The organism is Spinactinospora alkalitolerans (assembly GCF_013408795.1).
GTDB lineage: Bacteria > Actinomycetota > Actinomycetes > Streptosporangiales > Streptosporangiaceae > Spinactinospora > Spinactinospora alkalitolerans.
This window is the reverse complement of record NZ_JACCCC010000001.1, coordinates 4,049,062-4,106,732: the sequence shown is the minus strand read 5'-3', so window position 1 is coordinate 4,106,732 and position 57,671 is coordinate 4,049,062. Positions and strand designations below refer to the sequence as shown.

Sequence of the window (57,671 nt, the reverse complement as noted above, 5' to 3'; positions counted from 1 at the left end):
CGACGGCGAGTCGACCCCGAGCGGGTTCGAGGTGACCACGCACGGCGGCCGCAGGGGCACCGGCATCGACGCCGTCGAGTGGGCGCGGCGCACCGCCGAACTGGGTGCCGGCGAGATCCTGCTGAACTCGATGGACGCCGACGGCACGAAGGCAGGCTTCGACCTGGAGCTGACCCGCGCCGTGCGCGCGGTCGTGGACATCCCGCTGATCGCGAGCGGCGGAGCGGGCAAGGTCGGGCACTTCCCTCCGGCGGTGGCGGCCGGAGCCGACGCCGTGCTGGCCGCGTCGGTGTTCCACTTCGGTGAGTTCACCGTCGGCGACGTCAAGGACGAGCTGCGGGCGGCCGGGCACCCGGTCCGTTAGGGTTCTCGCAGATCCCGGTGCCATCGGCCTGACCGATTTTCTCGCCGATCTTGACCTTGTCGGGGTTATCGCAACGTTTTCAGGCCGCACAGCAGACCTCGGCTGCCGGGAGAGTGCGGCCCCTTCCGCGGCCGGGCCGCTCTCCACGGGGGGCGGTCCGGCGCCGTGCTGTCCCACATCGGCCATTCGGAGCCGGACGGAATAGTCGGTACCCGGCCGGCGCTGAACAAATCAGTACGCTCCGGCCCACTACCCGGAGTAGCGTGTAGCCGGTATGTCGCCGTGTCATCGGGCGATACGGGCGGGTCCGCTCTCGGTCCGAGCCACCACCGATGAAGATGGGGGACGCATGTCGCAGGGAGTCACTACGGACGGACCCGCGGTTGATTCCCGAGTGTTCCGGCGCGGTATGCGCGTCCTGTGGGTCGCCATGCGCACGGAGCCGTGGGTCTTCGCGGTCGCGGTCCTCGGCGCGGCCCTGCACGCCGGCGTCACCGTCGCCTCGGCCTCCGTCCTGGGCCGCATCACCGAGGACGTGATCCTGCCGGCCTTCGCCGAGGGCCGGACCACCACCGCCGCGCTGTCCACGGCCGCGGCGCTGCTGCTCGGCGTGGGGGTCCTCAAGGGGCTCGGGCTGGCCGCGCGGCGGCTGTTCGCCGGCCTCATGCAGTTCCGCATGCAGGCCCACTACCGGCGCAAGGTCGCGCGCAAGTACCTCCGGCTGCCGCTGTCCTGGCACCACCGCCACCCCACCGGGCAGCTCCTGTCCAACGCCAACGCCGACGTGGAGGCGGCCTGGCAGCCGCTCGCGCCGCTGCCCATGGTCATCGGCAGCCTCTTCATGCTGGCGGTGGCCGCCGTCGCGATGGTGCTCACCGACCCGGTGCTCGCCATCGTCGGGTTCGTGGTGTTCCCGGCGCTCGCCGTCGTCAACTTCTTCTTCCAGCGCAGGGTCGCCCCGGCCGCCACCCGGGCCCAGGCGCTGCGCGCCCAGGTCAGCGAGGTCGCGCACGAGTCCTTCGACGGCGCCCTCGTGGTCAAGACGCTCGGCCGCGAGGACACCGAGACCGAGCGCTTCACCGTCGCCGCCCACCGGCTGCGCGACGCCCAGATCCGGGTCGGCCGGCTGCGCGGTCTGTTCGACCCCGTCATGGAGGCGCTGCCCAACCTCGGTGTGCTCGCCGTGCTGCTGGTCGGCATGGTCCGGCTGGCCGACGGCGCCGTCGACGCCGGCGACCTCGTCCAGATCGCCTACCTGTTCACCCTGCTGGCGCTGCCCATCCGCGCGCTGGGCTGGCTGCTGGGCGACCTGCCGCGCAGCGTCGTCGGCTGGAGCCGGGTCGACAACGTGCTCGCCGCCCAAGGCGCGATGGAGCACGGCCGGGCCGCGCTGGAGGGCTCCGGCGGCCTCCGGCTGGCGGCGCACGGCGTGAGCTTCTCCTACGAGGACGGCTACGACGCGGCCCTGGCGGACACCGCCGGACGCGGCTCGGGGCGCGACCTCGCCGACGTCCCCGCCGGCGCGGCGGCGCGGCGCGCCATCGTGCTGCACGACGTCGACTTCGAACTCGAACCGGGCCGCACCATCGCCGTCGTCGGCCCCACCGGATCGGGCAAGTCCACCCTGACCACCCTCCTCATGCGCCTGGTCGACCCCGACACCGGCACCGTCTCCTTCGACGGCGTCGACCTGCGCGACCTGGACCGGGGCGAGATCGCCCGCGCGGCCGCGCTGGTGCCGCAGACGACGTTCGTGTTCGAGGACAGCGTGCGCGACAACATCACCCTGGGCGCCGACGCCGGCGACGATCGGGTCTGGGCCGCGCTGCGCCTGGCCCGCGCCGACGGGTTCGTCGCCGACCTGCCCGAAGGCCTGGACACCCGTCTGGGCGAGCGCGGTACCACGCTGTCGGGCGGCCAGCGCCAGCGCCTGGCGCTGGCCCGCGCGGTGGTGCGCTCGCCGAGGCTGCTCATCCTGGACGACGCCACCTCGGCGGTCGACCCGCAGGTCGAGGCGCAGATCCTCAAGGGCCTGCGCGGCACCGACCTCGCCGCCACCGTCGTGGTCGTCGCCTACCGCAGGGCGACCATCGAACTCGCCGACGAGGTCGTCTACCTGGAGCAGGGCACCGTGCACGACCGCGGCACGCACGACGAGCTACTCGCCCGCTCGCCCGGGTACCGGCGGCTCGTCACCGCCTACGAGCGGGCCGCCGAACAGCGCGCGGCCGAAGCGGCCGGCGGCGAAGCGATGGACGACACGGTGACCGAGGAGGTCCTTCGATGAGCGCGCCGGTGAGCACCCCTACCGAACGCGGTGCGTCCGACGGCCCCGCGGCGGTCGACGACGGCGCCCCGGCGCTGCACCGCTCCACCGACACCGCCATGGGCACCATCCGGCGCGGACTGGCGTTGTCCCCGGAGTTCACCCGCGGGCTCGGCATCACGCTGCTGTTCGCCGTCATCGCCACGGTCGGCAAGATCGTCGTGCCGATGGCCGTGCAGCAGATCATCGACAACGGCGTCGTCGCCCGGACCGGACGGCCCGACATGGGGTTCGTCACCACCGCCGTCACGGTGTGCGCCGTCCTGGTCGTCATCACCGCCTTCTGCTCCTACCTGATGAACGTGCGGCTGTACCGGGCCACCGAGTCCGGGCTGGCCACGCTGCGCCGCAGGGCGTTCCGGCACGTGCACGACCTGTCGGTGCTGACCCAGAACAGCGAGCGCAAGGGCGCACTGGTGTCGCGGGTCACCGCCGACGTCGACCAGATCAGCACGTTCATGCAGATGGGCGGCATCATGCTGATCGTCAGCAGCGGCCAGTTGCTCATCGCCACCGCGCTGATGGCGGCCTACTCCTGGCAGCTCACCCTGGTGGTGTGGCTGTGCTTCCTGCCGTTGCTGTTCGGGGTGCGGTGGCTGCAGCGGCTGCTCTCCAAGGCCTACCTCAAGGTGCGCGAGCGCACCGGCGACATGCTCGGCGCCATCGGCGAGACCGTCATGGGCGCGGCGGTCATCCGGGCGCACGCCACGGAGGAGCGCACCGGCCGGCGCATCGACGACACCGTCCTGGCCACCCGCCGCGCCCAGGTGAAGGCGCAGCGGCTGTCCATGGCGGTCTCACCGTTCGCCGAGCTCGTCGCCTCGGTGGCCAACGCCGCCGTCGTCGTGGCCGGAGTGTGGCTCGGGATCGCGGGCGAGCTCACCCCCGGCGAACTGGTGGCGTTCCTGTTCCTGGTGACGCTGTTCGTCTCGCCGATGATCATGGCCACCGAGATCTTCAACGAGGCGCAGAACGCCATCGCGGGCTGGCGCCGGGTGCTCGGCGTGCTCGACACCGTCCCTGACATCGCCGACCCCGGCCGCGACGGGCACGAACTGCCGCGCGGCCCGGTGAGCGTGGGCTTCGAGGGCGTCTCCTACGCCTACCCCGGCGGCCCGACCGTCCTGAGCGGGGTCGACGAGGAGATCCGCCCCGGCACCAGGATCGCCGTGGTCGGCGAGACCGGGTCGGGCAAGACCACCTTCGTCAAGCTGCTCACCCGGCTCATGGACCCCAGCGAGGGAACGGTCCTGCTGGACGGCGCCGACCTGCGCAGGGTGGCCTTCTCCTCGCTGCGCCGCCGCGTCGTCATGGTGCCGCAGGAGGGCTTCCTCTTCGACAGCTCGCTCGGCGACAACATCCGCTTCGCCCGCCCCGAGGCCGCCGACGCCGAACTGGAGGACGCCATCACCGAACTCGGCCTCGCCGACTGGCTGGACGGCCTGGCCCACGGCCTGGACACCCCGGTCGGCCAGCGCGGAGAGTCGCTGTCGGCGGGGGAGCGCCAGCTCGTCGCGCTGGTGCGCGCCTACGTCGCAGACCCCGACCTGCTCGTCCTGGACGAGGCGACCTCGGCCGTCGACCCCGCGACCGAGGTCCGCATCCAGCGCGCGCTGGACCGGCTCACGCGCGGGCGCACCTCGGTCACCATCGCCCACCGGCTGTCCACCGCGGAGGCGGCCGACGAGGTGCTCGTCTTCGACGACGGCCGGATCGCCCAGCGCGGAACCCACGCCGACCTCGTCCGCCTGCCGGGCGTCTACGCCGACCTGCACGCCTCCTGGGTGCACAGTTCGGCCTGAGCCTCGGGTCGGCGGGCGGAGTCGGACGGCGCCGTCCCGACGACGGTGTTCACAGGAGTCCGGCCTCCATGACGCGCAGCCGCACCGCCTCCGTCTCATCGGCGTCGAGTTCCCGCATCGGTGCGGACATCGTGCTGCTCGCGATGATCCCGCGCAGCCGCAGCGAGGTCTTGAAACCGCCCAACCCCGCGGTGGAGCCGCCGGCCGTCTCCGGTGCGGCCGCGCGCACGATGCCGAACAGCCGAGCCAGCCGGTCCTGCTCGCTTCTGGCCGATGGCCAGTCACCGCGTGCGCAGGCGTCGAGCAGCCGCACATAGCCGTGGGGGTCGACGTTGGCGAGCCCGGGGACCGCGCCGTCGGCCCCGGCGAGCATCATCGCGTCGACCACCGTCTCGTGGCCGGTCAGCGCGGAGAACGACGCAAGACCGCGGGTGCCCAGCACCACCTCGCGGAAACCCGCGTCGTCGCCGCTGGAGTCCTTCAGCCCGTCGATGACGCCGTCGCCGGCCAGCTCCAGCACCTGGGCCGGCTCCAGCTTCACGTGCACCGAGACCGGGATGTCATAGGCGAGCAGCGGCAGGTCCACGGCCGCCCGCACCGCCCGGAAGTGTCGGTCGATCTCCACCGGGTGCGTGCGGGTGTAGAAGGGCGCGGTCGCGACGACGGCCTCGGCGCCGAGTTTGTGGGCCTCCCTGGCCCGCTCCACGACCCGGTTCGTGCTGGTCTCGATGCATCCGGCCAGGACCGGCACCTGTCCGGCGGCGGCGCCGGTGACGGTGTCGATCACCGTGTTGCGCTGCGCGTCGGTCAGGTAGGCGGACTCTCCTGAGCTGCCGAGGGCGAACAGCCCCGAGACCCCGGCATCGAGCAGGAACGCGACCAGCCGCTCCAGTGAGACGACGTCGACCGCGCCCTCGGGGGTGAGCGGTGTCACCATCGGGGGGATCACGCCCTGGTGGATCGGCTGTCGTTGGGTCATGCCGTACTCCTTGTCGGGATCTCGGGATGCACGCAGTGCCAGATGTGGGTGTCGTCGGCCTCGGCCCGCGGGAACTCCGCGGCGCAGGCGTCGGTGGCCTTCCAGCACCGCGTTCGGAACGGGCAGCCGGAAGGGGGGTGGGTCGCGGAGGGGACGCGGCCTTCCAGCACGATCTGCTCGGTCTCCTCCAGCAGGCCGGGGGTCGCGGAGAACAGCGCGCGCGTGTAGGGGTGCCTCGACTCGCCGGCGACGAGGGCCGACGGGCCCTCCTCCACGATCCTGCCGAGGTACATCACCGCGATGCGGTCGGCGATGTAGCGCACGGTCTGGATGTCGTGCGAGATGAACACGAGCCCCAGTCCCAGGCGTGCGCGCAGGTCGACCAGCAGGTTGAGGACCTGGGCGCGGACCGAGACGTCCAGCGCGCTGGTGGGCTCGTCGGCCACGATCACGTCGGGTTCGAGGGCGAGGGCCCGGGCGACCGCGACCCGCTGGCGCTGGCCGCCCGACAGCTGGGCCGGCAGCGCGCCGTCCACGTGGTCGGGAAGGCCCACGAGGCCGAGAAGCTCCTCGACCCTGGCCTCGCGCTGCCGGAGCGAGCCCCGGTTGTGCACGTCGAGCGGGTCGCGCAGGATCCGCCGCACCGGCAGCCTTGGGTTCAGCGCCGTGGAGGGGTCCTGGAACACCACCCCGACGGCCGAACCGAATTCGGTGCGCCTGCGCTGAGCCGGGATCGACCACAGGTCCTCGCCGCGGAAGCGCACCGTTCCCCGCGTGGGTCTCTGCAGCCCCGTGAGCACCCGGGCGAGCGTGGACTTGCCGCATCCGGACTCGCCGACGACGCCGAGCACCTCGCCCCTGCCGACCGAGGCGGTGGCGTCGGTCAGCGCGTGGACGCGGTCGCGGCGCAGCAGGCCGCCGGTGCGGGCGGTGTGGACGACGTGCACGTCGTCAAGGCTGACAATGGGCTCCGTCACAGCAGGGCTCCTTTCGAGGCCGCGGCGGGATGCCAGCAGGAGTAGGCGTGGTCCCGCGGATTCCCCGAAGGGGCCGGAACCTCGGAACGACACTTCCCGGTGGCCTCGGGGCAGCGGTCGGCGAAGCGGCATCCGGGAGCGAAGTCCTGGGGGGCGGGGACGACGCCTGCGATCTGGCGCAGCCGCCGCGCACCCGACTCAAGCGACAGCACCGAGCCGAGCAGGCCTTGGGCGTAGTGGTGGCGCGGGCCGGTGAACAGATTCTGCGGCGTGCTCACCTCGGCCAGCCGGCCCGCGTACATCACCGCGATCCGGTGCACCATCTCGCCCACGAGGCCGAGGTCGTGCGACACGAGCACCATCGCGAAGCCCAGTTCGTCGCGCAGCCGGGTCAGCAGCTTCACGACCTGCGCCTGGACGGTGACGTCGAGCGCCGTCGTGGGCTCGTCGGCGATGAGCAGCCGCGGAGAGCGCGACAGCGCCATGGCGATCAGCACGCGCTGGCGCTGGCCGCCCGAGAGCTCGTGCGGGTAGCTGCGCAGCGTGCGGCCCGACGACAGGCCGACCAGGTCCAGCAGCTCCTCCGGCGATCGCGTGCCCCCGCGCCGCGTGAGTTGGCGGAGCTGGGTGTCCACGAGCACCGAGGGGTTCAGCGACGACATGGCGTCCTGGTAGACCATGGCGATCTCCGGCCCCGATATGGCGCGTCGCCGGCGCGGCGGCAGCGTGAGCAGGTCCTGCCCGCCGAACATGATCCGGCCGCCGACCTCGGCCTCGCGCGGCAGCAGTCCCATCAGCGCCAGGCTGGTCAGGCTCTTGCCGCAGCCGGACTCTCCGACCAGGCCAAGGGTCTCGCCGGCGCGCACGTCGAAGGAGACGCCGTCCACGACGGCGACATCGCCGTGGCGCCGGGGGAACCGGATCCGCAGATTCCGCACCGAGAGGAGGGTCGGCGCGGCGGCGTCCACCGGAGGGACCCGCGGGCCGCGGGCGGTGACGGCCGCGGCCAGCCGTGCGAGCGCCTGTTCGTGGTCCTCGGCCTCCGCCGCGGATCGCGCGTCCGCAGCGGGACCGCCGGGTTCGGCGTCGACCCCGCCGCGGCTTTGTGCCGCGGCCCCGTCGGCGTCCTCGTCGGCGGGCCGCTTCGCGCTGCCGGCGCCCTTGCGACCGCTTCCGGCGGCCTTCGGGTTGGCCCAGGCGTCGGTCAGGCCTTCGGCCAGCACGTTCAGCGCGAGCACCGTCAGCAGGATCGCCATACCGGGGAAGAACGTCGCCCACCATCCGCCCGAGAGCAGCAGCTGGCGGCCGTAGGAGAGCACATTGCCCCAGCTCGGCAACGGGTCCTGGATGCCGGCGCCGATGAACGACAGGCTGGCCTCGTAGATGATCGCGTCCGCGACCAAGACGGTGCCGAACACCATCACCGGAGCCGCGCAGTTGACCGCGACATGCTTGACCAGGATGTAGGCCCGGCGTGCGCCGATCACGCGCTCGGCCGAGACGTAGTCCTCGCTGTACTGCGCCAGCACGTTGGCGCGGACGACGCGGGTCAGTGACGGCACGTAGATGACCGCGATGGCCAGGATCAGCACCGGAACGCTGCTGCCGAAGACGGCGACCAGCACGGCGGCGAGAGCGATGCCGGGGAAGGCCATGATCACGTCGAGCACCCGCATGACGGACTCGTTGACGAACCGGTGCGAGGTGGCGGCGACGCCCCCGAGCACGGCTCCCGCCAGTACCGCGATGGCGGTGGCCCCCAGGCCGATCAGCAGCGAGTAACGCGCGCCGAACAGGATCCGGGCGAACACGTCGCGGCCGGCCCGGTCGGTGCCGAGCCAGTGTTCGGCGCTCGGCGGCTGCCCCGGTATTCCGGTGGCCAGCGGGTCGCGGGCGAGCAGAGGGGCCGCGATGGCCAGCAGGACGATCAGCAGCAGCAGGAACAGGGCCGCCTTCGCCGGCGGCGACAGCCTGCGCAGGCGGATGCCCGGCCGGGACAGCCGGGAGGCGAGTCGTGAGCGCACGGCGTCACACCTCTCGAATCCGTGGGTTGACGACGAGGTAGAGCAGGTCGATGACCAGGTTGACGGCCAAGAAGGCAACGGCGATGGTCAGCACGGCCCCCTGTACCAGGGCCACATCGCCGTTGACGACACCGGTCAGCAGCAGTTCCCCCATACCGGGCAGGTCGAAGATCGTCTCGATGACCACGGCTCCGCTGAGCGCGTACCCGAACCGCAGGCCGAGCACGGTCAGCGGGGTGATCAGGGCGTTGCGCAGGGCGCTGCGCACCACCAGCCAGCGCGGGAGCCCGTTGCCGATCGCGGTCCGTACGTAGTCGCGGTCGATCTCCTCCACCATGGAGGTCCGCAGCAGTCTCGCCAGCTGGGCTCCCACGGGCACGGCGATCGCGATCGCGGGCAGCGCCAGGGACATCAGCCACCCGCTGACGGAATCGACGGGGTTCACATAGCCGCCGGTGGGGAAGACGGGCAGGGTGAGCGCGAACTGCTGGATGAGCAGGATGGCCAGCCAGAACGACGGCGTCGCGACGCCCGCGACCGAGACGACGCGCGTCACGTGGTCGGGCCACCGGTCCCGCCACAGCGCTCCGGCCAGGCCGACGACCAGGGCGAACACGATGGCGCCCAGCATCCCCAGGAGCGTGAGCTGCAGGGTCAGGGGGAACGCGGTCACGATGCGGTCGGCGACCGGCGTCGCGGGCGGAGCGGTGAGGCCGAGGTCGCCCTGGAGCAGCTGACCGATGAAGTCGGCGTAGCGCACCGGCAGCGGGTCGTCGAGCCCGTGCTCCTCGGCGTAGGCGGCGCGCGCCTCGGCGGACGCGCCGACACCGAGGGCGTTGTAGGCCGGGTCGTTGGGGGAGAACTGCAGGACCACGAACACCAGCAGCGTCACTCCCAGCAGCATGGCCGGTAGCGCCATCAGTCTGCGTGCGGCCAGGCGCCAGAACGCGTGCATCGATATCTCCTCGCAAGGAGGCGGGGCCGGAAGGACCGTCCGACCCCGCCGTCAACGGCTAGGAACGGCCGACGTCCAGGAACGACATGCCGGTCGTGGGGATCGGTTCGAAGCCGGCCAGTACCTCGTCGTTCCACGCCGTGGGGAGCTTGCGGTGCAGGATCGGGTAGATCGGGGCCTCGTCGGCCACCAGGTCGACGACCTGGCTCCACAGCCGCTGCCGTTCCTCGGGCTCGGACTCCTTCGCGGCCTCGTCCAGCAGCTCCAGCACCGTGGCCGCCTGCTCGGTCTCGGACCAGTTGTAGTAGCTCTGGGGCCACTGTCCGTCGTAGTACCAGCGCAGCAGCAGGTCGAGGTCGTTGCCGAACACCGAGGGATCGCCGGGGGCGACCATCACCCGGAACGTGCCCGACTCGACCTTGTTGGCGTACTGGCCGCCGGATTCGCCGATGTCGAGCGAGGTCGCGACGCCTATGGCGTCCCAACTCTCCTTGATGAGCGGCACCGAGTCCTGGACCCAGCCGGTGTTCGTCGCCACCAGGCTGACCTCAAGGCCGGAGACCCCCGCCTCGTCCAGCAGCGCGCGCGCTTTGTCCGGGTCGTGGCTGTAGACCGTGGCGGCGCGCACGTAGTCGGGGTGGGTCTCCTGGACGTAGCCGGTGGCCGGCGCGGCCCCGCCCATGAACGCCGTCTCGATCAGCTTCTCGCGGTCGATGGCGTAGTGCAGCGCCTGGCGCACGCGCTTGTCGTCGAAAGGCGCCTCGGCGCAGTTGAACATGAGGAACAGCAGGCCGAACGACTGCACCTGCTCGACCGAACCCGCCTCGGACAGCTGATCGACGTCGAGGTAGGGAACGTCCTCGATCGCGCTGACCCGACCGGACTGGAAGGCGGTGACCCGGGCCGTGGGGTCGTCCAGCAGCCGCCACACCATGTCCTGCACCTTGGCCGGACGCGGCCCGTTGTAGTCGTCCCACTTCTCGAAGACGATCTTGTCGTCCTTGGTCGCCGACACCAGCGTGAAGGGGCCGGAGCCGACGGGAGCGGCGTCGAAGGACTCCCGGTCGGCCTCGACGATCTCCTTCGGCACGATCTTGATGACCCCCAACCGCTCGGCGGCCAGGGCGAAGGGGTACTTGAGCCTGAGCTCGACGGTGGCCTCGTCGACCTCGCTCACGCCGTCAAGGAACGAGATGAACTGGGCCATGAACGAGGCGTTCTCGGGGTCGAGCACCCGCTCGAAGCTGAAGACGACGTCCTTCGCGGTCACCGGCGAGCCGTCGTGGAAGGTCGCGCCCTCCCGGAGCACCAGCCGCAGCGTCGTCGGGTCGATCTGCTCGGGCATCGATGTCGCCAGTGCGGGATAAGGTTCGCGTGTGACCGGGTCGAGGTCGATCAGCCCCTCGAAAACGTGCAGGTTCGCCGCCTGCGGTGCCGCGCCCGTCGAGGTCATCGGGTCGAAACCGGTGGAGAGCGTGTATGAGAGGCCGGCTTCGATCAGGCTCCCGCCTCCGGCGGCGTTGTTCCCGGTCGAGGAGGGGCCGCCGCAGGCGCTGAGCGTTCCTGAGAAGGCGGTGGCGGCACCGGTGGCTCCCAGGAACTGGAGGAAGCGACGACGCTTCATGGGGATGGAGTCGAGGTCGGACACGGTCGCTCCTTCGGAAACGGCCTCGTGCGGCGCAGCGGATGGGGAAGGCGGACAAGGGCGGATCCGCGGTCTTGTATGACGTCTGATGTCTGATGCCGTAGGGTGTGACCCTAAGCACGTGATGACGGAAAGGTCAAGGCATGGCTTCGAATGTTCCTGAGCAGAGTCCTGCCAGGGCGCCTCTGCGCAGGCAGGAGGTCACCGAGCGGATCAAGAGCCTCATCCTGCAGAACCGCCTCGCCCCCGGCGATCCGCTGCCTACCGAATCCGAGCTGTGCGAGACGCTGGGTGCCAGTCGCTCCAGCGTCCGCGAGGCCGTCAAGGTCCTGAGCGCGCTCGACATCGTCGAGGTGCGGCACGGCCACGGAACCTACGTGGGCAGGCTGTCGCTGGCCGCGCTGGTCGAGGGGCTGACGTTTCGCGCGATGCTCAGCCGCCATGACGACTTCGCCACGCTCGCCGAACTCGTCGAGGTCCGCCAGGTTCTCGAGCGAGGGCTGGCCGCGCCGATCATCGGCGCGTTCGACGACGGCCAGCACCGCTCGCTGGCGGCCCTGGTCGCCGAGATGGAGGAGCTGGCCGAACGGGGCGAGACCTTCGTCGAGCAGGACCGCGCCTTTCACCTGCTGCTCATGGGGCCGTTGCACAACCGGCTCATCACGCAGCTGACCGGCGCGTTCTGGGACGTGCACGCGATCGTCGTCCCCATGCTGGAGGCCTCCGTGGCCGACGCGCGCGAGACCGCCGCCGCGCACAGGGCCATCGTCGAGGCCGCGGCGCGCAAGGACGTCCCGGGCTTCGCCGACGCCATCGCGGCGCACTACGCGCCCGTCCTCAAACACCTCAACGCCAAGATGGGAACGGTTGACCCCTCGTGGCCGCCGGCTTAGGGTAACGACGTCTGATGTCTGATGCCTCCTGTCCCCCCAGAGGAGGCACTGTGCAAAACTCCAGATCGAGTGCGGTGGCCGCCGCCCTGGCGGCCGTCATGGCCCTGTCCACCCTGCACGTCCCACTGTCCGCTGCCGCCGACGAGCGTTCCGCCCCGGCATCCGCCGAGCCGCTGTTCGAAACGGTGGACCTGGCGTCGGCGGGGGAAGGCGCCCACACCTGGCGCATTCCGGCGCTGGAGGTGCTCCCCGACGGAACGCTGATCGCGGCCTATGACCGCCGCAACGACAGCGCCGCCGACCTGCCCGGCGACCTCGACATCATGCTGCGCCGCAGCCATGACAACGGCCGGACGTGGACCGAACCGCAGGTGGTGGCCGACTACGACGACGGAGTCGGCGCCGGTGATCCGAGCCTCATCGTCGACGACGAGACCGGCCGGATCTTCGTGTTCTACGCCTATGGGCCGAAGGGTGTCGGCTTCTTCAACTCGTCGAAGGGCAACTCCAACGACAGCACGACCACGCTGCACGCCGACTACAGCTACTCCGACGACGGCGGTGAGACCTGGCGGACGCGGCGGATCACCGAGGACATCAAGGACCCTTCGTGGAAGGGCATGTTCGCCTCTTCGGGAACCGGGATCCAGCTCTCCGACGGCAGGCTGCTGCAGCAGTACGCGCTCAACACCGACGACGGCGTCTTCGCGGCCGGCGCCTACAGCGATGACAACGGTGAGACGTGGGACATGGGCGAGCCGGTCGGCCCGCTGATGGACGAGAACAAGACCGTCGAGCTTGCCGACGGCCGGGTGATGCTCAACAGCCGCACCGGCAGCGGCGCCCACCGGCTGGTCGCCTATTCCGAGGACGGCGGCCTCACCTACAGCGAACCCGAACCCGATCACGAGCTCATCGATCCGACCAACAACGCCGCGATCCTGCGCTACGACGAAGACGCCCCGCCGACGACCCCGCGAGCCCACTGGCTGCTGTTCAGCAACACCGCCAGCACCACGGCACGGGAGAACCTCACCGTGCGCATGTCGTGCAACGACGGCCGCACCTGGCCGATCTCCCGGGTGGTCGACCCGGGGCCTTCGGCCTACTCCACCATGGTGCGGCTCAAGGACGGCACGTTCGGCCTGTTCTACGAGCGCGGCCCCTACCGGCACCTGACGTTCGTCCGGTTCAACGCGGCTTGGCTGGGGCAGGACTGCCCGACCGACGCCGGCCGTCCGAAGCTGGCGGCCGAGGCGGCCGCGCCGGGGTGGCTGACCGCCGGCGAGGCCGGCACCGTCGACGTGACGGTGACCAACCACGGCCACCGGTCGAGCGTCCCCGGCGACGTCGCCCTCGACGTGCCCGAGGGGTGGAGCGCGGCCCCGGACGGCAGGGACGTCGCGCCCATCGAGGCGGGCGGGTCGCGGACCGTCGGCTTCACGGTGACCCCTTCAGCGGACCTGCGGACCGGTGAGTACGACGTGACGGCCGACGTCAGCGCCGGTGCCACCGAACTGTCGGCGCGCAGCCAGGTCCTGGCGGTCGGCGGCGACCCGCTGATCGACGAGCCGATCGCGCGCGACCTCGACGGCGCCGACGACAGTGTCGATCTGACGGACCGGCTGGACGGCGTGGCGCGTCTCGACGGCGGCGTGATCGGGGTGGAGTTCAGCACCACGGAGGCGCCCGCCGCCGCGGCCCTGCTGTCGGCCTCGGACACCTCCGCGCCGTCGACCAACCTGACGCTCTCCCTCAACAGGGGGACGCCGTACTACGAGGCGCGGGTGGACGGCGACTACCTGGCGAGGATGGAGGCGGCACCCTCCCTGGCCGACGGGGAGAGGCACACGGTGGCCCTCGCCGTGGACGGGGACGGGACGTCGATGTACGTCGACGGCGCCAAGGTCGCGGACACGGCCGCACCGGCCTTCTTCGGCCATGTCGCCGGTCTGGACGGCATGTGGGCCGGCCGCAACGTCGACAGCGGCGGCGCCCAGTGGCACTACGGCGGTCACCTGGAGCGCGTCGCCGTGTACGGCCGGGACTGACCGCGGCCCCCGAGGGCCCGAGGCACCCGGCGGCCGCCCGCGATCATCCGGACGCGGGCGGCCGCCCGGCGCCACAGAGACGTGCGGGCCGGCGAAGCCGCGCTACACCGGACGCCCGGCCCACCAGTGGGCGGCGAGCAGCTCACCGACCAGCGGTTCGGTGAGCAGGCTGACGTCGGGGTCGGTGTCGCCGAGGTAGCGCAGGCTCATCGCCGCGCCGTCCACGTCGCCGCCGACCGCCAGGAACGAGCCGCTCAGCTGCAGCAGGTGCTCGGCGACGCGCTCGTCATGGCGCGAACCGGCGAACAGCACCGCGCGGTAGTCCTCGATCGCCGCGAGGTAGCGGTCGGTGTAGGACCACTCGCCGGTCTCGCAGGTGTGCGCGGCGAGCACCGGGCCGCGGCGGATCGCCAGCGCGGCCTGCCCGGCCGAGGCCAGCCGTTCGGCCGGCGCCACCAGGTGCAGGCCGGCGGTTCCCTTCAGCAGCGCGGCGGCCCGGGGCACCCACGTGTCCGCGCGTTCCAGCAGGTCGGCGCTTGCGTTGGCGACACGGCGCAGCGTCACCGAGACCTCGCCGGACGCGCCGGCCGGGACCGCGCCGAGCCGGCCCGCCAACAGCAGCAGCAGCGCCAGGGCGTGCTGGTAGCCGCGGCAGGCCAGCCCGCTGTCCTCGCGCCCCGCCAGCAGCGGCACCAGGACGTCTGCGTAGCGGGCGACGGGGGATTCGGGGCCGTCGGCCAGCACGATGATCGCCGACTCCCCGGCGTAGCGGTCCAGGGCCGCGCAGATCTCGTGCTGGGCCTCACCCAGCGACACCGCGACCACGAGTGTGTCCGGGCCCCCGGGAACGGAGCCGTGCGCCGAGGCGTACTCGGCCGTGGCCCCCAGGCCGGCGCTGCGCATGCGCGCCGCCGCCGCGTCGCAGGCGTGCCGCGAGGCCCCCATGCCCAGCAGCACGACGTTGGCCGGCTCGTCGTCGATCAGCGACGGCAGCGCCGCGTAGGGGTCGCGCCGGGCCAGGTGATCGGCAAGCTCGGTCAGCGCGGCCGGCTTGCCGGCCAGGTCGGCGGCGAGTCGCTGGGCGGTCACGTGCCTCCTCTCCCCGGATAACGACCTTACTGAGGTCCGCGGGAGTCGCGTGGTCCGACCCCGCCGCGGCCTCTCCCGATGCGGCCATAGGCTGGACGGCATGAGTGTAAGTCCTCCTGAGGGGAAGGCCCCGGCGCTGGATCCCGGCATCGCCGCGCGGCTCGAGCGCAACGCCGACGGCCTGGTGCCGGCGATCGTCCAGCAGCACGACACCGGCGAGGTGCTCATGCTCGCCTGGATGGACGACGAGGCCCTGCGCCGGACGCTGACCACCCGCTGCGCCACCTACTGGTCGCGCAGCCGCCGCGAGTACTGGGTCAAGGGCGCCACCTCGGGCAACGTCCAGCGCGTGGTCTCGGTCGCGCTGGACTGCGACGGCGACACCCTGCTGGTCAAGGTGGACCAGACCGGCGTCGCCTGCCACACCGGCGCCCGCACCTGCTTCGACGCCGACGAACTGCCGCTGGCGGCCGAGACCGCCCGATGACCGCCGACATCCCCGCGGACGCGCCTCCGGCGCCGTCTCCCGCACCGCGCCGCAGGGAGTACGCGCTCACCCTGGCGCTGACCGTCGCCGGAGCGGCGGGCCTGCTCGCCGCCACCGGCCAGACCTGGGCCAACGGCCTGGTGGAGCTGCCCGAGCCGCTCGCACCGGCCCCGGTGGAGCTGGCGGCGGCGCAGGTCAGTCCGGCCGCCTCGGCCCTGGGCTGGGCGAGCCTGGCCGCGCTCGCCGCGCTCGCCGCCACCCGAGGCTGGGCCCGCCGCCTGGTCGGGGCCCTGATCGCCGTGTTCGGCCTGGCGGCCCTCCTCGACATCTGGCGCGGCACCCGGGCCGCGAACCTGGCCGATCTGGCCGCTCAGACGGCCACCGCCGACGGCGACGTCACCGGCGTCTCGCTGGACGCGGTCTGGCCGTGGACCGGCGCGGCCGGGGCCCTGCTGCTGCTGGCCGTGGGTCTGTTCACGGTGCTCAGGGGTGCCGCCTGGCCGGCCATGGGCAGCAGGTACGATCGCCACGGCGCCTCCCGTGCGGCGAAACCACGCTCCGACGACCCGGTCGAGCTGTGGAGGTCGCTGGACAGCGGCGCCGACCCCACCGCGGATCCCGCTCGTCCGGATCCGCCGGAACCCCCGTCGAGAACCGACGCAGACACGACATGAAGGAACGTTGATGGCCGACGCACACCACGACGATCACGGCAACACCCCCTCCGCCTGGTTCCTGACGATCTCCTGGATCGTGATCTGGAGCGTCGCCGGGGTGGCCATCATCCTCGGCCGGGACCTGATCACCTGGACGGCCGTCGCCCTGGGCGCCAGCGTCGTCTGCGCGGCCGTCGCCGGGGTGATGAAGAAGGCCGGCCTCGGCCGCAAGACCCCTCGCCCGCTGCCCATGCTGCGCGAGGAGTGGGAGGCCCTGCAGGCGAAGGCGGAGGAGAAGGTCGCCAAGGCCGAGGAGAAGGTGGCCTCCGCGGTCTCCAAGTGATTCCGCCGGACCTTCACCTGGCCGCAGTCGGCCAAGGATGATTTCGGGCGATTCCGGGAATTACAGGTAACAGCTCTGTTACGGGGCCTCCGCCGGGCTCTGCGCCGTGGGTAGATTATTACGTCGGCCAGCGCGTTTCCACGTGTTCGATGTCGGCATTGCCGCGAAAGTCTGGCATGATTCGGTCTGCCCGCGACGCCTGTGGAGTCGTGCTCCCAACCGTGAACCCCGTTGGTGCTGTTTCACCGAAGTCCGCGGCGCAATTCATCTCTTCGTCGTCAGGAAAGACACACCGACCATGAGCTACGGTCCCCCTTCCGGCCCGCAGAACCCCGGTGGCTACGGCCCGCCCCCCGGCGGCTACCCGGGCGGTGGCTACCCGGGCGGTGGCTACCCCGGCGGTGGCTACCCCGGCGGGCAGCCGGGCGGCCAGCCGCCGAGCAACTGGCTGATCCCCTCGATCCTCACCACCATCTTCTGCTGCCTGCCCCTGGGCATCGTCGGCATCGTCTTCGCCACCCAGGTCAACAGCAAGTGGACCGTCGGGGACTACGCCGGCGCCGAGGACTCGGCCAAGAAGGCCAAGATGTTCACGCTGATCGGCGCCATCGGCGGTTTCGTCGTCGTCGCGCTCTACATCCTCTTCGTGGTGATCGTCGGCATCGGCACGGCGACGTCCGACCCCTACAGCACCTACTAATGACCGCTGAGGCGGATTCCACCCCGCAACGGCGCCGCCTGCATCCCGCAGTGGCGCCGTTGCTGGTGGGAGCGGCCGCCGTCACCGCGGCCGCCATGGTCCACTTCGTGGACCCCAACGAGCCGGGCCACTACCCGACCTGCCCGTGGCTGATGGTGACGGGCACGTTCTGCCCCGGGTGCGGCACCATGCGCTGCATCCACGCGCTGACCAACCTCGACATCGTCGGCGCGCTGCAGATGAACGTCCTGACGGTGGCCATGCTGCCGATCCTGGCGGTGAGCTACTTCGCCTGGCTCTACCGCTCGTTCCGGCCGCCCCGCCGGCAACTGGGGATGGCCCACCCCTTCTGGCTCTGGCTGCTGCTCGTCGTGATCCTGGCCTTCTGGCTGCTGCGCAACCTGCCCTTCGCGGCCTTCCTCGCGCCCGGCTGATCCGGTCCCGACCGACCGCGGTCCGCGCCGGATCAGCGGGTCGGCGCCCGCTCCGGCACGCTGTCGGCGGAGGCGGTGCCCCGCGCCTCGCGGCGGGTGGATACGATCGGTGCACAGGAGGCAGGCCGTGCACACGGCCCGCACCCCGTGACGCAACCGGCTGAAGCAATCGGCAAATGATGGAGGGGGCAGTCCCACGTGAGCGTGCTCGACGAGATTCTCGATGGAGTACGCGCCGATCTCGCCGATCGGCAGGCCGCCACGCCTCTGGAGCGGCTCAAGGAGCAGGCCGCCACGGTGCCGTGGCCCAAGGACGTCGCCGCGGCGCTGCGCAGCCCCGGCGTCCAGGTCATCGCCGAGGTCAAGCGCTCCAGCCCGTCCAAGGGCGCGCTGGCCGCGATCGCCGACCCCGCCGAGCTCGCCCGCGACTACGCGGCTGGCGGCGCCTGCCTGATCAGCGTCCTCACCGAGCGGCGCCGCTTCGGCGGCAGCCTCGACGACCTCGCGGCCGTGCGCGCCGCGGTCGAGACGCCGCTGCTGCGCAAGGACTTCGTGGTCAGCGCCTACCAGTTGTGGGAGGCGCGGGTCCACGGGGCCGACGCGGTGCTGCTGATCGTCGCCGCACTGGAGCAGGGCGCACTGGTCTCCCTGGTGGAGCGCGCCGAGTCGCTCGGCCTGACCCCGCTGGTGGAGGTGCACACCGAGGAGGAGATCGAGCGCGCCCTGGACGCCGGGGCCACCGTCATCGGCGTCAACGCGCGCGACCTCAAGACGCTCCAGGTCGACCGCGACACCTTCTCCCGGCTCGCTCCGCTGATCCCCGACGACCGGGTCCGGATCGCCGAGTCCGGTGTCCGCGGGCCGCACGACCTGCTGGCCTACGCCGGATACGGGGCCGACGCGGTCCTGGTGGGGGAGAGCCTGGTGATCGGGCGCAACCCGCGCGGGGCCGTGGCCGACCTGGTGACCGCCGGGGCGCACCCGGCCCTGCGGGATCGGCGCTGACCGTGCCGCCCGCGCCGCCACCCGCCCCGCCGCGCGCCCGCTTCCGGTGCCCGGTGCGGCGGGGCCTGCGATGGCTCTAGGGAGCCCGCCGCGAACCGGCCGACACCGGTGCCGCCACGGGCTCCCGTCGCCGTGCTGACCTTACTCTTCCCGTGTCGGCACGGTGCGCGTCCCGCGTCGCCGTGCCGGCCGTTTCCCGACCCACCTGCACCGCGCCGCGCCCGCAGGGGCGCACGCGGTTTGGAGAGCCCGATGAACACCGCACCATCCCGGTCCGCCCATCCCGACGCGGGCGGGCACTACGGCGAGTTCGGCGGCCGCTTCAGCCCCGAGGCGCTCGTCGCAGCCCTTGACGAGGTCGCGGCGGCCTGGGACAAGGCCAAGAACGACCCGGACTTCCACGCCGAGCTCGACGAGCTGCTGTCCAGCTACACCGGGCGGCCAAGCCCGCTCACCGACGCCCGCAACTTCAGCGAGCACTGCGGCGGCGCCAGGGTGCTCCTCAAGCGCGAGGACCTCAACCACACCGGCTCGCACAAGATCAACAACGTGCTCGGCCAGGCCCTGCTGACCAAGCGGATGGGCAAGACCCGGGTCATCGCCGAGACCGGGGCCGGCCAGCACGGCGTGGCCACCGCCACCGCCTGCGCGCTCATGGGCCTCGACTGCGTCGTCTACATGGGCGAGGAGGACACCCGCCGCCAGGCGCTCAACGTCGCCAGGATGCGCATGCTCGGCGCCGAGGTCGTCCCCGTCACCATCGGCAGCCGCACCCTCAAGGACGCGATCAACGAGGCGTTCCGCGACTGGGTGGCCAACGTCGACCACACCCACTACCTGTTCGGGACCGTCGCCGGTCCGCACCCGTTCCCGGCGCTGGTGCGCGACCTGCACTACGTCGTGGGCAAGGAGGCGCGCGAGCAGGTCCAGGCGCTCACCGGGCGGCTGCCCGACGCCGTCGCGGCCTGCGTCGGCGGCGGATCCAACGCCATCGCCATCTTCGCCGCCTTCATCCCCGACGCCGAGGTGCGCCTCTACGGCTTCGAGGCCGGCGGCGAGGGGATGGACAGCGGACGGCACGCCGCCTCCATCACCGGCGGTTCCCCCGGCGTCTTCCACGGCGCGCGCACCTACGTGCTGCAGGACGAGCACGGCCAGACCGTGCCCAGCCACTCCATCTCGGCCGGGCTGGACTACCCTGCGGTCGGCCCCGAGCACGCCTGGCTGGCCGACAGCGGCCGGGCCGCCTACGCCCCGATCACCGACGCCGAGGCGATGGAGGCGTTCAGGCTGCTGTGCCGCACCGAGGGCATCATCCCGGCGATCGAGAGCGCGCACGCGCTCGCCGGGGCGCGCAAGATCGGCGCCGAACTCGGACCCGAGGCGACCGTCCTGGTCAACCTCTCGGGCCGGGGCGACAAGGACGTCAACACCGCCGCGACCTACTTCGGGCTCGTGGACGACGAGGGGGAGCAGGCGTGACGACGCTGCAGACCAAGCTGGCCGAGGCCAGGGCCGCCGACCGCGCCGCACTGATCGGCTACCTGCCCGCGGGGTTCCCCGACGTCGAGTCCTCGATCAAGGTCATCGGGGCGATGGTCGAGGGCGGCTGCGACGTGATCGAGGTCGGGCTGCCCTACTCCGACCCGATGATGGACGGCCCCACGATCCAGAAGGCCGCCGACCGGGCACTGGCGGCCGGCACCACGCCCCGGGACGTGATCGAGGTCGTGGCGGCCACCGCGCGCACCGGCGCGGCGGCGCTGGTGATGTCCTACTGGAACCCGATCGACCGCTACGGCGCGGACGCATTCGCCGCCGACCTGGCCGCGGCCGGCGGCTCCGGCGTCATCACGCCCGACCTGCTGCCCGAGGAGGCCGGTCCGTGGATCGCCGCCACCGACGCCGCGGGGCTGGACCGGGTCTTCCTGGTCGCGCCGTCCTCCACCGACGAGCGGCTGCGCCTGACCACCGGCGCCTGCCGGGGGTTCGTCTACGCCGCCTCGCTGATGGGCGTCACCGGCACCCGTACCCAGGTCGCCGACACCGCTGAGAAGCTGGTCACCCGGACCCGCGCCGCGGCCGGCGCGGCGGACCTGCCGATCTGCGTCGGCCTGGGGATCTCCACCGGCGCCCAGGCGGCCGAGGTCGCGGGCTACGCCGACGGCGTCATCGTCGGCGCGGGCTTCTGCCAGCGGGTCCTGGACGCCCCCGATCTGGAGACCGGCCTCACCGCCGTGCGCTCCTTCGCCCAGGAGCTGGCCGAAGGGGTCCGGTCCCGGGCCTGACCGCAGCGGGCGGAGCGCGGCACCGCCTCTCGCTCCGCCCCGCGACCGCGCGCCGGCACGGCCGGGCGGCCCATGGTGAGAATCCGGTGAGAGTCCGGTGCGTCCGCGGCCGCCCGGCCGGTCGGGCGCGCCCGGATCGACTACAGTTTCGGCTGAGTTTCGGCTGCGATCCACGGCGCGAGCCCAAACGATGGACACAGTGTGATCACCACGCAACACACAGTAGGATCGGTGCGGCGCCCACCGCGCCGATGCGCGGTGGGACGACGCTCCGATCCCGCATCGTCCACGAGTCTCGGGGAAACCATGTCGACCGACATCGAAGAGCAGCCGCCGGCCGGTCCCGCGCCCGGCGCGACCGGCCCGTCCCGGTGGTCGCTGATCCAGCCCTGGGTGACCCTGGCCGCCCGGCTGGGCCTGGCCGGCGTGCTCGGCTACGCCGGATACACCAAGGTGATCGTTCCGGCCCTGTCGGTGCAGTCGGTGGAGGCCTACCAGCTCTTCTCCGACGACGTGAGCCGGTTCATCGGCTACACGCTGCCGCTGTTCGAGATCGCCCTGGCCCTGCTGCTCGTCGCGGGCCTGGCCACCCGCTACGTCGGAGCGGCCGGTGGCCTGCTGATGATCGTGTTCATCGCGGGGATCATCTCGGCGTGGAGCAGGGGCCTGACGATCGACTGCGGCTGCTTCGGCACCGGCGGCCAGGTCGGCGCCGATGAGACCCGGTACGGGATCGACGTGCTGCGCGACATCGGCTTCCTGGCGCTCGCCGGCATCGTCGTGGCCTGGCCGCGCTCGCCCTTCGCGCTCGACCGGGTCCTGGGGTTGTACCCGGCGGCCTCCGAAGGGACGGAGGAGTAGACCTCTTGGGCGCGGAGGCGGTTCGCGGACGGGCCGAGGGCCCCGCCGCGCCGCGTCCGCGCGGATCGCAGCGGCCTCGGCGGAGCCACGGGTAAGGACATCCGGCGAGGACGCGGTAGTACATCCGGCAAGGCGCGGTGAACGCGCTCGGCAAGGAACGGTGAACGACTGATGGGCAAGGCGGCGCGACGCGAGGCGCGTGAACGACTCAGGCAGGAGCGGATCAGGCAGCAGCAGCGGGCCAAGCGCAACAGGCTGCTCGCCGCCATCGGGGCCGCGGCGGCCGTGATCGCGCTCGTCGTCGGCGGCGGATACCTGGTCATGAACTGGGAGGGCGAGCCGGCCGCGGCATTCGACGGCGACCTCGCGGCGCAGACGCTGCAGCAGGACGGCAGCGTCGTCATGGCCCAGGAGGGCGCCTCGGCGCCGGTGGTCGAGGTCTACGTCGACTTCCAGTGCCCGGCGTGCCAGAAGTTCGAGGAGGCCAACGCCGACACGCTGAAGCAGCTCGCCGCCGAGGGCGAGGCCATCGTGCACCTGCGCCCGGTCAGCATCTTCGCCCAGAAGCAGGACCCGGTCAGCACCAACTCGCTGCGCGCCGGCGCCGCGGCCCGGGCGGCGGCCGACCACGGCAGGTTCGTCGAGTACAACGACAAGCTGTTCGCCAACCAGCCCGTGGAGGGCCGGCCGGGCTTCAGCCCCGAGGACCTCAAGAAGTGGGGCGAGGAGGTCGGCATCACCGACCCCGCCTTCGCCGAACGCGTCGACGCCGAGAGCGGCGTCGCCGAGCAGTTCACCGGCACCTACTACACTGCGCTCATCGCAAAGGCCCAGCAGGGACTCTCCGATGAGGAACTCTCCACCATGACGCTGAGCGACCTGAGGGAATGGGGCCGCGACCAGGGCGTGGACGACTCCTTCCTCGACGGCACCTACGTCGGCGAGCTGCTGGACACCACCGCGGCGGCCTACGGCAGGTACGAAGGCGACAACCGGTTCGGCGGCACCCCGTCGGTCTACATCAACGGCGAGCTGCAGGGCAACAACGTCTACGATGCCTCAGGCCTGACCGAGGCGGTCGAGTCGGCTCAGGCCGGCGAGGTCGACACCGAACCGCTCAGCACCGACGACGCGGCCACCCCCGGCCCCAGCCCCAGCGAATCCTCCAGCGCCAAGGACACATCCGAAGAATGACGACTCCGTCCAGCATCGACGCGGGCGCGGCCGGCACCGGCCGCGCCCTCGCCGCGATCCCCAGCCCCGACATCAGCGCGATCCACCTGGGACCGCTGACCATCCACTTCTACGCGCTGTGCATCCTCGCCGGCGTCATCGCGGCGGTCTACTGGAGCGAGCGCCGCTGGACCGCCATGGGCGGCCGGCCCGGCACCATCATGGACCTCGCGGTCCCCGCGGTGCTCCTGGGGCTCGTCGGTGGTCGGCTCTACCACGTCATCTCCGACTACCAGCTCTACTTCGCGCCGGGCAAGGAGCCGATCCGGGCGCTCTACATCTGGGAGGGCGGCCTGGGCATCTGGGGCGCGGTCCCGCTGGGCGCGCTGGGCGTGTGGCTGGTGGCGCGCAGCCGCGGCCTGTCGCTGACGCAGCTGTCGTTCGCGATCGCCCCGACCATCCCGCTGGCGCAGGCGTTCGGCCGCTGGGGCAACTACTTCAACCAGGAGCTGTTCGGGGCGCCCACCGACGTGCCGTGGGCGGTCGAGATCTCCCCCTTCCCCAACGGTGCGCTGCGGCCCGGCATGGAACCCGGCGTCTTCACCTACCACCCGACGTTCCTGTACGAGTCGCTGTGGTGCCTGGCGCTCGCGGTGTTCCTGGCCTGGGCCGGGCGGCGCTACACCGAGGCCCTGCGCGGCGGGCGGCTCTTCGCGCTCTACGTCATGGGCTACTGTGTGGGTCGGTTCTGGATCGAATACCTGCGGGTCGACCCCGCGAACCAGATCCTGGGCTTCCGCCTCAACAACTGGACCTCGATCCTGGTGTTCCTGGGCGCCCTGGCCTACTTCGTGTGGGCCGGCCGCCGGATCGACCGGTTCTCCACGCGGGTCGTCCCCGTGGGGGAGGACGAGGGCACCCAGATGATCGACACCGACCCCGGCGTCTCCGACGACCAGGACGCCGCCGAACGGCCGTCGAAGTCGGCGGGGGCCGCAGGAGAAGGCAGCGACCCCGACGCGGAGCCTCCCGCGCAATCCGGTGCCAACGGCGCCGACGGGGCGAAACGTGAGGAATAGCGCGACCACCTTCCGTGGTGGGGGCGCCACGGAGGAATCGCCGGACAGATGAGCACGCACCTGAGCAACTCCGAGTCCACGGAGCCGGTCGGACGCCGGTCCCGGCGAGCGCGCTCGGAACCGGAGCGGCAGGGCCGCAGGAGCCGCGCCGGCTCCGGCCGCCGGGACGCCGACGACCGCGACGACGCGGTGCCGGAGCACGACGACGCGGTGCCGGAGCCCGACGGCGCCGGCGGCAGGACGCGGCGCGGCGCCCAGTCGGGCCGGGTCGGACGTTCGGCCAGGGCCGCGCGAAAGAAGAAGAGCCGGCAGGGCAGGGCCGCCGCTGCCAAGGGGGCGCGCTCCGGGCGCCGCTCGGCCGAGGAGCCGGCCCCCCAGGCCGGCGGCGCCCGCCGGAGCCGCCGGTCGGCCTCCGCCGACGGCCGACTCGACCCGGTCTCCCGGTTCTCCGCCTCGGCCCTGCGCCGGGTCACCGTCCTGGGGGACCGGCCGGGCCAGGTCGTCTACTCGCTGGCCGAGCAGAGCCGGCGCAAGCGCGGCACCTACATCCTGGGCACCCTGTTCGGCCTCTTCGGGGTCGCGCTGGTCGCCCTGCTCGGGATGCTGGCCTACCAGTTCTTCTCGCCCGCGGACGTCGACAGGAATCACGTCACCCAGATCGTCGCCCCGCCCGAGGGCCACACGACGCTGCAGCCGGACCTGTACCACGCCCAGGAGCAGCAGGAGATCTTCGACCCCATCGTGCAGCGCCCCGAAGACGGCGAGCCGCTCACCGAGGAGGAGGTCTTCGACTCGGCGGAGAAGCTGAAGCTCGACGACTTCGAGCTGACCCTGCGCGAGTCCGAGGTCACCGACGCCTGCACCGGTGTGGTCTGGGGCGACGAGATCGCCCAGACGCTCGCCGACGGCTCCTGCGCCTCGGCGGCGCGCGGCGTCTACCGGGACGCCGACGAGACCTACGTGGCCCAGTTCACGCTCTTCGACCTGGCCGACGCCGATGCCTCGGCCGCGGCCTCCGAGGCGCTCGGCCCCGGGACGGCCCCCGGCTTCGTGCTGCCGCTCAACACCGAGATCGACGGCCTGCAGAAGGGCTACAGCCAGGCGACGTCGCAGGTCATGGGCCACTACCTGGCGGTCTTCTGGGTGGCGCGCACCGACGGCGGCGAACCCGAGGACGACGACTCCATGGCCACGCTCAACGTGGTCGCGATGGACGCCGCGGTGTCGGTGTACGAGAAGGTCCGCGACACCGCATCCGATGACGAGGGCTGACCGGGCGCCCGCCCGGTACGGGGAACCCGGCAGGCGGTGACGTCCACTACTCTGGTTGCTCGCTCCCCGCTTCTCCCCCGAGAAAAATCCCCTCACCCCTTCGAGAGGTCCTGGTGTCATCACTTGAGCCGTCCCCGCCCGGTTCCTCCGGTGGCCGGCGGAGGAAACCCGCCGGAGCCGACTCCATCGAGGGTCTGGTCGCCCCGCCGCCGCGCCGCAAGGGGGCCAAGGGGTCCCGTCGGCGCAAGGGGGAGCGCAAGCGCCGCGGCAGGATGCTGCCGGTCCTGATCGTGGCGCTCGGCGTGGCCGTCGTCGCGCTCGTCGCCGTGCTGGTCATGGAGTTCGTCGTGGGCGGCTCCGCGTCGGCCGGGCGTGCGGTGCCCGCCTCGTACGAGATCTACGACTCCGGTGAGGCCACCGAGGTGCTCGGCGACCGCGAGGTCGATCCGCGCCCGCTGGCCGAGTCCGAGGTCTTCGAGCGCGGCAACGACGAGATCGACAGCCAGGGCATCACCTTCACCCTGGCCGCCAAGTCGCTCACCGACAACTGCGCCGAAGCGGTGTGGGGGGAGCGTGTGGCGGCGGCGCTGGAGGAGGCGGACTGCTCGCAGGTGGCCCGGGCCGGCTACACCTCCGATGACTACGTCGGCGTGGCGACCATGTTCAAGCTGCGCGACACCGACGCCTCCCAGGCGGTCGCCGCGGCCCTGGAGCCGCCGGAGGAGGACTCCGACGCCGAACCCGGCTTCCTGGTCCCGCCCGGCGAGGAGGAGCCGTTCAGCGGCCTCGGGGGCGGCTACAGCGCAGCCGAGGCGACGGTCAACGGCCACTACCTGGTGGTGACCTGGGTCCAGTCGCTCGGCTCCACCTCCCCGGAGGAGCGCGAGAACCTCACCGCCCCGCTCATCGCGCTGGGCAACTTCGACTTCCCGCTCTACCGCCGCCTGCTGGAGCAGGAGAACGCCATCGGCGGCTCCGAGGCCGGGACCGAGAGCGGCACCGAGGACGCCGCGGGGACGGAGGGCGCCGGCACGGAGACCGGAGCCGGCACCGAGGGGGCCGCCGGCACCGGAACCGAGGGCGCGGCGGGCACCGAGGGAACCGGCACCGAAGGAGCCGGAACCGGCCCCGGCACCGGCACGCCCGTCGGGTAGCGCTTCAGCCGGGGTTGTCCACAGGTCTCGCCCCGTGCTTGGCCGCGGGGCTTGACACGGGCATGATCGTCTTGACGCGGTTCCTTGAAGTGGGTGGTCAGCCCCCGGATGGGGCGGGGCGTGGTCCGGGGGGGCGGCTTCAGGGAGTCGGCGCGTTCAGGTCGGCGACCAGGGCGGCCACCGCGTGGTCCAGCTCCTTCAGCCGGTGGCGGGGGAGGTCGAGCAGGGTGTGGCCGGACAGCCACGGGGCTGCCGCGGCGATTCGGGTGCGGGCCTGCTTCTTGTTGACCGGATGCCCGATGTCGGCGGCCACCCGGATCAGGCCCTCGCGCAGCACGCTCGCCACCGTGCCGTGGGCGCGGTCGCGGCAGTGCCACAGCAGGCGCGTCACCGGGTCGGCGTCATCGGGGAGGTCGACCCGCCGGGCCGCCACCACGCAGCGGCGTGCGTCGGGGGAGCCGTTCAGGAAGCGCAGCTCGTAGCGGGGGGCGACGATCTCGCGCAGGTTCCGCTGTCCTGCGGCGTCGCGCACCTCGGGGGTGCCGGCCGGCACCACGACCCGCACCCGGGCGGCCGATGAGGCCAGGATCGAGCGGCTCAGCAGCGCCTCCCAGCCCCCGGTGAGGTTGATCACCGCGTCCTGCGCAGCGGTCGGCGCCGCCAGCCAGGTGACCGTCCGCACGCGCCGGGCGCCTTCGGGCACGGCCCCGCTCGGCCAGTCGCCGACGACGGTGTCGGCCGCGGCGAGGTCCGGCAGCGCGCCGGCGGTGGCGGCGTCGAGCGCGCCGCGGGACTCCTTGGCGTTGGCGCCCCGGCTGTAGATCCGGGCCGCGTCGCGGCCGGAACCGCCCGCGGGCGTGCGGGTGGTGCCGCGCAGCACGTACAGGTCACTGGCCGCGCCGATCGCCTCCGCTCCGAGGTAGCGGTTGAAGTCCGGCCAGATCGCCTCGGTGGCCAGGCCCAGCCTGGTCAGCCTCTCCTGGGTCTTGACCGTGAGCGCCGGCGTGGTCTCGCTGGCGCCGTAGGCCAGCAGCACGCGGCCGCGGCGCGGATCGGCGAGCCCCTCCAGGCCGCGCCGTACGAACAGTTCCACGCCCTCGGGGGTGTAAGGCGGGTCGGTGAACACCAGGTCGGCGCGGCCGCGCACCGCGGCGGGCAGCCCCAGACGCAGGTCGGCGAAGTGGCAGCGCACCCGCAGGCCGAGCCGGGCGGCGGCGGAGTCGATGTAGGCGAGCATGCGCTCGTCGACGTCGACCACGTCCGCCTCGGTCCCCGGGCGCACCAGGCCGGCGGCCAGCGAGGTGAGGTCGTGGTCGCCCACGCACAGCAGGCGGGCGCCGGACAGTTCGAAACGAGTGGCGAGAAACACGGCCCGGCGCAGCGCGGTGTCGGCGGTCGCGGCCACGTGGTCCAGGTCGAGCCGGGACCGCGGGGCCTCGGCGACCAGCCGTTCCAACTCGGCGGCCGCCTCGGGGCGGGCGTGCAGCAGGTGGCCGACGGGGTCGGCCGGCCTCGGCCGGTCGAACGCGGCGTAGCCGCCGGGAGCGCGCAGCCGGACCCGTTCGTCGTCGCGCTCCAGCTCGTCGCCGAGCGCGTCGAGGACGCCGTCCATGACGCGGTTGGCGACGGCGGTGGCGCGCACCAGTTCGCGGCCGCTCCACCACCGGCCGTCGGAGAGGGCTGCGAGGACGCGGTGGCCGCGGGTGGCGTCGACGCCCTGCTCATCGAGCAGTTCGGACAGCCGCGGGGGAAGATCGGTCATCGGTGATGATCGTAGCGGCGGCGGCGCGTGCCGGGGCGCGCCGCGCTCTCTCAGCGCCGGGTGCTCCCTCCGCGCCGCGCGCTCCGTCCATGCCGCGCGGCTCTCTTCGCGCCGCGGTCGCGCGACGGTGCCGGTGACCGGTCCGGCCGCCGGAGGGCGGGAACGGCGAAGGGCGGGTATGGGGGAGTCCGGAGACGAAGAGCGGTACCGTTCGGCCGATGGGAAGGACGGGCGGGCGGCGGGAGCCCGTGCGGCGCCGCGCGGATCCCTCTGTTCCCTCGTGCGGGAAGAGGCGCCCCCGGGTTGGAGCGCGCTCTGGCAGGGGATATACGGTTGAGGAGCCGCTCTCCTCCCGTTTGGGATGTTTGCGGTGCCCGCTCCTTGGATACATTTCGCAGGGCCCGCCACGGTCGTCGGCATCGGCCGACGTATTCTTTGCGGGCCGGGGACTCTCCCCATCGACCGTCGCGGCGTGGCGACGGTTGGTCTAGACCTTCGTTTGACGAGGGGTCCAGACCGCCATGTAACGTAAGTTACCAGCGAGTGTTGCGATTACCTGGTAAGACACCGGTTGGCACGAAGGAGTGGACGCAGGTTCGCCGTGGGCGGCCTGCGTAATGGGTGCGGGTAACGCGATCATCGCACGCTGACGCAGCAGGGCCAATGTCGTCCCGAACGCGCTTTTTCGAAAGCAGACGAAAGACGACAGGAGGGTAGATGCCTGCTGGCCAGGTGCAGCGTTCGTCCGTCCGACCGAACGCCAAGACCGCTTCCGAGGGCCTGTACGACAGCTCCTACGAACACGACGCCTGCGGCGTCGGATTCGTCGCCGACCTCTCCGGCCGTCGCAGCCACGACATCGTCGAGAAGGCGCTCACCGTACTGCGCAACCTCGACCACCGCGGCGCCTCCGGCGCCGATCCCGACGACGGCGACGGCGCCGGGATCCTCACCCAGATCCCCGACGAGCTCTTCCGGGAGGTCTGCCCCTTCGACCTGCCCGAGGCCGGGGCCTACGCCGTCGGCATCGGCTTCCTGCCCACCGATGCCGCCGAGCGCGCCGAGGCGACGGCCGCGGTCGGCCGCATCGTCGACGAGGAGGGCCTGGCCCTGCTCGGCTGGCGCGACCTGCCCTTCGAGCCGCGCTACTGCGGCCCGGCCGCCGGCGAGGTCATGCCGTTCTTCGGTCAGCTCTTCGTCGCCGGCCGGGCCGGCACGGCCACCGAGGGGCTGACCGGCATCGCGCTGGAGCGCTACGCCTACTGCGTGCGCAAGCGCGCCGAGCACGAGGCCGGCGTCTACTTCCCGAGCCTGTCCCCGCGCACCATCACCTACAAGGGCATGCTCACCACGCCGCAACTGGAGCCGTTCTTCCCGGACCTGTCCGATCGGCGCTACGCCTCCGGCCTGGCCCTGGTGCACTCCCGCTTCTCCACCAACACCTTCCCGTCGTGGCCGCTGGCGCACCCGTTCCGCTACGTCGCCCACAACGGCGAGATCAACACGGTCAAGGGCAACCGCAACTGGATGCGGGCGCGCGAGGCCACGCTGGCCAGCGACCTCATCCCCGGTGACATGTCCCGGCTGTTCCCGATCGTCGACGCCGAGGACTCCGACACCGCCTCCTTCGACGCCGCGCTGGAGCTGCTGCACCTGGGCGGGCGATCGCTGCCGCACGCGGTGCTCATGATGATCCCGGAGCCGTGGGAGAACCACACCGAGATGGACCCGGCGGTCCGGGCCTTCTACGAGTTCCACTCGATGCTGATGGAGCCCTGGGACGGCCCCGCCTCCGTCACCTTCACCGACGGCTCGCTCATCGGCGCCGTCCTCGACCGCAACGGCCTGCGCCCCGGGCGCTACTGGGTGACCGACGACGGCCTCGTCGTGCTGGCCAGCGAGGTCGGCGTCCTGGACATCGACCCCGCCCGCGTCGTGCGCAAGGGCCGCCTGCAGCCCGGACGCATCTTCGTCGTCGACACCGCCGAAGGCCGCATCATCGAAGACGAGGAGGTCAAGGCCGAACTCGCCGCCGAACACCCCTACGCCGAGTGGCTGGAGCGCGGTGCGGTCCACCTCGGCGACCTCCCCGCGGCCGAGCCCGCCCCGGTGGTCGACCTCGTGCACGACCAGCAGGTCTTCGGCTACACCGAGGAGGAGCTGCGGGTCATCCTCACGCCCATGGCCCGCACCGGCGCCGAGCCGATCGGCTCGATGGGCACCGACACCCCGGTCGCGGCGCTGTCCAGCCGCTCCCGGCAGCTCTTCGACTACTTCTCCCAGGGGTTCGCCCAGGTCACCAACCCGCCGCTGGACGCCATCCGCGAGGAGCTGGTCACCAGCCTGCACACCGCGCTGGGCGCGGAGGAGAACGTGCTGTCCCCGGACCCCGAGGACTGCCGCCGCGTCGTGCTGCCCACCCCGGTGGTCGACGAGGCCGGACTCGCCTCGATCGTCGCCGCGGGCGGCCCCGAGGGCGACCCGTCCTTCCGCGTGCACGTCGCCAACGGCACCTACCCGGTGGCCGGCGGCGGAGCCGCGCTGGCCGCCCGCCTCGACGAGATCTGCGCCGAGGTCTCCGCGGCCATCGAGCAGGGCGCGCACATCATCGTGCTCAGCGACAGGGGACGCGACGCGAATGCGAGCGAACGAGCGGAGTCGTCGGCGTCGACGCGCGAAGCGCCCACTGGGGCGGCGGCGCAGCGAGAGAGGAGCGTGAGCGCGCAGAAGAGGCGCCACTCCGAGGAGGGCGGGGAAGGCATCGACGCCGAGCGCGCGCCGATCCCGTCGCTGCTGCTCACCGGAGCCGTCCACCACCATCTGGTGCGGGAGAAGACCCGCACCGAGGTCGGCCTGGTGGTCGAGGCCGGCGACGTCCGCGAATGCCACCACGTGGCGCTGCTGGTCGGCTACGGCGCCTCGGCGGTCAGCCCCTACCTGGCCCTGGCCACGGTGCGCGACATGGTCGCGCGCGGCGTCATCGGCGGTGTGGAGGCCGCCGAAGCCGCCCGCAACACCGTCAAGGCGTTCGGCAAGGGCGTCTTGAAGATCATGTCCAAGATGGGCGTGTCCACGGTCGGCTCCTACACCGGCGCGCAGATCTTCGAGGCCCTCGGCCTGGGCGCCGAGGTCGTCGACCGCTGCTTCACCGGCACCACCTCCCGCCTCGGCGGCGTCGGCTTCGACGTCCTCGCCGAGGAGGTCCGCATGCGCCACGCCGCCGCCTACGCCGTCAACCCCGCCGACCACCGGCGTCTGGCCGTGGGCGGGGAGTACCAGTGGCGCCGCGAGGGCGAGCCGCACCTGTTCAACCCCGAGACGGTCTTCAAGCTGCAGCACTCCACCCGGACGCGCCGCTACGAGATCTTCAAGGAGTACACCTCCAAGATCGACGAGCAGGCCGAGAGCCTCATGACGCTGCGCGGCCTGTTCAGGCTCAAGGAGGGCGTGCGCGAGCCGGTCCCGATCGAGGAGGTCGAGCCGGTCTCGGAGATCGTCAAGCGCTTCTCCACCGGTGCGATGTCCTACGGCTCCATCTCGGCCGAGGCCCACGAGACGCTGGCCATCGCCATGAACCGCCTCGGCGGCAAGTCCAACACCGGCGAGGGCGGCGAGGACGCGCGCCGGTTCACCGCCGACGAAAACGGCGACCTGCGGCGCAGCGCCATCAAGCAGGTCGCCTCCGGCCGGTTCGGCGTGACCTCGCACTACCTCACCAACGCCGACGACATCCAGATCAAGATGGCCCAGGGAGCCAAGCCCGGTGAGGGCGGCCAACTGCCCGGCCACAAGGTCTACCCGTGGGTCGCCGGCACCCGGCACTCCACGCCCGGCGTCGGCCTCATCTCGCCGCCGCCGCACCACGACATCTACTCCATCGAGGACCTCGCCCAGCTCATCCACGACCTGAAGAACGCCAACCCCTCGGCGCGGGTGCACGTGAAGCTGGTGTCGGAGGCCGGTGTCGGCACCGTCGCCGCCGGCGTGTCCAAGGCGCACGCCGACGTGGTGCTCATCTCCGGCCACGACGGCGGCACCGGCGCTTCGCCGCTGACCTCGCTCAAGCACGCCGGCACGCCGTGGGAGCTCGGCCTGGCCGAGACGCAGCAGACCCTGCTGCGCAACGGCCTGCGCGACCGCATCGTGGTGCAGGCCGACGGCCAGCTCAAGACCGGCCGCGACGTCATCGTGGCGGCGCTGCTGGGCGCCGAGGAGTTCGGGTTCGCCACCGCGCCGCTGGTGGTGTCGGGCTGCGTCATGATGCGCGTGTGCCACCTCGACACCTGCCCGGTGGGCGTGGCCACCCAGAATCCCGAGCTGCGCGAGCGCTACACCGGCAAGGCCGAGTTCGTGGTGAACTTCTTCGAGTTCATCGCCCAGGAGGTCCGCGAGCACCTGGCCGCGCTGGGCTTCCGCAGCCTGGACGAGGCCATCGGCGCCGTCGACCTCCTGGAGACCGGCGGGGCCGTACAGCACTGGAAGGCCTCCGGCCTGGACCTCGCGCCGATCCTGCACGAGGTGCGGCCCTGGGCCGGCGACCACCGCCGCCAGGTCCGCGGCCAGGACCACGGCCTGGAGAAGGCGCTGGACAACACGCTGATCCAACTGTCGGAGGGCGCGCTGGAGTACGGCGAGCCGCTCAAGCTGGACCTGCCGGTCCGCAACGTCAACCGCACCGTGGGCACCATGCTCGGCCACGAGGTCACCAAGCGCTACGGCGCCGAGGGCCTGCCCGACAACAGCATCGACGTGAGCTTCACCGGCTCGGCCGGCCAGTCCTTCGGCGCGTTCCTGCCCAAGGGCGTGACGCTGCGCCTCACCGGTGACGCCAACGACTACGTCGGCAAGGGCCTGTCCGGTGGCCGCATCACGGTGCGCCCCGAGGACGGCGTCCAGTTCACCCCGGAGGACCAGATCATCGCCGGCAACGTCATCGCCTACGGCGCGACGTCGGGCGAGGTGTTCCTGCGGGGCGTCGTCGGCGAGCGGTTCTGCGTCCGCAACTCCGGCGCGCTGGCCGTCGTCGAGGGCGTCGGCGACCACGGGTGCGAGTACATGACCGGCGGCCGAGCGGTCATCCTCGGCCGCACCGGCCGCAACTTCGCCGCGGGCATGTCCGGCGGCATCGCCTACGTGCTCGACCTGGACACCGAGCGCGTCAACGGCGGGATGGTCGACATCGATCCGCTCGACGACGAGGACCGCGCGTTCCTGGAGGACGTGCTGGGCCGGCACTACGCCGAGACCGGCTCGACCGTCGCCCAGCGCGTCCTGGCCGACTTCGACGTCGAGGTGGAGCGCTTCGGCAAGGTCATGCCGCGCGACTTCAAGCGGGTCCTGGCCGCCCAGGCCGACGCCGAGCGCGAGGGCCGCAACGTGGACGAGGCCATCATGGCCGCAGCCCAGTCCTAGAAGCCGGCTGACGGAAAGGAGGGAGAACGGACAATGGCCGACCCTAAGGGTTTTCTCAAGATCAACGAGCGGGAGGTGCCCCGGCACCGCCCGGTGGACGTCCGGATCCAGGACTGGCGCGAGGTCTATGAGGACTTCGAGCGCGGCAAGGTGGCCAAGCAGGCGTCGCGCTGCATGGACTGCGGCATCCCGTTCTGCCACAACGGCTGCCCGCTGGGCAACCTGATCCCCGAGTGGAACGACCTCGTCCACCGGCACGACTGGGGTGAGGCCATCGAGCGGCTGCACGCCACCAACAACTTCCCCGAGTTCACCGGGCGGCTCTGCCCGGCGCCGTGCGAGTCGGCGTGTGTGCTCGGCATCAACCAGCCCGCGGTGACCATCAAGAACATCGAGGTCTCCATCATCGACCGGGCCTGGGAGGAGGGCTGGGTCCGGCCGCAGCCGCCCAAGACGCGCACCGGTAAGAAGGTCGCCGTCGTCGGCTCCGGCCCGGCCGGGCTGGCGGCCGCCCAGCAGCTCACCCGCGCCGGCCACGACGTGACCGTCTACGAGCGGGCCGACCGCATCGGCGGGCTGCTGCGCTACGGCATCCCCGAGTTCAAGATGGAGAAGCGCCACATCGAGCGCCGCATCGGCCAGATGCGCGCCGAGGGCACGCACTTCCGCGCCGGGGTCGACATCGGCGTGGACATCAGCGCCGAGCGGTTGCGCGCCGAGCACGACGCGGTGCTGCTCGCCGGCGGCGCCACGGCATGGCGGGACCTGCCGGCGACCGGCCGCGAGCTCGACGGCATCCACCAGGCCATGGAGTACCTGCCGCTGGCCAACCGGGTGCAGGAGGGCGACGACGAGGCCCCGGCCATCAGCGCCGAGGGCAAGCACGTCATCGTCATCGGCGGCGGCGACACCGGCGCCGACTGCGTCGGCACCGCCCACCGCCAGGGCGCCGCGTCGGTCACCCAGCTCGAGATCATGCCCAAGCCGCCCGTAAGCCGGCCCGACAGCCAGCCGTGGCCGACCTACCCGATGCTGTACAAGGTCACCAGCGCCCACGAGGAGGGCGGCAAGCGCCTGTACTCGGTGAACACGCTGGAGTTCATCGGCGACGAGCAGGGCCGGGTCAAGGCGCTGAAGCTGGTCGACGTCGAGCGCACCGACTCCGGCTTCCAGCCGGTCGAGGGCACCGAGCGCGAGATCCCCGCCCAGCTCGTCACGCTCGCCATGGGCTTCGTCGGCCCGCAGAAGGAGGGCATGATCGAGCAGCTCGGCGTGGAGCTGGACGGGCGCGGCAACGTCGTGCGCGACGCCGACTACGCCACCAGCGTCGACGGCGTCTTCTGCGCCGGCGACATGGGCCGCGGCCAGTCGCTGATCGTGTGGGCGATCGCCGAGGGCCGCTCCGCGGCCGCCGGCGTCGACCGCCACCTGTCCGAGCGGACCAGTCTGCCCACGGCGATCCCGCCGACGGAGCGGCCGCTGGTGTAGCGGAGACCCGTGCGCGGGCCCCGGCCGACGACCCGTCCGCCGGGGTCCCGCCGCGTCCGCCCCCGGCCGGCGTTAGGAGCCGGCCGCCTCGGGTAGCGGGCCGGTTCGCGCGGCGCCGCGGCCGCGAGGAGGCGCCGCGGACGCCGGGCAGGCGAAACCGGGCAACGAGAAGGGGAAGCCATGACGAACCGACCCGACCCGTCCGCACCGCGGGAGCAGCAGAGCGGGCAGGACGAGGCCGCGCGGGACCGGCGCGGCGCGGACGGACCGCGGCGCTCCCCCGAGGAGGAGGCGCGGTTCGGCGGAGACCCGGGCATGACCCCGATCGACCACCCCTACGGCGGCCGTGGCGACACCTCGGAGGAAGCGGAGGAGACGGAGCAGCAGCCGGGGGAGTGGGAGAGCGACGACGACGTCGTCGAGGAGCGCTCGGACCGGCCCTACGGCAACGCCTAGTGTCCTGAGTCGTTGTTTCGGGGAGTATTGCTGTGCCGGGGGAGGGCGCTCAGGTCATCGGGTGGGGCCGGGGGATTCGCCGCTGCGGTCCTGACGGCATGGCCGGTGCCTGACGATCGGGTCCGTACAGGGGGTCGGCTGTCGCGGTGCGCGCAAGCCGCCGGCGGCGCAGCGGATCCGGGTCCCGGAAAGCCCGCCCCGCCCGCGAACGCGGCGGTCAGAGCCCGATGAGCGCCCCACCTCACACCAGATCGCCGGTGGGAGTCGGAGGGCTGTGGCCGCAGTTCTCCCGTTCACCACCGCATGACCCGGGAAGGCCGCCGTCAGCGCGCCGGCGGCGCGAAAGGTCGCCCCGCACGATCCCGTGCCGGTCGCCCGCCTCCCCAATGGGCCGGTGACCGCGAAAGCGGTGACCCGAGATCTCCCGCGCCGCCGGACGCTGCGCGCCGACAACAGCCCCACCAGGCCCGCAGGACCACGGCAGGACCTGGAAACAGCCCCGCCTTCCCCCATCAACGATCCGGGGCGGGCGGCGGAACCGGGAGGCGGCGGCAGCGGGCCCCGCGGCCGCGGGATGAGTAGAAGAACGGATACCGCGCGGTCTTCCCTGTGCATAGCGTTGGTGCCATGGGGTATCTGGTCCTGGGCGAGGCGGCGATGGCCGTGCACTTCGCGTTCCTCGCCTACGTGGCGGCCGGCGGATTCCTCGCCTGGCGGTGGCCCAGGGCGTTCTGGCCGCACCTGGCGTGCGCCGCCTACGGCCTCGGCATCGTCATCGTGGGTTGGACCTGTCCGCTCACCGTGGTCGAGCAGTGGGCGCGTACCCGCGCCGGGCACCAGGGGCTGCCGGAGGAGGGGTTCGTCGCCCACTACCTCACCGACGTCGTCTACCCCGAGCGCTACCTCCTGCACGTGCAGATCGCGGTGGCCGCCGTGGTCCTGCTCTCCTGGGCCGGCGCGGCCTGGCGAAGACGTGGCGCAACGAACGGCGAGAGGCCGAAGTTCCGCGAGCGCGTTAGGAAATCGTGAGGATTTCGGCCCGGATGGGAGCCCCTCGACCGGAAAATTAGTCGCTGAACTGCGAAAACGCCGGATCGAGCGGCTGAACCCGCCATGTTTGAGCCGAGGTCGGCAGGCGTATTTTCAGATTATGACCATGGTGACACCTGACACCCTGCACCTCGCCCAGCACTTCATCATGCGCAACGCCCGGCTGATCGACCGCTACCGCTTCGCCTTCTTCCAGAGCGGCCCGGCCGAGCCGGTCCGCAGCGTCCTCGCGGCCTACCGCAACGTCGACGGAGGCTACGGCAACGGCCTCGAACCCGACTTACGCGGGCACGGCAGCCAGCCGCAGGCCGCCGAAGCGGCCCTGCGCATCCTCGACGAACTCGGGCCCGTGCCCCGCGACATCGCCAGGCCCCTCTGCGCCCACCTCACCAGCATCACCCGCCCCGACGGAGGGCTGCCCCAGGTGCTGCCCAGCGTCCGGCACACCGAGGCCGCGCCGTGGTGGCGCGAACACGGCGACTTCACCGGCAGCCTCAACCCCACCGCGGCGATCGCCGGCCTGCTGCACAAGCACCACATCACCCACCCCTGGCGCGACCGGGCCACCGCGTTCTGCTGGACCCGCATCGCCGCGCTGCGCTGGACCAACCCCTACCAGGCGATCGCCGTGTGCACGTTCCTGCAGCACGCGCCCGACCGCACCCGGGCCAAGGCCGAGTTCGCCCGGCTGGCCCCGATGATCCGAGCGGTCATCCAGGTCGACCCCGACGCCACCGGGCACGTCCACACGCCGCTCGACCTCGCCGAGGACCCCGACCACATCGCGCGGGAGCTGTTCACCGACGCCCAGATCGACGCCCACCTGGACGCCCTCATCAGGGCCCAGGACGCCGACGGCGGCTGGCACTTCAACTGGGAGAGCTGGTGCCCCGCCACCGTCCCGGAGTGGCGCGGCCTCATCACCCTGCAGCGCCTGCGCACCCTGCGCGCCTACGGCCGCCTCGACGAGCGCGCCGAAGCCGAGCGTCCCGCCCCGTGAGCCACCGGGCGGGCCGCGCCCGGCGCACGCGCCCGCCCGGTTTCTCCGTCCCGCCGGGTGTGATCCCCCTCCCAAGTGCGACGTCACCGCCGTCGCCATGCGTAACGGGCGCCGCGCAGGGCAGAGGGCCCCACGGGGCCGAGCCGCCCCATGACGCACACGACGCCATGATCGACGAAGGGGACGTGGACACCATGGCCAACGAACTCAACGGCAGGACCATCGCCTTCCTCGCCGCGCCCGAAGGCACCGAGCAGGTCGAGCTCACCGAGCCCTGGAACGCGATCCTGGAGGCCGGCGGGACGCCCAAGCTGATCTCCACCTCCGGCGGCGAGATCCGGGGCTTCAACCACCTCGACAAGGGCGACACCTTCCCCGTCGACGCCACCGTCGACGAGGCCAGGGCCGGCGACTACACCGGTCTGGTGCTGCCCGGCGGCGTCGCCAACCCCGACTTCCTGCGGCAGAACGAGCGCGCCGTCGCATTCGTCAAGGAGTTCTTCGACACGGGCAAGCCCGTCGCGGCCATCTGCCACGCGCCGTGGACCCTGGTGGAGGCCGACGCGGTGCGCGACCGCAGGCTCACCTCGTTCCCGAGCCTGCGCACCGACATCACCAACGCCGGCGGGAACTGGGTGGACGAGGAGGTCGCCGTCTGCTCCGGTGGCGCCAACACCCTCGTCACCAGCCGCAAGCCCGACGACCTGCCCGCTTTCAACAAGACCGCGGTCGAAACCTTCGCGAAGTAGCCGGTTCACCGACGCCTACTCGCAACTTGGTTTAGACCAATCAACCGCCGGAACGCTCTAGAGTGTGTACTGTGACACGTCGAGCAAAAATCGTCGCGACCCTCGGCCCAGCCACATCGAGCCCGGAGACCATCCGCGCGCTCGTCGACGCCGGGCTGGACGTAGCGCGACTCAACCTCAGCCACGGTACTCACGAGGACCACCGCGCCAGTTACGAGAACGTGCGCGCGGCCGCGGCCGCCAGCGGCCGCAGCGTCGGAATCCTCGCCGACCTGCAGGGACCCAAGATCCGCCTGGGCACGTTCGCCGACGGCCCCATCGACCTGCACCCCGGTGACGAGTTCACGGTCACGGTCGACGACGTCTCCGGCGACAGGCACCGGGTGTCCACCACCTACAAGGGCCTGCCCGGAGACGTCCGGCCCGGCGACCGCGTCCTCATCGACGACGGCCGCGTCGTGCTGGAGTGCGTCAAGACCACCGGCGCCGACGTCCACACGCGCGTCCTCATCGGCGGCCAGGTCTCCAACCACAAGGGACTCAACCTTCCCGGTGTCTCCGTCGGCGTTCCCGCGCTGACCGACAAGGACGAGGAGGACCTGCGCTGGGCGCTGGCCCAGGGCGTCGACATGGTGGCGCTGTCGTTCGTGCGCAGCCCCGCCGACGCCGAGGACGTCCACAAGATCATGGACGAGGCGGGCGTGCGCGTGCCGCTCATCGCCAAGATCGAGAAGCCGCAGGCCGTCGAGCGCCTGCAGGACATCATCGAGGTCTTCGACGGCGTCATGGTCGCCCGCGGCGACCTCGGCGTCGAACTGCCGCTGGAGAACGTCCCGATGGTGCAGAAGCGCGCCATCGAACGCTGCCGCGACAAGGCCAAGCCGGTCATCGTCGCCACCCAGATGCTGGAGTCGATGATCAGCGCGCCCCGGCCCACCCGGGCCGAGGCCTCCGACGTCGCCAACGCCGTCCTCGACGGCGCCGACGCCGTCATGCTCTCCGGCGAGACCAGCGTCGGCCAGTACCCGATCGAGACCGTGCAGACCATGGCGCGGATCGTCGCGGCGGCCGAGCAGGAGTCCCTGCGGGCCTCGCACATCCTCAACCGGGTGCCCGAGACCACCGGCGGGGCCATCGCCCGCGCCGCGGCCGAGGTCGGGGCCACGGTCGACGCCAAGGCCCTGATCGCCTTCACCATGAGCGGCGAGACCGCGCGCCGGCTCGCCCGGTACCGCTCGCCCATCCCGCTGATGGCGTTCACCACCCAGGACGCCACCCGCTTCCAGCTCTCCCTCACCTGGGGGGTGGAGACCCACTGCGTTCCGTGGGTCGACCACACCGACGAGATGGTCCGCCAGGTCGAGAGCGAACTGCTGGAGATGGACCGCTACCAGAAGGGCGACAAGGTCGTCATCGTGGCCGGCAGCCCTCCGGGAACCCCGGGTTCCACCAACTCGCTGCGCGTCCACCGCATCGGCGACGCCATCGCCCACGGCAAGTAGCCGCCGGTCCCCGCTCCTCGGGCAGGCGCACCCGCGTCCACCCGGGGAGGGGCCGGGACGGGCTCCGCCGCACGGCCCCGGACGCGACCGACCGCCACGGGGCGGCGTCCCGGCCGTCCCCGCGCCGCGAGCGCCCCCGCCCGCACGGATGCGGGCGAAACCGGTCAGTGCGGCTGCGCGCTCGGCATCCCGTGCTCGGGTGTGACCCGCTCCAGCGGCATGTCCCACGGCAGCAGGTTCCACGGGCTGGCGGGGTCGGTCGTCAGCAGCCCCAGCGCCGTCCACACCCGGTCCGAATCGGCGTCGTCGGACCCGCCGCCGTGCCACATCAGGTACCCGCCGTGGAACGCCTCGGCGAGCTGCTGCCAGCCGGCGTAGCGGCGCTGCAGGTCCGAGGCGATCCGGCGCAGCAGGCTCTGCGTCTCCACCGGACTCAGCCAGTCCAGCGTCGCGCCGCCGCAGGCCAACCGGATCAGGTGCACCGACTTCCACCACTGGTAGGCACCGATCACCACGGTCTCGTCCGACTCGTCGACCCCGGTGATCTCACGCATCCGCGCCACCTGGCCGGGGGAGAGCAGGGCCGTCTCCTCCTCGCGCCGCCCCTCGGGAGCGCGGCTGCGGACGACGCCGGTGCGCAGGTCGACCACGAGATCGGCGCTGTGCCCGGTGTGCAGCTCCTCCCAGAGGCGGTCGACCGCGGCCAGCAGCGTCTCGCGGTCCACGACGCCCCACTCCGCCTCGAACACCTTCCGGTAGCGCCGGCGCAGTTGCGGCCGGGCCACCACGTCCCAGGGCTCGGCCAGCGCCACCCGGAACGGCGCCGCGACCGCCGCGGCCCAGCGCTCGGTGCTCAACGGGGCATCGGGCTCCTTGGTGCGCAGTGTGGGCGCCTCCCTGGCGCCGATCACCAGCTCGGCGAAGGACCCGGCGGCCAGCGCGACCACGGGCAGCAGGGCCCAACCGGGCTGGCCGACGGCGACGAGGACGACGGTGAACAGCGCGAGCGGGGCCATCAGCCAGGGCTGACGGCGCTTCGAGGCCCAGGCCACCACGGCCCAGGCCACGATCGCCAGTCCGCCCAGGACCCCGACCACCGCGGTGAACACCCGCCACTCCCTTCGCAAGGGATCGCAGCAGGTATAGACCACCCTGCCGCGCACCCACCCACAGCACTCCCGATTCCAGGATCGGCGACGGCGACCCGTCGAGGCGACCAAAGCAACGTGTTGTGTTCAGGTTGTAGCCGTGATGTGACCGCCCGGCTGAACGAGTATCAGCGTTTGGGGCCGATGAACTCGTCCATCCGGGCGACGGAGGCACGTTGGGCGACGGAGAGGTTCTTGGCGTTGGCCATCTTCCACTCGATACCGAGCTGGTCGAGGACGAAGCCGCAGAGCTCCATGATGTCCCTGGACACGTTGGAGAAGAAGTATCTCGGGTACTCGTACCGCCTGGCCTCGCCGGCGACCGTGCGCCTGATCCGGTTGGTGATGCGACAGCCGTCGGAATGGAAGAGCCCGCGGAGGAAGTCCTCGGGATACCGGTCGACGATGTCGCACTGCCATGGGGCGAGTTCGATCCTGCGCAGGTGTTTCATTCCGGGGCCGTGCTGGGGGAAGTAGCAGGGCCAGTGCTTCCAACGCGCGGTGACCTCCTTGCAGCCCTCCCTGTTGAGGACGCTGACCTTGTGCCCCGGGAGCACGGCTTCGAGCGTGTCGACGCACTCCTCGATCAAACCGGGCCAGGCGTCCGCGCAGGCGATGCGGAGCGCCCAGATCTTTTTCGCCCGGTCGCCGACGTAGCTGATGTAACCGTCACCGAGATAAAGGCCGAGGAGGTAACTGTAAGCGGGCTGCGGTTCGGGCGGTTGGGGAATGGGCGCGCACCGAACACAGGGTTCAGATGCGCGTTCGACACGATCCGGATGGAGGATCCAATCGCGGATGGCCGCGCGGGAGATGCCGGTCTGTCGACTCACCTCGCTGATGGAGAGCCCGGATCGGTGAAGGGAGGTCGCCTGCCGGCGGATATGGCGTGAGTACATGCTTCAAGCATGCGGGAATAGTGCGAACGAGTGTTCGATATCCACAGGTGTCATCTGGTGGACGCCTGAGTGGGCCGCCAACAAAAAATGCCGTCCGAAGGGCGGCCAGTTATCGAACCTGCTGTTTGTGCCCTGGGTGGGATTCGAACCCACACTACGCGCCTTTTGAGGGCGCCGACTCTGCCGGTTGGTCTACCAGGGCTTTTCTGATCTGTCAAACGAATCGGGGAAATTACTGGCGTGCGTTTTTCCGAATCGTCATCAACTGGTCGTGCCGCCGACTCGGCAGGCGTAGGCCCCACGCAGTGCACCCAATCGTAGCGGATCTCGGTACGCTCTTGTTCGTGACGCAGACGCAGAGCCGCGTGGTGATCGCGGAAGACGAGGCCCTGATCCGACTGGACCTCAAGGAGATGCTTGAGGAAGACGGCTATGCCGTCGTGGGGGAGGCCGGTGACGGCGAGACCGCGGTGCGTCTCGCCGGCGAGCTCAAACCCGACCTCGTCATCCTGGATATCAAGATGCCCGTGCTCGACGGCATCTCCGCCGCCGAGCGCATCGCGGCGGAGCGCATCGCGCCCGTCGTCATCCTGACCGCTTTCTCCCAGCGCGAGCTGGTCGAGCGGGCGCGCGACGCCGGGGCGATGGCCTACCTGGTCAAGCCGTTCAACAAGACCGACCTCGTGCCGGCCATCGAGATGGCGGTCAGCCGCTACGCCGAGCTCGCCGCGCTGGAGGCCGAGGTCAGCGGGCTCACCGACCGGCTGGAGACCCGCAAGCTGGTCGAGCGCGCCAAGGGCCTGCTGCAGAGCAGGCACGGCCTGAGCGAGCCCGAGGCGTTCCGCTGGATCCAGAAGAACTCCATGGACCGCCGGCTGACCATGCGCAAGGTCGCCGAGACCGTCATCGAGACGCTCGCCGAAGAGTAGTGGCAGCCGTCGGTCACCGACGGCACTCGGCGCGCGTCAACCGGTCACGAGGGCCCCATCGCCGCAGCGTGGGGCCCTTTCTCGTGTCCGGGCGGATCGACGCGCGGCCGGGGCGTCAACCGTGCCGGTGTACCGATCCGGTCACGGATGCGCACAAAGCAATGACGTTTGGATCACGTGGCTTTAGGCATGCTGAAGAACCAGGGTAAACCGGGCTAAACTCACGCCACCTGTTAGCAAACGGCCGGCCCCGGGGCACTTCTCCCGGTGCCGCATTCTCAGATGCGCAAGGAGCGCGCGTGCGCAGACGCCTCGTGACTGTGCTGCTCGCCGTGATCGCCGCCATCCTGGCGATCCCGGCCGTGGCGGTGGCAGACGATCAGGGCGGTGAGACGCTCAACGGTCAGATCCGTAACCCGGAAGCCGTCGAAGGCCTCGACATCACGGTTTTCCAGGGGGACGAGGAGATCGGGACGGCGACCACCGACCCTGACGGAAATTGGGAAGTGGAGTTGCCCGGACCGGGCGACTACCGCATTGTCCTGGACCAAGAGTCCGTACCCGACGAGTACGTCGTCGCGGAGAGGCCCGGCGCCGAGCACGACGATGTCGAGGTCCGCGAAGGCCAGCAGCGGGTGGTGATCTTCAATCTGGCCCTCCCCGGCGAGGAGGGGAGCGAGTCCGCCTCGCCCAGCGCCTCCGCCGATGAGGAGGAGGGCGGGCAGGACGCCGGTGGCGCCGATGATCCCCAGGGTGCGGAGGAGGGGGTCACCACGGCCCCCGGTGTCAGCGAGGGGACCCCGTTCGGCACCAAGCTCGTCCAGCTGACCGTGGCCGGGTTGGTCTTCGGCCTGATCATCGCGATCTCGGCGATCGGCCTGTCGCTGATCTTCGGCACCACTCGGATGATCAACTTCGCCCACGGCGACATGGTCACGTTCGGGTCCATGATGGCCCTGCTGTTCAGCACCGGTTCGGTGTTCGACGACGTCCCGCTCGTCGTCGCCGCGCTGATCGCGGTGGTGCTGGGCGCGCTGCTCGGCGCGGGGCTGGAGGCGTTCCTCTGGCGGCCGCTGCGCAAGCGCAACGTCGCGCTGATCCAGATGTTCATCGTCTCGATCGGTGTCGCGCTGCTGCTGCGCCACCTGCTGCTGGTGTATTTCGGCGGCAGCCGGCAGCCCTACGACGAGTTCCAGCTGCAGGAGTCGCTGCGTCTGGGCCCGGTCACGATCACCCCGCGCGACCTGACGATCGTGCTGCTGTCCGTGGTCGTCCTGATCGCCGTGGGCTGCCTGCTGCAGTTCACCCGGATCGGCAAGGCGATGCGCGCGGTCTCGGACAACCGGGACCTCGCGGAGTCCTCCGGCATCAACGTCGACCGGGTGACGCTCTACGTGTGGGGGCTGGGCGGCGCGCTGTCCGCGCTGGGCGGCGTCTTCTACGGCCTGAACCAGACCGTGTACTGGCAGATGGGCTTCCACCTGCTGCTGCTGATGTTCGCCGCGGTGATCCTGGGCGGTCTGGGCACCGCCTACGGCGCGATGGTGGGCGGCCTGGTCATCGGTCTGGTCGCGCAGCTTTCGACACTGTGGTTCCCGGCGGAGCTGATGAACGCCTGGGCGCTGACGATCATGATCATCGTGCTGCTGGTCCGGCCGCAGGGCATCCTGGGCCGCCGCGAGCGGGTCGGTTAGGAGACGGACGATGGACTTCATCTTTATCCTGACCACCGCCCTGGAGACGGCGATCGGTCCCATCGCGGCGGTCTACGCGCTCGCGGCGATCGGCCTGAACATGCACTTCGGCTACACCGGGCTGCTCAACTTCGGTCAGGTCGGCTTCATGCTGGTCGGCGCCTACGGCGTGGCGGTCAGCGTCACGACCTTCGACCTGCCGCTGTGGGTGGGCTTCCTGGCCGGCATCGGCTGCGCGGTCGTGCTGGCGCTGCTGCTGGGCATTCCGACCCTGCGGCTGCGGACCGACTACCTGGCGATCTCGACGATCGCGGTCGCCGAGGTGGCCCGGCTGGTCTACCGCGCCTCGTTCGCCCAGGACATCACCGGCGGCGTCTACGGCCTCCAGGGTTTCGCCGACGGCTTCTACGCCCTCAGCCCCTTCTCGGGTACCTACGGGATCGGCGGCGTCTCCTTCTCGTCGCGCGACATGTGGCTGATGACGGTGACGTGGGGGCTGGTCGTCCTGGCCAGCCTGGTGATGTGGATGCTGATCCACAGCCCCTGGGGCCGGGTCATCAAGGGCATCCGCGAGGACGAGGAGGCCGTGCGCAGCCTCGGCAAGAACGTCTTCGCCTACAAGATGCAGAGCCTGGTGCTGGGCGGCGTGTTCGGCGCGCTGGCCGGCGCGATGATCGCGCTGAACCAGCAGACCGTCACCGCGGACCAGTTCATGCCGCAGGTGACGTTCTACCTGTGGGCGATGCTGCTGCTCGGCGGCGCGGGCCGCACGCTCGGCCCGGTGATCGGCGCGGTGTCGCTGTGGTTCCTGCTGACCGTGTTCGACGAACTGCTCCGGGCGCTGGCCGCCTCGGGCGCGCTGCCGTTCCTGCAGAGTTCGGACGCCGGTGTGCTGCGCCACGCCGCTGTGGGGCTCGCGCTGCTGCTGCTGATCGTGTACCGGCCGCAGGGAATCGTCGGCAACCGCAAGGAGATGCTGGTCAATGTCAAGTGAGCCGACCACGGCCGGCCGGATGGCCGGCGTCGAACCCGCTCCCGGTGTCGCCAAGCCCGACCCCATCCTGAAGGCGAGCGGCGTGCGGCGCTCCTTCGGCGGCCTGACAGCGGTGGACGTGCAGCACCTGGAGGTGCAGCGCGGCACCATCACGGCGCTGATCGGCCCCAACGGCGCCGGCAAGTCGACCCTGTTCAACCTGCTCACCGGCTTCGATCGGGTGGACGCGGGGCAGTGGTCCTTCAACGGCCACCGCCTGAACGGGGTGAGCGGCCACAAGGTCGCCCGCCGGGGCATGGTGCGCACGTTCCAGCTCACCAAGGCGCTGACTCGGCTCACCGTCATGGACAACATGCTCCTGGCGGCGCAGGGGCAGGTCGGTGAGCGGATGTGGGGCGCGTTCCTGCGCCCGCTCTGGGGCGCCCGGGAGCGCGCGAACGTGCAGCGGGCCGAGGCGCTGCTGGAGCGGTTCAAGCTGCTGGCCAAGCGCGACGAGATGGCGGGCAGCCTCTCCGGCGGGCAGCGCAAGCTGCTGGAGATGGCGCGCTCGCTGATGGTGAATCCCTCCATGATCATGCTGGACGAGCCGATGGCCGGGGTGAACCCGGCGCTGGTGCAGTCGCTGCTGGGGCACATCACGGCGCTGCGCGACGAGGGCGTGACGGTGCTGTTCGTCGAGCACGACATGGACGTGATCATGGGCATCAGCGACTGGATCGTGGTGCTGGCCCAGGGCAAGGTGATCGCGGAGGGCTGCCCGGAGGACATCCGGTCCAACCGGGAGGTCATCGACGCCTACCTGGGCGCGCAGCACGACGAGCCGGGCGACGGCGCCGAGGAGGAGCGATGAGCGAGAACCCCGAGAAGCCGGAGAGGGCCGAGGCCGCCGAGGAGCCCGCTGTGGCGCCGGAGGAGTCGGTCGAGGCCCATCAGCAGGCGCGCGAGGAGGTGCTCGAGCACGCCGGCGCCGAGGCCGCCGATCCGGAGGAGTACCTGCTGGTCGCCGACGAGGTGGTGTCGGGCTACGTGCCCGAGGTCAACATCCTCGACGGCTGCACGCTGACGCTGGCCGAGGGCGAGGTCGTCGGCGTCATCGGGCCGAACGGCGCGGGCAAGTCCACGTTGATCAAGACGATCTTCGGGCTGATCCCGGTGCGCGAGGGTTCGCTGATGCTGCGCGGCTCCAGCATCGCCAACCTCACGGCGCACGAGCTGGTGTCGCGCGGGGTGGGCTACGTCCCGCAGACGCAGAACGTGTTCCCGACGCTGACGGTGGAGGAGAACCTGGAGATGGGCGCCTATCTGCGCCCGTCGCTGTTCGCCAAGCGCTTCGCCGTCGTCGCCGACCTGTTCCCCCTGCTGGCGCAGCGGCGCAGGCAGAAGGCCGGGGCGCTGTCGGGCGGTGAGCGCCAGATGGTGGCGATGGGCCGGGCGCTGATGATGGAGCCGTCGGTGCTGCTGCTGGACGAGCCCACGGCCGGGCTGTCGCCGATCTACCAGGACGAGGTGTTCCAGCGGGTCAGGCAGATCAACTCCACCGGCGTCTCGGTGGTCATGGTGGAGCAGAACGCGCGGCGCTGCCTGCAGATCTGCGACCGCGGCTACGTGCTGGACCAGGGCCGCAACGCCTACACCGGCACCGGCGCGGAACTGCTGCACGACCCCAACGTCATCGAGCTGTACCTGGGGACGCTGGCCAAGGCCTGATCCGTCGGCGCCTCCTTCGTCCGATAAGGGGCCCCGGGACCGAACGAGGTCCCGGGGCCCCTTATCGCGCGTCCGCGGTCCGGCGGACCGCTGAGAACCGCGGCGGCCGGGCGGTGCTGTCCGCCGTCCTTGGCCACTGGGGTCTTCTCCGGCTCTTCCCGGGGCGGGCCTTCACCACCCGCTGGAATCAGGGCCCCGGCCTTCTGAGGCCGGAGGTGGGGAGCCGGCGCCCGGTGAAGGGAGCCGGAGGAGGGAACGGGGCCCGCCCGGCACGCGAACGCGCCCCCGGGCCAGGGCCCGGGGGCGCGTCCTGGGGGGCGTCCCTCCCCGCCGTGTCCGCTGCTGCGCTACTCCACGGTCCCCTCAGGGGTGGTCTCCACGAAGTCCTGCGCTTCGTGGGTGCCGTCCTCGGCGAAGCCGTAGATCATGATGGAGGCCACGGTCACGTCGCCGTTCTCGTCGAAGTCGAGCGGGCCGCTGGCGCCCTGGTAGTCGACCGTCCCGCCCTCGGCGAGGATGTCGCGGCACTCGGCGAAGCCCGTGCACTGCTCATCGCCCTGGGTCACGGCGGTCATCTGGTCGACGTAGACCGCGGGATCGGTGCTCTCCGCGGCCTCGGCGGCGAGCGCGATCACCATCGCGCAGTCGTAGACCTGCGGCGCGTACTGGAAGACCTCCAGGTCGGGGTCGAACTCCGTCAGGCCCTCATCGAACTCGGGGTTGTCCACGCCGGGCGCGGTGCCCTGGAATCCGGAGACGACCCCGGGGTCGCCGGAGTCCACGAGCTCGCCGAGGTTCTCGTTGTTGAGGCCGTCCGCGCTGTACATCTGGCTGGGCTCCATGCCCTCTTCGATCAGCCCGGTGATGATCTGGACGCCCTCTTCGAAGGAGACCATGACGACCGCGTCGGCGTCGGAGTTGGAGACCTGCTGGATGACGGAGTCGAAGTTGGTGCCCATGGGGTCGTAGCTCTCGTTCAGCACGACCTCGGCGCCGTTCTCCTCCAGCGAGGTGGCGACGGATTCGGCCAGGCCCTGGCCGTAGTCGTCGGCGCGGTAGACGACGGCGACGCTCTGGTTGCCGTCGTCGACGACCTTCTGGCCGAGGACCGGGCCCTGCAGCAGGTCGCTGGGGGCGGTGCGGAAGTAGTAACCGCCGTCGTCGTAGGTGCTCAGGTCGGGCGCGGTGTTGGAGCCGGAGCACTGGACGACCTCGGCGCCGGTGACCCGGTCGATGATCGCCATGGTCATGCCCGACGCGGCGGCGCCGAGGACGGCGTCGACGTCCTGGTCGAGCAGGCGGCCGGCCGCGTCGTTGGCCTGGGCGGCGTCGTTGGCCTCGTCACCGGCGAGGATGCCGGGCAGCTCCTGGTCGAGCACGCCGCCGGCCTCGTTGATCTCCTGGATGGCGTACTTGGCCGCACTGATCTGGGGCGGGCCGAGGAACGACAGGTCGCCCGTCTCGGGGAAGACGTAACCGAACTGGAGCGGGTCTCCCTCTCCTCCGTCGTTACCGCCGCCGCCTCCGCCGCCGCACGCGGTCAATCCGAGGGCCAGGGCCGCGGCCATGGCCGTGAGGCTGAGGGCCTTCTTGCTTGGCATTCAGGTCTCTCCGTTCAACCGGCGTCAAACGCGCTTGGTCAACCACGCAACGCCCGGGTCGTCTTGTGGACGACCCTGCTTAACCGAGGGCGTTAGCGGAGCTTAATCACGGAGCGTCCTGTTCAGGAAGATCGCACCGATGGTCGGTGCCGAGTCGGGTTCATGCTGTTACTTACCCGTAGTCATCGCGTGCGGCAGAAATCCCAGTTCAACTGGGCTTTGTACGCAAGGTCGCCGTTGCGTCGCCTTGCGTGTCCGGTCGGCGCGCTCGGCCGCGGCCCCGGCGGTCGCCGGAGGGTGGTGACCCAGTGTCAGGGCCGGCTGCGCCGCCGCGTCGGCTAGGCCATCGCGACGAGGGCCGTGAGGACCGGGGCGACGAGCAGGGCGGGCAGCAGGTCGGCGACCGGCAGCGAGCGGATGCGCAGCAGCCGCAGCGCGACCCCCACCAGCAGCAGGCCGCCGGTCGCGGTGAGCGCCGCGATGTGGGAGTCGGGCAGGAAGCTGCCCAGGACCACGCCCAGCAGGGTGAAGGCGCCCTGGTAGACCAGCACCGGCGCGGCGGAGGCCATGACGCCGACGCCCAGCGCCGCGGCGAAGGCGACGGCGGCGAACCCGTCGAGGGCGGCCTTGAGCGCGAGCTGGTCGATGCCGTTGCCCAGCCCGTCGCTGATCGCGCCGAGGATCGCCAGCGGGCCGACCAGGAAGACCAGGGATGAGCTGACGAACCCCTCGACGAAGCGCTGTGGTCCGGCCGGGGGCGCGGAAGGCTCCGGCGCGGGCGGCTCCGGTGCGGCCTGGGCCTCGGCGGCCCCCGCCTCGCCCGCGGCGACGGGCTGCCGGGTGAGCCTGCGCCGCAGCAGGTGGCCCAGGTCCTCCAGCCGGTCCTCCAGGCGCAGCAGCGAGCCGATGACCCCGCCGATGAGCAGGGAGGCCAGGACGATGAGGGTGGGGGCGGCCGAGCCCACCGCCGCGGCCAGCCCCGGGTCGAGCACCTCGGCCGCGTTCATCGCGGCGATCAGCAGGACCACCAGTCCCAGGGCCCCGGTCACGACCTCGCGGGTGCGTTCGGGCAGCCGGCCGCCCAGGGCCATGCCCAGCCCGGAGCCGGCGACGATCGCGGCGACGTTGATGAGCGTGCCGAGTCCCGGCATCGAGTCCTCCTGATCCCTGGTGTGCCCGGCCCTGGTGCGCCGCGCGTACGCCGCACTCTCAGGCGGTCGGCGCGTCGCGCAGCATGCAGGTCAGGCGCGCGGTGCACACCCGCCCGCCGTTGTCGTCGGTGATGGTGATGTCCCAGGTCGCCAGGGTCCGGCCGAGGTGGACGGGGACGGCGACGCCGGTGACGTGGCCGCTGGTCGCGCTGCGGTGGTGCGTGGCGTTGATCTCGATGCCCATGGCGATGCGGCCCTCCCCGGCGTGGATCATCGAGCCGACGGAGCCGAGTGTCTCGGCGAGCACGCACGAGGCGCCCCCGTGCAGCAGCCCGAAGGGCTGGGTGTTGCCCTTGACCGGGATCCGCCCGACCATGCGCTCGACGGAGGCCTCCAGGATCTCCAGTCCCATCTGCCTGCCGAGATCGCCGCCAGAGGCCCCCGGGTCGGTCATGATCTCGTCGAGCCGCCGGGCGTCCAGCGCCATCGCGCACCTTCTCTCGTCTTGTCGGCCCTCCGGCCGGCCGCGCCCCGCCCCTCGGCGCCGACCGCTTGGTCGGCGCACCGCGGGCGCCGCGGGCGCCGCGGGCGTCCGGGTCCGTCCGGACGTGCCGGACGTGATTGCGGCGGGCACGTGCGGTTTCGCGAAAATGTCCCCACGGCATCCTAGGATTCCTCCTGTGGTGAAGACACAGGCGACCCCCGAACAGACCAGTTCCTCCCCGGCCGACCCGGCCGCCGCCCCGCGGGCCCGGCAGCGGCTGCTGCTGCTCGACGGGCACTCCATGGCGTTCCGCGCGTTCTTCGCGCTGCCGGTGGAGAAGTTCGGCACCAGTACGGGGCAGTCCACCAACGCCGTCTACGGCTTCACCTCGATGCTGGTCAAGCTGCTGCGCGATGAGCAGCCCACCCACATCGCCGTCGCCTGGGACCGCTCCGAGCCCACGTTCCGCCACGAGGCCTACGACGAGTACAAGGGCGGCCGAGCCGAGACCCCGCCGGAGTTCCCCGGCCAGGTCGCGCTGCTGCAGGAGCTGCTCGGCCTGCTCGGTGTGGCCAGCGTCTCGGTGGCCGGCTTCGAGGCCGACGACATCATCGCCACCCTGGCCGTCCAGGGCTGCGAGCGCGGCATGGAGGTCCTCATCGCCTCGGGCGACCGCGACGCCTTCCAGCTCGTCACCGACGCCTGCACGGTGCTGTACCCGGGCAAGAGCCTGTCGGACCTGACCCGCATGACCCCGGATGCGGTCGAGGCCAAGTACGGCGTCGCGCCGCAGCGCTACCGCGACCTCGCCGCCCTGGTGGGCGAGAAGTCCGACAACCTCCCGGGCGTTCCGGGGGTGGGACCCAAGACCGCGGCCAAATGGATCACCAAGTACGGCTCGCTGGACGGCCTCGTCGCCCGGGCCGACGAGATCACCGGCAAGGCCGGCCAGAGCCTGCGCGACCACCTCGACGACGTGCTGCGCAACCAGCGGCTGAACGCGCTGGCCACCGACGTCGAGATCGGTGCGGGGCTCGACGACCTGACGATGGACGGCTGGGACCGCGCCGGCATCAACACGCTCTTCGACGACCTGGAGTTCGCGGGCACGCTGCGCGAGCGCCTGTTCTCGGTGCTCGGCGAGGAGGAGTCCGAGGACGGCGCGGCGCCGGAAGAGGGCTTCAGCGTCGAGCTGAGCCCCCTGGGCACCGGAGAGGTCTCCGGCTGGCTGGCCTCCCACGCCACCACCGACGCCCGCGCGGGCCTGGCGGTGTCCGGCTCCTGGGGGCGCGGCGGCGGCGAGGTCGCGGACCTGGCGATCGCGGTGGCCGCCGGTCCGGCCGCGCACATCGATCCCGCGCTCCTCGACTCCGACGACGAGGCCGCGCTGGCCGCGTGGCTGGCCGACCCCGAGCGCCCCAAGGCCCTGCACGACGCGAAGGGCCCGCTGCTGGCCCTGGGCGCGCGCGGCTGGGAGCTGCGCGGGCTCACCAGCGACACCGCGCTCGCCGCCTACCTCGCGCTGCCCGGCCGGCGCAGCTTCGACCTCGCCGACCTGTGCACCCGCTACCTCAACCGGGAACTCGACGAGCAGCAGGCGGCGGGCGCCCAGCTCACCCTCGACATCGCCGGCGGCGGCGACGACGCCGCGCAGACCGCCCGGCACGACCTCGCCCTGCGCGCCAGGGCCACCCTCGACCTCGCCGCGGCCCTCGACGCCGACCTGGAGCGGCGCGGCGCCACCCGGCTGCTGCGCGAGGTGGAGCTGCCGCTGCTGCGGGTGCTCGCCGACGCCGAGCGCGTCGGCATCGCCGCCGACCGCGCCTACCTGGACGAGCTGGAGGCGGAGTTCGCCGCGGCCGTGCGCCAGGCGGTGCAGGAGGCGCACCGGGTGGTGGGCCGCGAGTTCAACCTCGGCTCGCCCAAGCAGTTGCAGCAGATCCTGTTCACCGAGCTCGGCCTGCCCAAGACCAAGCGGATCAAGACCGGCTACACCACCGACGCCGACGCACTGGCGTGGCTGGCCGCGCAGACCGACAACGAGCTCCCGGTCATCCTGCTGCGCCACCGCGACCAGACGCGGCTGCGCGTCACCGTCGAGGGCCTGATCAAGACGGTCGCCGACGACGGGCGCATCCACACCACCTTCAACCAGACGGTCGCCGCCACCGGCCGCCTCAGCTCCACCGACCCCAACCTGCAGAACATCCCCGTGCGCACCGACGCCGGCCGGCGCATCCGCAGGGCCTTCGTCGTCGGCGGCGGCTACGAGCACCTCCTCACGGCCGACTACAGCCAGATCGAGCTGCGCATCATGGCGCACCTGTCCGGCGACGCGTCGCTGATCGAGGCGTTCGAGACCGGCCACGACTTCCACGCCGAGATCGCGGCGCGGGTGTTCAAGATCCCGGCCGAGGAGGTCGGCGGCGAGGCGCGCGCCAAGATCAAGGCGATGAACTACGGGCTGGCCTACGGGCTCAGCGCGTTCGGCCTGTCCGGGCAGCTCGGGATCACCCCCGAGGAGGCCCGCGGCCTCATGGACGACTACTTCGCCCAGTTCGGCCGGGTCCGCGACTACCTGTACGAGGTGGTGGAGCGGGCCCGCCGCGACGGCTACACCGAGACGATGCTGGGGCGCCGCCGCTACCTGCCCGACCTCACCAGTGACAACCGGCAGCGCAGGGAGATGGCCGAGCGGATGGCGCTCAACGCCCCCATCCAGGGCTCGGCCGCCGACATCATCAAGGTGGCGATGCTCGACGTCGACGCGGGGCTGCGCGAGGGCGCGTTCTCCTCACGGCTGCTCCTGCAGGTCCACGACGAACTCGTGCTGGAGGTCGTCGACGCCGAGCTCGGCTCCGTCCGCGAACTGGTCTCGCAGAGGATGGCCGGCGCCTATGATCTCCGGGTGCCCTTGGCCGTTTCGGTGGGCGTCGGCCACAATTGGCACGACGCCGCGCACTGAGGACCGCTCGGCCGCGGGGCCGCGGTCCGACTCCGCGGCGGCGGGGCAAGGGCAGCGGGAAGAGGAGGAGTCGGAGATGTCGGCGGATCCGTCGAGCGGGCGCACGCGGGTGCTCCTGCCCGAGGACGAACTGCGCTGGCGCTTCTCCCGGTCCGGCGGGCCGGGCGGCCAGCACGTCAACACCTCCGACACCCGGGTCTCGCTGTCCCTGGACCTTTCGGCCACGGCGATGCTCTCGCCCGAGCAGCGCGATCGCGCGCTGCGGCGGCTGCAGCGCCGACTCGCCGACGGCGTCCTCACGGTGACCGTGCAGGCCTACCGGTCCCAGGCCCGCAACCGCGAGCTCGCCCGGCAGCGCCTGACCGCCCTGATCAGCGAGGCGATCGCACCGGGGCCGCCCCGGCGCCGCGCCACCCGGCCGTCCCGGGGCGCCAAGGAGCGCAGGCTCGACGCCAAACGCCGCCGGTCTGACCTGAAGCGGTCACGCTCGCGCCGGTTCGACGACTGAGGGCCCGCGCCCGCCCCACGGGCGCCGACGAGGGCGGACCCGGCGCCTCCGGACCGCGCGGCCCGGCGGCCGACCCTAAAATGTGATCAGAACGACATGGGTCCGTTTGGAGGATGCGGTTCCAATTGACCGCAGGCCCGGTGTCTCATATTCTGGCCGGAGCGTTGTGGATTCGCGCGTGCAACTCGACCCACGGACCGCTCCGGATACGGCAGGCCCGCCCGCCCATCCGGCCACGGCCCCACGGGGGAGGGGTACTGCGGTCGAGCCGGTTCCGGGGATCGGGCAGGGGAGGGCGTTTCGGCGCCGTCGTCCCGCCGTTCGCCTGATCGGCCAAGGCGAATCGTGTGGCTCCACGGCGTGCCCAACTTCCAACCCATGTCCGTCCGGAGTCCACCCACACATGACGAGCAGCACCGAGGCCACCTCGACACCGAAGGTAGCGGTCGACGACATCGGTTCCGAGGAAGCCTTCCTCGCGGCGATCGACGAGACCATCAAGTACTTCAACGACGGTGACATTGTCGAAGGCACCATCGTTAAGGTCGATCGAGACGAGGTCTTGCTCGACATCGGCTACAAGACCGAGGGCGTCATCCCCTCGCGTGAGTTGTCGATCAAGCACGACGTCGACCCCGGCGAGGTCGTGACCGTCGGCGACCACGTCGAGGCCCTGGTCCTCCAGAAGGAGGACAAGGAAGGCCGTCTCATCCTGTCCAAGAAGCGCGCCCAGTACGAGCGCGCCTGGGGCACGATCGAGAAGATCAAGGAGGAGGACGGCGTCGTCACCGGCACGGTGATCGAGGTCGTCAAGGGCGGCCTGATCCTCGACATCGGGCTGCGCGGCTTCCTGCCGGCCTCCCTCGTCGAGATGCGCCGTGTGCGCGACCTCCAGCCCTACGTGGGCCGGGAGCTCGAGGCCAAGATCATCGAGCTCGACAAGAACCGCAACAACGTGGTCCTGTCGCGTCGCGCCTGGCTGGAGCAGACCCAGTCCGAGGTCCGCCAGACCTTCCTCAACACCTTGCAGAAGGGCCAGATCCGCAAGGGCGTCGTCTCTTCGATCGTCAACTTCGGTGCGTTCGTCGACCTCGGCGGCGTCGACGGTCTGGTGCACGTCTCCGAGCTGTCCTGGAAGCACATCGACCACCCCAGCGAGGTCGTCGAGGTGGGCCAGGAGGTCACGGTCGAGGTCCTCGACGTCGACATGGAGCGCGAGCGCGTCTCCCTGTCGCTCAAGGCGACCCAGGAAGACCCGTGGCAGCAGTTCGCCCGCACCCACCAGATCGGCCAGGTCGTTCCGGGTAAGGTCACCAAGCTGGTGCCCTTCGGCGCGTTCGTCCGCGTCGAGGAGGGCATCGAGGGCCTGGTGCACATCTCCGAGCTGGCCGAGCGCCACGTGGAGATCCCCGAGCAGGTCGTCCAGGTGGGCACCGAGATCTTCGTCAAGATCATCGACATCGACCTCGACCGCCGCCGCATCAGCCTCTCGCTGAAGCAGGCCAACGAGAGCGTCTCGCCGGACCAGACCGAGTTCGACCCGACGCTGTACGGCATGGCGGCCGACTACGACGAGCAGGGCAACTACAAGTACCCCGAGGGCTTCGACCCCGAGAGCGGCGAGTGGCTCGAGGGCTTCGAGACCCAGCGCGACGAGTGGGAGCAGCAGTACGCTCTTGCGCAGTCCCGCTTCGAGGCGCACCGCAAGCAGGTCGAGGAGGCCCAGGCCGCCGAGGCCGAGGCCGGCACCGAGGCTCCGTACGAGGCCGAGGCCGCTCCGCCGTCGACCGGCGGTGGCGGCGGCGGCGCCCCGCAGAACGGCGCGAGCTCCAACGGCGGCGCCCTCGCCTCCGACGAGGCCCTCGCCGCGCTGCGCGAGAAGCTCGCCGGCGGCGGCGAGTAAGCCTCGCCCGAACGGTAGGTGGAACGCCGAGAGGGCCGCTCCCCGCAAGGGGGGCGGCCCTCCGCCTGTGTCCGCCGGATCTCAGCCGGGAAGCAGGGTAAAGCGTTCGCAGTGGCGCGGCCGGACGATTGAGAAGTGCTTGATGTCCACGGTCGCGACCTCGGTGATGCCCAGACGCTCCGCCGTCGCGACGACCGAGGCGTCGGCGGCGCCGAGAGGGAGATCCGCATACTTCTCGACGAGTTCGGCCATGCGCGCGTAGTCAGCCGAGGTGGGCTCGACGAGGTCCAGCTCCAGCCCGGCGCTCCGGAGGAACGCCGCCTCCACACGACTTCCGCAGCGGGGTTCGAGAAGCTGGCAGACCTCCGTCAGGATCAGCGTCGGCACACGCAATCGAGTGAAGTTGCGAACCATGAAGGCGCGGCATCCCTCGTGGTGCTGATGCGCTTGTTCAGCAGGGCCACGAGAGGGCCGGCGTCGCAAATGATCACTTACGGTGCTCTTCTCGGAGGATTTCCTTGTAGCGGGCCGAGAGGTCCGGCTCGGCGTCCATGACGCCAACCAACGCGGCGAGGTGAGGGGGGAGAGCATCCTCGACTTCGTGGCGTACGGTCTCCAACAGGCTTGGAACTCTCTCCTCCGGCAGCTCCTTGACCAGGCGCAGCAGTTCGCGGCGCTGGGGGGAGACCGGAGGGTCTTCTTCGGGCAGTGCGCTCATGCCTCCAGAATAAGCCGCCCTGCCCCGCCACGCTGGGTGATTTCGTAAGATCGTCGGCATGCTGAAAGTGGGACTCACCGGGGGAATCGGTTCGGGCAAGAGCGAGGTGGCGCGGCGGCTGGCCGAGTGCGGCGCCGTCGTCATCGACGCGGACAAGATCGCGCGCGAGGTCGTCGAGCCGGGCACGTCCGGGTTGGCCGAGATCGCCGAGGCGTTCGGGGAGGGCGTGCTCACCCCCGAGGGCGCGCTGAACCGGCCCAGGCTGGGCGAGATCGTCTTCGCCGACGAGGCCAGGCTCGCCGAGCTCAACGCGATCGTGCACCCGCGCGTGGGCGCGCGCACCGAGGAGCTGATGGCGGGGGCCCCGCAGGACGCGGTCGTGGTCTACGACGTCCCGCTGCTGGTGGAGAACGGCCTCGGCCGGCTCTACGACCTGGTGGTCGCCGTGGACGCCCCGGAGGAGACCCGGATACGCCGCCTGGCCGCCCACAGGGACATGCCCGAGGACCAGGCCCGCGCCCGCATCAAGGCCCAGGCCACCCGCGAGCAGCGCCTGGCGGCGGCCGACATCGTCATCGACAATTCCGGCACGGTCGCCGAACTGGACGCCCGGGTGGCGCGGGTCTGGAGCGAGCTGGAGCGCAGGTCCGGCTAGGGCCGCCTCCTCGGCCGCGTCCGGTGGGCGGGGACGCTCGACTCGCGGGCGTGCAGGTCGGAGACCTCGACCAGGGAGCGCCACACCCACACGAACAGCAGGCCCATGATGATGCTCACGGCACCGAGGAAGGTGATCCCGGTCTCGGAGGAGAACCGGCCGATCGACCCGGCGGAGGCGTAGGCGCCGCGCTCCAGCAGCAGGTGCCCGCCGAACAGGAGGGCCAGGACGCCGGGGATCCAGCCGAGCCGCCGACCCCATCCGCGTCCCCGTCCCAGGAGCCGGGGCACGTTCGCGGCGCTGCCGAAGCAGAACAGCGCGCCGCCGATCAGCGCAGCG

At 71.6% G+C, this 57,671-nt stretch carries 49 protein-coding genes and 1 tRNA gene (2 of these 50 only partly in view); 34 read left to right on the top strand and 16 right to left on the bottom strand.

Annotated features, from left to right (window positions below):
* The 3 genes from hisF to HDA32_RS18185 form a co-directional block, all read left to right on the top strand.
* Positions 1-364, top strand: partial view of an imidazole glycerol phosphate synthase subunit HisF gene (gene hisF, locus HDA32_RS18195; RefSeq protein WP_179644322.1) — the final stretch only. 407 nt of this gene lie to the left of the window's left edge; the window shows 364 of its 771 coding nt (coding positions 408-771); its start codon lies off the left edge, out of view; its stop codon occupies positions 362-364.
* A gap of 349 nt (positions 365-713) precedes the next feature.
* Complete coding sequence (locus HDA32_RS18190) at positions 714-2,651, top strand: ABC transporter ATP-binding protein (RefSeq protein ID WP_179644321.1); 1,938 nt, start codon at positions 714-716, stop codon at positions 2,649-2,651.
* Positions 2,648-4,492: an ABC transporter ATP-binding protein gene (locus HDA32_RS18185; protein WP_179644320.1), complete on the top strand. Its 1,845-nt coding sequence runs from the start codon at positions 2,648-2,650 to the stop codon at positions 4,490-4,492. The genes HDA32_RS18190 and HDA32_RS18185 overlap by 4 nt, the downstream gene beginning before the upstream one ends.
* Before the next feature lie 49 nt (positions 4,493-4,541).
* On the opposite strand, the gene HDA32_RS18180 is transcribed toward HDA32_RS18185, so the two are convergent.
* From HDA32_RS18180 to HDA32_RS18160, 5 genes are read right to left on the bottom strand one after another with little or no spacing between them, the layout of a single operon-like run.
* Positions 4,542-5,471: a dihydrodipicolinate synthase family protein gene (locus tag HDA32_RS18180; RefSeq protein ID WP_179644319.1), complete on the bottom strand. Its 930-nt coding sequence runs from the start codon at positions 5,469-5,471 to the stop codon at positions 4,542-4,544.
* Positions 5,468-6,448 (bottom strand): oligopeptide/dipeptide ABC transporter ATP-binding protein, encoded by a 981-nt coding sequence (locus HDA32_RS18175; RefSeq protein WP_312863235.1) that lies wholly within the window; start codon positions 6,446-6,448, stop codon positions 5,468-5,470. The genes HDA32_RS18180 and HDA32_RS18175 overlap by 4 nt, the downstream gene beginning before the upstream one ends.
* Entirely contained in the window at positions 6,445-8,472 is a 2,028-nt protein-coding gene (locus tag HDA32_RS18170; protein ID WP_179644318.1) for a dipeptide/oligopeptide/nickel ABC transporter permease/ATP-binding protein, read from the bottom strand. Before HDA32_RS18170 ends, HDA32_RS18175 begins: the two co-directional genes overlap by 4 nt.
* Positions 8,473-8,476: 4 nt before the next feature.
* The gene (locus HDA32_RS18165) at positions 8,477-9,427 is read right to left on the bottom strand and encodes an ABC transporter permease (RefSeq protein ID WP_179644317.1); all 951 of its coding nucleotides are present in this window, start codon (positions 9,425-9,427) and stop codon (positions 8,477-8,479) included.
* A 58-nt stretch (positions 9,428-9,485) separates the two neighbouring features.
* The gene (locus HDA32_RS18160; protein WP_312863234.1) at positions 9,486-11,075 is read right to left on the bottom strand and encodes an ABC transporter substrate-binding protein; all 1,590 of its coding nucleotides are present in this window, start codon (positions 11,073-11,075) and stop codon (positions 9,486-9,488) included.
* Positions 11,076-11,215: 140 nt separating this feature from the next.
* Here HDA32_RS18160 and HDA32_RS18155 point away from each other — a divergent pair, with 140 nt between their 5' ends.
* Complete coding sequence (locus tag HDA32_RS18155; protein ID WP_179644316.1) at positions 11,216-11,965, top strand: FadR/GntR family transcriptional regulator; 750 nt, start codon at positions 11,216-11,218, stop codon at positions 11,963-11,965.
* Between the two features lie 50 nt (positions 11,966-12,015).
* Entirely contained in the window at positions 12,016-14,016 is a 2,001-nt protein-coding gene (locus tag HDA32_RS18150; protein ID WP_179644315.1) for an exo-alpha-sialidase, read from the top strand.
* 102 nt (positions 14,017-14,118) lie between these two features.
* On the opposite strand, the gene HDA32_RS18145 is transcribed toward HDA32_RS18150, so the two are convergent.
* Positions 14,119-15,105, bottom strand: coding sequence for an SIS domain-containing protein (locus HDA32_RS18145; protein ID WP_179644314.1), 987 nt, complete (start codon positions 15,103-15,105; stop codon positions 14,119-14,121).
* 100 nt (positions 15,106-15,205) lie between these two features.
* Between HDA32_RS18145 and hisI the strand changes: the two genes are divergently transcribed.
* The 13 genes from hisI to HDA32_RS18080 all read left to right on the top strand — a co-directional run bounded on the left by hisI (position 15,206) and on the right by HDA32_RS18080 (position 26,557).
* Positions 15,206-15,592 carry a phosphoribosyl-AMP cyclohydrolase gene (hisI, locus tag HDA32_RS18140; protein WP_179644313.1) on the top strand — a complete coding sequence of 129 codons (387 nt, stop codon included), beginning with the start codon at positions 15,206-15,208 and terminating at the stop codon, positions 15,590-15,592.
* Entirely contained in the window at positions 15,589-16,266 is a 678-nt protein-coding gene (locus HDA32_RS18135) for a Trp biosynthesis-associated membrane protein (protein ID WP_179644312.1), read from the top strand. Before hisI ends, HDA32_RS18135 begins: the two co-directional genes overlap by 4 nt.
* 10 nt (positions 16,267-16,276) lie before the next feature.
* Entirely contained in the window at positions 16,277-16,591 is a 315-nt protein-coding gene (locus HDA32_RS18130) for an HGxxPAAW family protein (RefSeq protein ID WP_179644311.1), read from the top strand.
* 298 nt (positions 16,592-16,889) lie between these two features.
* Positions 16,890-17,291: a CD225/dispanin family protein gene (locus HDA32_RS18125; protein WP_179644310.1), complete on the top strand. Its 402-nt coding sequence runs from the start codon at positions 16,890-16,892 to the stop codon at positions 17,289-17,291.
* Positions 17,291-17,725, top strand: coding sequence for a DUF2752 domain-containing protein (locus HDA32_RS18120; RefSeq protein WP_179644309.1), 435 nt, complete (start codon positions 17,291-17,293; stop codon positions 17,723-17,725). Before HDA32_RS18125 ends, HDA32_RS18120 begins: the two co-directional genes overlap by 1 nt.
* Positions 17,726-17,923: 198 nt before the next feature.
* Positions 17,924-18,730: an indole-3-glycerol phosphate synthase TrpC gene (gene trpC / locus HDA32_RS18115; protein WP_179644308.1), complete on the top strand. Its 807-nt coding sequence runs from the start codon at positions 17,924-17,926 to the stop codon at positions 18,728-18,730.
* Positions 18,731-18,982: 252 nt separating this feature from the next.
* Positions 18,983-20,212 carry a tryptophan synthase subunit beta gene (gene trpB / locus HDA32_RS18110; RefSeq protein WP_179644307.1) on the top strand — a complete coding sequence of 410 codons (1,230 nt, stop codon included), beginning with the start codon at positions 18,983-18,985 and terminating at the stop codon, positions 20,210-20,212.
* Positions 20,209-21,018, top strand: coding sequence for a tryptophan synthase subunit alpha (gene trpA, locus HDA32_RS18105; protein WP_179644306.1), 810 nt, complete (start codon positions 20,209-20,211; stop codon positions 21,016-21,018). Before trpB ends, trpA begins: the two co-directional genes overlap by 4 nt.
* A 306-nt stretch (positions 21,019-21,324) precedes the next feature.
* The gene (locus HDA32_RS18100; RefSeq protein WP_179644305.1) at positions 21,325-21,879 is read left to right on the top strand and encodes a MauE/DoxX family redox-associated membrane protein; all 555 of its coding nucleotides are present in this window, start codon (positions 21,325-21,327) and stop codon (positions 21,877-21,879) included.
* A gap of 171 nt (positions 21,880-22,050) precedes the next feature.
* The gene (locus HDA32_RS18095; protein WP_179644304.1) at positions 22,051-23,073 is read left to right on the top strand and encodes a DsbA family protein; all 1,023 of its coding nucleotides are present in this window, start codon (positions 22,051-22,053) and stop codon (positions 23,071-23,073) included.
* Positions 23,070-24,131, top strand: a complete 1,062-nt coding sequence (gene lgt / locus HDA32_RS18090; RefSeq protein WP_179644303.1) for a prolipoprotein diacylglyceryl transferase — start codon at positions 23,070-23,072, stop codon at positions 24,129-24,131. Before HDA32_RS18095 ends, lgt begins: the two co-directional genes overlap by 4 nt.
* A gap of 48 nt (positions 24,132-24,179) precedes the next feature.
* On the top strand, positions 24,180-25,403 hold the full coding sequence (locus tag HDA32_RS18085; protein ID WP_246334407.1) for a hypothetical protein: 1,224 nt from the start codon (positions 24,180-24,182) through the stop codon (positions 25,401-25,403).
* 113 nt (positions 25,404-25,516) lie between these two features.
* A complete protein-coding gene (locus tag HDA32_RS18080) occupies positions 25,517-26,557 on the top strand; it encodes a hypothetical protein (protein WP_179644302.1) in 1,041 nt (346 codons plus the stop codon).
* 139 nt (positions 26,558-26,696) lie between these two features.
* Here the strand turns inward: HDA32_RS18080 and HDA32_RS18075 are convergent, their stop codons facing one another.
* The gene (locus HDA32_RS18075; RefSeq protein ID WP_179644301.1) at positions 26,697-28,319 is read right to left on the bottom strand and encodes a bis-aminopropyl spermidine synthase family protein; all 1,623 of its coding nucleotides are present in this window, start codon (positions 28,317-28,319) and stop codon (positions 26,697-26,699) included.
* 717 nt (positions 28,320-29,036) lie between these two features.
* On the opposite strand from HDA32_RS18075, the gene gltB reads away from it, so the two are divergent.
* The 7 genes from gltB to pyk all read left to right on the top strand — a co-directional run bounded on the left by gltB (position 29,037) and on the right by pyk (position 39,976).
* Complete coding sequence (gltB, locus tag HDA32_RS18070) at positions 29,037-33,731, top strand: glutamate synthase large subunit (RefSeq protein WP_179644300.1); 4,695 nt, start codon at positions 29,037-29,039, stop codon at positions 33,729-33,731.
* 33 nt (positions 33,732-33,764) lie between these two features.
* The gene (locus HDA32_RS18065; protein ID WP_179644299.1) at positions 33,765-35,219 is read left to right on the top strand and encodes a glutamate synthase subunit beta; all 1,455 of its coding nucleotides are present in this window, start codon (positions 33,765-33,767) and stop codon (positions 35,217-35,219) included.
* Between the two features lie 180 nt (positions 35,220-35,399).
* On the top strand, positions 35,400-35,675 hold the full coding sequence (locus tag HDA32_RS18060) for a hypothetical protein (protein WP_179644298.1): 276 nt from the start codon (positions 35,400-35,402) through the stop codon (positions 35,673-35,675).
* Positions 35,676-36,302: 627 nt separating this feature from the next.
* Positions 36,303-36,704, top strand: a complete 402-nt coding sequence (locus tag HDA32_RS18055) for a DUF2784 domain-containing protein (RefSeq protein WP_179644297.1) — start codon at positions 36,303-36,305, stop codon at positions 36,702-36,704.
* 130 nt (positions 36,705-36,834) lie between these two features.
* Positions 36,835-37,725 (top strand): prenyltransferase, encoded by an 891-nt coding sequence (locus tag HDA32_RS18050; protein ID WP_179646778.1) that lies wholly within the window; start codon positions 36,835-36,837, stop codon positions 37,723-37,725.
* 194 nt (positions 37,726-37,919) lie between these two features.
* Positions 37,920-38,474, top strand: a complete 555-nt coding sequence (locus HDA32_RS18045) for a type 1 glutamine amidotransferase domain-containing protein (protein ID WP_179646777.1) — start codon at positions 37,920-37,922, stop codon at positions 38,472-38,474.
* Between the two features lie 71 nt (positions 38,475-38,545).
* Complete coding sequence (gene pyk, locus HDA32_RS18040) at positions 38,546-39,976, top strand: pyruvate kinase (RefSeq protein WP_179644296.1); 1,431 nt, start codon at positions 38,546-38,548, stop codon at positions 39,974-39,976.
* Positions 39,977-40,140: 164 nt separating this feature from the next.
* On the opposite strand, the gene HDA32_RS18035 is transcribed toward pyk, so the two are convergent.
* The 3 genes from HDA32_RS18035 to HDA32_RS18025 all read right to left on the bottom strand — a co-directional run bounded on the left by HDA32_RS18035 (position 40,141) and on the right by HDA32_RS18025 (position 42,225).
* Positions 40,141-41,085 carry a DUF1266 domain-containing protein gene (locus tag HDA32_RS18035; RefSeq protein WP_179644295.1) on the bottom strand — a complete coding sequence of 315 codons (945 nt, stop codon included), beginning with the start codon at positions 41,083-41,085 and terminating at the stop codon, positions 40,141-40,143.
* Between the two features lie 167 nt (positions 41,086-41,252).
* Complete coding sequence (locus tag HDA32_RS31855; RefSeq protein WP_312863233.1) at positions 41,253-41,714, bottom strand: hypothetical protein; 462 nt, start codon at positions 41,712-41,714, stop codon at positions 41,253-41,255.
* Positions 41,715-42,151: 437 nt separating this feature from the next.
* A tRNA-Leu gene (locus tag HDA32_RS18025) sits at positions 42,152-42,225 on the bottom strand.
* A gap of 163 nt (positions 42,226-42,388) precedes the next feature.
* On the opposite strand from HDA32_RS18025, the gene HDA32_RS18020 reads away from it, so the two are divergent.
* From HDA32_RS18020 to HDA32_RS18000, 5 genes are all read left to right on the top strand, one after another.
* Positions 42,389-42,952 (top strand): ANTAR domain-containing response regulator, encoded by a 564-nt coding sequence (locus tag HDA32_RS18020; protein ID WP_179646776.1) that lies wholly within the window; start codon positions 42,389-42,391, stop codon positions 42,950-42,952.
* 299 nt (positions 42,953-43,251) lie between these two features.
* A complete protein-coding gene (locus HDA32_RS18015) occupies positions 43,252-44,646 on the top strand; it encodes a branched-chain amino acid ABC transporter permease (protein WP_179644293.1) in 1,395 nt (464 codons plus the stop codon).
* A 10-nt stretch (positions 44,647-44,656) separates the two neighbouring features.
* Positions 44,657-45,640 carry a branched-chain amino acid ABC transporter permease gene (locus tag HDA32_RS18010; RefSeq protein WP_179644292.1) on the top strand — a complete coding sequence of 328 codons (984 nt, stop codon included), beginning with the start codon at positions 44,657-44,659 and terminating at the stop codon, positions 45,638-45,640.
* A complete protein-coding gene (locus tag HDA32_RS18005) occupies positions 45,630-46,490 on the top strand; it encodes an ABC transporter ATP-binding protein (protein ID WP_246334406.1) in 861 nt (286 codons plus the stop codon). Before HDA32_RS18010 ends, HDA32_RS18005 begins: the two co-directional genes overlap by 11 nt.
* A complete protein-coding gene (locus HDA32_RS18000; RefSeq protein ID WP_179644291.1) occupies positions 46,487-47,347 on the top strand; it encodes an ABC transporter ATP-binding protein in 861 nt (286 codons plus the stop codon). The genes HDA32_RS18005 and HDA32_RS18000 overlap by 4 nt, the downstream gene beginning before the upstream one ends.
* 347 nt (positions 47,348-47,694) lie before the next feature.
* Here HDA32_RS18000 and HDA32_RS17995 read toward each other — a convergent pair whose 3' ends face one another.
* The 3 genes from HDA32_RS17995 to HDA32_RS17985 form a co-directional block, all read right to left on the bottom strand.
* Complete coding sequence (locus tag HDA32_RS17995; RefSeq protein WP_179644290.1) at positions 47,695-48,948, bottom strand: ABC transporter substrate-binding protein; 1,254 nt, start codon at positions 48,946-48,948, stop codon at positions 47,695-47,697.
* A 338-nt stretch (positions 48,949-49,286) separates the two neighbouring features.
* Positions 49,287-50,099, bottom strand: coding sequence for a DUF554 domain-containing protein (locus tag HDA32_RS17990; protein WP_179644289.1), 813 nt, complete (start codon positions 50,097-50,099; stop codon positions 49,287-49,289).
* Between the two features lie 58 nt (positions 50,100-50,157).
* On the bottom strand, positions 50,158-50,586 hold the full coding sequence (locus HDA32_RS17985; RefSeq protein ID WP_179644288.1) for a PaaI family thioesterase: 429 nt from the start codon (positions 50,584-50,586) through the stop codon (positions 50,158-50,160).
* 193 nt (positions 50,587-50,779) lie between these two features.
* Between HDA32_RS17985 and polA the strand changes: the two genes are divergently transcribed.
* From polA to rpsA, 3 genes are all read left to right on the top strand, one after another.
* Positions 50,780-53,548 (top strand): DNA polymerase I, encoded by a 2,769-nt coding sequence (gene polA, locus HDA32_RS17980; RefSeq protein WP_312863232.1) that lies wholly within the window; start codon positions 50,780-50,782, stop codon positions 53,546-53,548.
* A 76-nt stretch (positions 53,549-53,624) separates the two neighbouring features.
* Positions 53,625-54,056: an alternative ribosome rescue aminoacyl-tRNA hydrolase ArfB gene (gene arfB, locus HDA32_RS17975; RefSeq protein WP_179644286.1), complete on the top strand. Its 432-nt coding sequence runs from the start codon at positions 53,625-53,627 to the stop codon at positions 54,054-54,056.
* Between the two features lie 403 nt (positions 54,057-54,459).
* A complete protein-coding gene (gene rpsA / locus HDA32_RS17970) occupies positions 54,460-55,959 on the top strand; it encodes a 30S ribosomal protein S1 (protein WP_179644285.1) in 1,500 nt (499 codons plus the stop codon).
* An 81-nt stretch (positions 55,960-56,040) separates the two neighbouring features.
* On the opposite strand, the gene HDA32_RS17965 is transcribed toward rpsA, so the two are convergent.
* Both HDA32_RS17965 and HDA32_RS17960 read right to left on the bottom strand, forming a co-directional pair.
* Positions 56,041-56,373 (bottom strand): type II toxin-antitoxin system VapC family toxin, encoded by a 333-nt coding sequence (locus HDA32_RS17965; protein WP_218882513.1) that lies wholly within the window; start codon positions 56,371-56,373, stop codon positions 56,041-56,043.
* Between the two features lie 73 nt (positions 56,374-56,446).
* The gene (locus HDA32_RS17960) at positions 56,447-56,677 is read right to left on the bottom strand and encodes a hypothetical protein (protein WP_179644284.1); all 231 of its coding nucleotides are present in this window, start codon (positions 56,675-56,677) and stop codon (positions 56,447-56,449) included.
* Positions 56,678-56,735: 58 nt separating this feature from the next.
* Here HDA32_RS17960 and coaE point away from each other — a divergent pair, with 58 nt between their 5' ends.
* Positions 56,736-57,332 carry a dephospho-CoA kinase gene (gene coaE, locus HDA32_RS17955; RefSeq protein WP_179644283.1) on the top strand — a complete coding sequence of 199 codons (597 nt, stop codon included), beginning with the start codon at positions 56,736-56,738 and terminating at the stop codon, positions 57,330-57,332.
* On the opposite strand, the gene HDA32_RS17950 is transcribed toward coaE, so the two are convergent.
* Positions 57,329-57,671: the 3' portion of a hypothetical protein gene (locus HDA32_RS17950; RefSeq protein WP_179644282.1), read on the bottom strand. The gene runs 173 nt beyond the window's last position; only the last 343 of its 516 coding nucleotides appear in the window; its start codon lies beyond the right edge, outside the window; the stop codon is at positions 57,329-57,331. The two genes, coaE and HDA32_RS17950, sit on opposite strands and share 4 nt — an antisense overlap.

What these genes read in the sequence shown, in the direction of transcription:
- HDA32_RS17990 (WP_179644289.1), bottom strand. Translation starts at nt 50,099, where the DNA reads ATGCCGGGACTCGGCACGCTCATCAACGTCGCCGCGATCGTCGCCGGC.
- HDA32_RS18125 (WP_179644310.1), top strand. Translation starts at nt 16,890, where the DNA reads ATGAGCTACGGTCCCCCTTCCGGCCCGCAGAACCCCGGTGGCTACGGC.
- HDA32_RS17960 (WP_179644284.1), bottom strand. Translation starts at nt 56,677, where the DNA reads ATGAGCGCACTGCCCGAAGAAGACCCTCCGGTCTCCCCCCAGCGCCGC.
- HDA32_RS18045 (WP_179646777.1), top strand. Translation starts at nt 37,920, where the DNA reads ATGGCCAACGAACTCAACGGCAGGACCATCGCCTTCCTCGCCGCGCCC.
- hisI (WP_179644313.1), top strand. Translation starts at nt 15,206, where the DNA reads ATGAGTGTAAGTCCTCCTGAGGGGAAGGCCCCGGCGCTGGATCCCGGC.
- HDA32_RS18190 (WP_179644321.1), top strand. Translation starts at nt 714, where the DNA reads ATGTCGCAGGGAGTCACTACGGACGGACCCGCGGTTGATTCCCGAGTG.
- HDA32_RS18120 (WP_179644309.1), top strand. Translation starts at nt 17,291, where the DNA reads ATGACCGCTGAGGCGGATTCCACCCCGCAACGGCGCCGCCTGCATCCC.
- HDA32_RS17985 (WP_179644288.1), bottom strand. Translation starts at nt 50,586, where the DNA reads ATGGCGCTGGACGCCCGGCGGCTCGACGAGATCATGACCGACCCGGGG.
- HDA32_RS18095 (WP_179644304.1), top strand. Translation starts at nt 22,051, where the DNA reads ATGGGCAAGGCGGCGCGACGCGAGGCGCGTGAACGACTCAGGCAGGAG.
- HDA32_RS18075 (WP_179644301.1), bottom strand. Translation starts at nt 28,319, where the DNA reads ATGACCGATCTTCCCCCGCGGCTGTCCGAACTGCTCGATGAGCAGGGC.
- HDA32_RS18180 (WP_179644319.1), bottom strand. Translation starts at nt 5,471, where the DNA reads ATGACCCAACGACAGCCGATCCACCAGGGCGTGATCCCCCCGATGGTG.
- HDA32_RS18005 (WP_246334406.1), top strand. Translation starts at nt 45,630, where the DNA reads ATGTCAAGTGAGCCGACCACGGCCGGCCGGATGGCCGGCGTCGAACCC.
- HDA32_RS18100 (WP_179644305.1), top strand. Translation starts at nt 21,325, where the DNA reads ATGTCGACCGACATCGAAGAGCAGCCGCCGGCCGGTCCCGCGCCCGGC.
- HDA32_RS18155 (WP_179644316.1), top strand. Translation starts at nt 11,216, where the DNA reads ATGGCTTCGAATGTTCCTGAGCAGAGTCCTGCCAGGGCGCCTCTGCGC.
- coaE (WP_179644283.1), top strand. Translation starts at nt 56,736, where the DNA reads ATGCTGAAAGTGGGACTCACCGGGGGAATCGGTTCGGGCAAGAGCGAG.
- arfB (WP_179644286.1), top strand. Translation starts at nt 53,625, where the DNA reads ATGTCGGCGGATCCGTCGAGCGGGCGCACGCGGGTGCTCCTGCCCGAG.
- HDA32_RS17995 (WP_179644290.1), bottom strand. Translation starts at nt 48,948, where the DNA reads ATGCCAAGCAAGAAGGCCCTCAGCCTCACGGCCATGGCCGCGGCCCTG.
- HDA32_RS17965 (WP_218882513.1), bottom strand. Translation starts at nt 56,373, where the DNA reads ATGGTTCGCAACTTCACTCGATTGCGTGTGCCGACGCTGATCCTGACG.
- trpB (WP_179644307.1), top strand. Translation starts at nt 18,983, where the DNA reads ATGAACACCGCACCATCCCGGTCCGCCCATCCCGACGCGGGCGGGCAC.
- HDA32_RS18135 (WP_179644312.1), top strand. Translation starts at nt 15,589, where the DNA reads ATGACCGCCGACATCCCCGCGGACGCGCCTCCGGCGCCGTCTCCCGCA.
- HDA32_RS18085 (WP_246334407.1), top strand. Translation starts at nt 24,180, where the DNA reads ATGAGCACGCACCTGAGCAACTCCGAGTCCACGGAGCCGGTCGGACGC.
- HDA32_RS18065 (WP_179644299.1), top strand. Translation starts at nt 33,765, where the DNA reads ATGGCCGACCCTAAGGGTTTTCTCAAGATCAACGAGCGGGAGGTGCCC.
- HDA32_RS18010 (WP_179644292.1), top strand. Translation starts at nt 44,657, where the DNA reads ATGGACTTCATCTTTATCCTGACCACCGCCCTGGAGACGGCGATCGGT.
- HDA32_RS18185 (WP_179644320.1), top strand. Translation starts at nt 2,648, where the DNA reads ATGAGCGCGCCGGTGAGCACCCCTACCGAACGCGGTGCGTCCGACGGC.
- rpsA (WP_179644285.1), top strand. Translation starts at nt 54,460, where the DNA reads ATGACGAGCAGCACCGAGGCCACCTCGACACCGAAGGTAGCGGTCGAC.
- HDA32_RS18165 (WP_179644317.1), bottom strand. Translation starts at nt 9,427, where the DNA reads ATGCACGCGTTCTGGCGCCTGGCCGCACGCAGACTGATGGCGCTACCG.
- HDA32_RS18060 (WP_179644298.1), top strand. Translation starts at nt 35,400, where the DNA reads ATGACGAACCGACCCGACCCGTCCGCACCGCGGGAGCAGCAGAGCGGG.
- HDA32_RS18130 (WP_179644311.1), top strand. Translation starts at nt 16,277, where the DNA reads ATGGCCGACGCACACCACGACGATCACGGCAACACCCCCTCCGCCTGG.
- HDA32_RS18000 (WP_179644291.1), top strand. Translation starts at nt 46,487, where the DNA reads ATGAGCGAGAACCCCGAGAAGCCGGAGAGGGCCGAGGCCGCCGAGGAG.
- gltB (WP_179644300.1), top strand. Translation starts at nt 29,037, where the DNA reads ATGCCTGCTGGCCAGGTGCAGCGTTCGTCCGTCCGACCGAACGCCAAG.
- lgt (WP_179644303.1), top strand. Translation starts at nt 23,070, where the DNA reads ATGACGACTCCGTCCAGCATCGACGCGGGCGCGGCCGGCACCGGCCGC.
- HDA32_RS18055 (WP_179644297.1), top strand. Translation starts at nt 36,303, where the DNA reads ATGGGGTATCTGGTCCTGGGCGAGGCGGCGATGGCCGTGCACTTCGCG.